53 protein-coding genes and 1 pseudogene (1 of these 54 only partly in view) are annotated in these 55,188 nt (G+C 68.0%); 27 read left to right on the top strand and 27 right to left on the bottom strand.

Annotated elements, in window-relative coordinates; all coding sequences use genetic code 11:
- From A9974_RS16255 to A9974_RS16235, 5 genes are all read left to right on the top strand, one after another.
- Positions 1-494, top strand: the 3' portion of a protein-coding gene (locus tag A9974_RS16255; RefSeq protein ID WP_255468185.1) for a hypothetical protein. Its footprint begins 256 nt before the window's first position; 494 of the gene's 750 nt are visible here — the last part of the coding sequence; its start codon lies beyond the left edge, outside the window; it ends in the stop codon at positions 492-494.
- A gap of 10 nt (positions 495-504) precedes the next feature.
- Complete coding sequence (locus tag A9974_RS16250) at positions 505-1,893, top strand: MATE family efflux transporter (protein WP_255468184.1); 1,389 nt, start codon at positions 505-507, stop codon at positions 1,891-1,893.
- Between the two features lie 145 nt (positions 1,894-2,038).
- Complete coding sequence (locus tag A9974_RS16245; protein WP_183005179.1) at positions 2,039-3,628, top strand: lytic murein transglycosylase; 1,590 nt, start codon at positions 2,039-2,041, stop codon at positions 3,626-3,628.
- A gap of 95 nt (positions 3,629-3,723) precedes the next feature.
- Positions 3,724-4,317, top strand: a complete 594-nt coding sequence (locus A9974_RS16240) for a GNAT family N-acetyltransferase (protein ID WP_183005178.1) — start codon at positions 3,724-3,726, stop codon at positions 4,315-4,317.
- Positions 4,314-4,526 carry an oxidoreductase-like domain-containing protein gene (locus A9974_RS16235; RefSeq protein ID WP_370539638.1) on the top strand — a complete coding sequence of 71 codons (213 nt, stop codon included), beginning with the start codon at positions 4,314-4,316 and terminating at the stop codon, positions 4,524-4,526. Before A9974_RS16240 ends, A9974_RS16235 begins: the two co-directional genes overlap by 4 nt.
- 172 nt (positions 4,527-4,698) lie before the next feature.
- On the opposite strand, the gene A9974_RS16230 is transcribed toward A9974_RS16235, so the two are convergent.
- The 8 genes from A9974_RS16230 to A9974_RS16195 form a co-directional block, all read right to left on the bottom strand.
- Positions 4,699-5,136 (bottom strand): acetyltransferase, encoded by a 438-nt coding sequence (locus A9974_RS16230; protein ID WP_183005177.1) that lies wholly within the window; start codon positions 5,134-5,136, stop codon positions 4,699-4,701.
- An 8-nt stretch (positions 5,137-5,144) separates the two neighbouring features.
- Positions 5,145-6,884: a peptidase M14 gene (locus tag A9974_RS16225; RefSeq protein WP_183005176.1), complete on the bottom strand. Its 1,740-nt coding sequence runs from the start codon at positions 6,882-6,884 to the stop codon at positions 5,145-5,147.
- A gap of 104 nt (positions 6,885-6,988) precedes the next feature.
- Positions 6,989-7,855, bottom strand: coding sequence for an ABC transporter permease (locus tag A9974_RS16220; protein ID WP_183005175.1), 867 nt, complete (start codon positions 7,853-7,855; stop codon positions 6,989-6,991).
- A 5-nt stretch (positions 7,856-7,860) separates the two neighbouring features.
- Positions 7,861-8,784 (bottom strand): ABC transporter permease, encoded by a 924-nt coding sequence (locus A9974_RS16215; protein WP_025135729.1) that lies wholly within the window; start codon positions 8,782-8,784, stop codon positions 7,861-7,863.
- 165 nt (positions 8,785-8,949) lie between these two features.
- The gene (locus A9974_RS16210) at positions 8,950-10,482 is read right to left on the bottom strand and encodes an ABC transporter substrate-binding protein (RefSeq protein WP_183005174.1); all 1,533 of its coding nucleotides are present in this window, start codon (positions 10,480-10,482) and stop codon (positions 8,950-8,952) included.
- A gap of 55 nt (positions 10,483-10,537) precedes the next feature.
- Positions 10,538-12,391, bottom strand: coding sequence for a dipeptide ABC transporter ATP-binding protein (locus A9974_RS16205; RefSeq protein WP_220805963.1), 1,854 nt, complete (start codon positions 12,389-12,391; stop codon positions 10,538-10,540).
- A 9-nt stretch (positions 12,392-12,400) separates the two neighbouring features.
- On the bottom strand, positions 12,401-12,913 hold the full coding sequence (locus tag A9974_RS16200) for a winged helix DNA-binding protein (RefSeq protein WP_183005173.1): 513 nt from the start codon (positions 12,911-12,913) through the stop codon (positions 12,401-12,403).
- Positions 12,914-13,081: 168 nt separating this feature from the next.
- Complete coding sequence (locus tag A9974_RS16195; RefSeq protein WP_220805962.1) at positions 13,082-13,579, bottom strand: Lrp/AsnC family transcriptional regulator; 498 nt, start codon at positions 13,577-13,579, stop codon at positions 13,082-13,084.
- Positions 13,580-13,696: 117 nt separating this feature from the next.
- Between A9974_RS16195 and A9974_RS16190 the strand changes: the two genes are divergently transcribed.
- Positions 13,697-15,178, top strand: a complete 1,482-nt coding sequence (locus A9974_RS16190) for an aminotransferase class V-fold PLP-dependent enzyme (protein ID WP_183005171.1) — start codon at positions 13,697-13,699, stop codon at positions 15,176-15,178.
- Positions 15,179-15,247: 69 nt separating this feature from the next.
- Here A9974_RS16190 and A9974_RS16185 read toward each other — a convergent pair whose 3' ends face one another.
- Positions 15,248-15,631 carry a hypothetical protein gene (locus A9974_RS16185; protein WP_183005170.1) on the bottom strand — a complete coding sequence of 128 codons (384 nt, stop codon included), beginning with the start codon at positions 15,629-15,631 and terminating at the stop codon, positions 15,248-15,250.
- A 252-nt stretch (positions 15,632-15,883) separates the two neighbouring features.
- Here A9974_RS16185 and A9974_RS16180 point away from each other — a divergent pair, with 252 nt between their 5' ends.
- From A9974_RS16180 to A9974_RS16165, 4 genes are all read left to right on the top strand, one after another.
- Positions 15,884-16,834 carry a nitrilase-related carbon-nitrogen hydrolase gene (locus A9974_RS16180; protein WP_183005169.1) on the top strand — a complete coding sequence of 317 codons (951 nt, stop codon included), beginning with the start codon at positions 15,884-15,886 and terminating at the stop codon, positions 16,832-16,834.
- Positions 16,827-18,152 carry an MFS transporter gene (locus tag A9974_RS16175; RefSeq protein ID WP_255468183.1) on the top strand — a complete coding sequence of 442 codons (1,326 nt, stop codon included), beginning with the start codon at positions 16,827-16,829 and terminating at the stop codon, positions 18,150-18,152. The genes A9974_RS16180 and A9974_RS16175 overlap by 8 nt, the downstream gene beginning before the upstream one ends.
- 227 nt (positions 18,153-18,379) lie before the next feature.
- On the top strand, positions 18,380-19,609 hold the full coding sequence (fmdA, locus tag A9974_RS16170) for a formamidase (protein WP_183005168.1): 1,230 nt from the start codon (positions 18,380-18,382) through the stop codon (positions 19,607-19,609).
- A 25-nt stretch (positions 19,610-19,634) separates the two neighbouring features.
- The gene (locus A9974_RS16165; RefSeq protein ID WP_183005167.1) at positions 19,635-19,967 is read left to right on the top strand and encodes a zinc ribbon domain-containing protein; all 333 of its coding nucleotides are present in this window, start codon (positions 19,635-19,637) and stop codon (positions 19,965-19,967) included.
- A 135-nt stretch (positions 19,968-20,102) separates the two neighbouring features.
- Here A9974_RS16165 and A9974_RS16160 read toward each other — a convergent pair whose 3' ends face one another.
- Together A9974_RS16160 and A9974_RS16155 are read right to left on the bottom strand one after the other, a co-directional pair.
- Positions 20,103-20,846: an ABC transporter substrate-binding protein gene (locus A9974_RS16160; RefSeq protein WP_183005166.1), complete on the bottom strand. Its 744-nt coding sequence runs from the start codon at positions 20,844-20,846 to the stop codon at positions 20,103-20,105.
- Positions 20,847-20,962: 116 nt separating this feature from the next.
- Positions 20,963-21,388 carry a copper resistance protein NlpE gene (locus tag A9974_RS16155; RefSeq protein ID WP_183005165.1) on the bottom strand — a complete coding sequence of 142 codons (426 nt, stop codon included), beginning with the start codon at positions 21,386-21,388 and terminating at the stop codon, positions 20,963-20,965.
- 261 nt (positions 21,389-21,649) lie between these two features.
- Between A9974_RS16155 and A9974_RS16150 the strand changes: the two genes are divergently transcribed.
- The 7 genes and pseudogenes from A9974_RS16150 to A9974_RS16120 all read left to right on the top strand — a co-directional run bounded on the left by A9974_RS16150 (position 21,650) and on the right by A9974_RS16120 (position 25,482).
- Positions 21,650-22,045, top strand: a complete 396-nt coding sequence (locus tag A9974_RS16150; protein ID WP_183005164.1) for a GFA family protein — start codon at positions 21,650-21,652, stop codon at positions 22,043-22,045.
- Positions 22,046-22,209: 164 nt separating this feature from the next.
- Entirely contained in the window at positions 22,210-22,683 is a 474-nt protein-coding gene (locus tag A9974_RS16145) for an OsmC family protein (protein ID WP_183005163.1), read from the top strand.
- A gap of 26 nt (positions 22,684-22,709) precedes the next feature.
- Positions 22,710-23,357, top strand: coding sequence for a glutathione S-transferase family protein (locus A9974_RS16140; RefSeq protein ID WP_183005162.1), 648 nt, complete (start codon positions 22,710-22,712; stop codon positions 23,355-23,357).
- 100 nt (positions 23,358-23,457) lie between these two features.
- On the top strand, positions 23,458-24,033 hold the full coding sequence (locus tag A9974_RS16135; RefSeq protein WP_183005161.1) for a GNAT family N-acetyltransferase: 576 nt from the start codon (positions 23,458-23,460) through the stop codon (positions 24,031-24,033).
- 44 nt (positions 24,034-24,077) lie between these two features.
- A complete protein-coding gene (locus A9974_RS16130; protein ID WP_183005217.1) occupies positions 24,078-24,629 on the top strand; it encodes a cysteine hydrolase family protein in 552 nt (183 codons plus the stop codon).
- 6 nt (positions 24,630-24,635) lie between these two features.
- Positions 24,636-24,851: pseudogene (locus A9974_RS16125) on the top strand (DUF3820 family protein); the annotation flags it as partial.
- Between the two features lie 298 nt (positions 24,852-25,149).
- On the top strand, positions 25,150-25,482 hold the full coding sequence (locus tag A9974_RS16120; RefSeq protein WP_183005160.1) for a hypothetical protein: 333 nt from the start codon (positions 25,150-25,152) through the stop codon (positions 25,480-25,482).
- A 63-nt stretch (positions 25,483-25,545) separates the two neighbouring features.
- On the opposite strand, the gene A9974_RS16115 is transcribed toward A9974_RS16120, so the two are convergent.
- On the bottom strand, positions 25,546-26,772 hold the full coding sequence (locus tag A9974_RS16115; RefSeq protein WP_183005159.1) for an MFS transporter: 1,227 nt from the start codon (positions 26,770-26,772) through the stop codon (positions 25,546-25,548).
- A gap of 153 nt (positions 26,773-26,925) precedes the next feature.
- Here A9974_RS16115 and A9974_RS16110 point away from each other — a divergent pair, with 153 nt between their 5' ends.
- Both A9974_RS16110 and A9974_RS16105 read left to right on the top strand, forming a co-directional pair.
- Positions 26,926-27,894: a GlxA family transcriptional regulator gene (locus tag A9974_RS16110; RefSeq protein WP_183005158.1), complete on the top strand. Its 969-nt coding sequence runs from the start codon at positions 26,926-26,928 to the stop codon at positions 27,892-27,894.
- 183 nt (positions 27,895-28,077) lie between these two features.
- A complete protein-coding gene (locus tag A9974_RS16105; RefSeq protein ID WP_183005157.1) occupies positions 28,078-29,331 on the top strand; it encodes an Hsp70 family protein in 1,254 nt (417 codons plus the stop codon).
- A 67-nt stretch (positions 29,332-29,398) separates the two neighbouring features.
- Here the strand turns inward: A9974_RS16105 and A9974_RS16100 are convergent, their stop codons facing one another.
- Positions 29,399-30,319 carry a LysR substrate-binding domain-containing protein gene (locus tag A9974_RS16100; protein WP_183005156.1) on the bottom strand — a complete coding sequence of 307 codons (921 nt, stop codon included), beginning with the start codon at positions 30,317-30,319 and terminating at the stop codon, positions 29,399-29,401.
- A gap of 139 nt (positions 30,320-30,458) precedes the next feature.
- Between A9974_RS16100 and A9974_RS16095 the strand changes: the two genes are divergently transcribed.
- The 3 genes from A9974_RS16095 (at position 30,459) to A9974_RS16085 (ending at position 32,626) form a co-directional block, all read left to right on the top strand.
- A complete protein-coding gene (locus A9974_RS16095; RefSeq protein ID WP_183005155.1) occupies positions 30,459-31,478 on the top strand; it encodes an NAD(P)-dependent alcohol dehydrogenase in 1,020 nt (339 codons plus the stop codon).
- 147 nt (positions 31,479-31,625) lie between these two features.
- Positions 31,626-32,213, top strand: a complete 588-nt coding sequence (locus A9974_RS16090) for an NUDIX domain-containing protein (RefSeq protein WP_183005154.1) — start codon at positions 31,626-31,628, stop codon at positions 32,211-32,213.
- A 77-nt stretch (positions 32,214-32,290) separates the two neighbouring features.
- Complete coding sequence (locus A9974_RS16085; RefSeq protein WP_183005153.1) at positions 32,291-32,626, top strand: 2Fe-2S iron-sulfur cluster-binding protein; 336 nt, start codon at positions 32,291-32,293, stop codon at positions 32,624-32,626.
- A gap of 108 nt (positions 32,627-32,734) precedes the next feature.
- Here A9974_RS16085 and A9974_RS16080 read toward each other — a convergent pair whose 3' ends face one another.
- From A9974_RS16080 to A9974_RS16065, 4 genes are all read right to left on the bottom strand, one after another.
- Complete coding sequence (locus A9974_RS16080) at positions 32,735-34,036, bottom strand: MFS transporter (protein ID WP_183005152.1); 1,302 nt, start codon at positions 34,034-34,036, stop codon at positions 32,735-32,737.
- A gap of 161 nt (positions 34,037-34,197) precedes the next feature.
- Positions 34,198-35,388, bottom strand: a complete 1,191-nt coding sequence (locus A9974_RS16075; RefSeq protein WP_255468182.1) for a hypothetical protein — start codon at positions 35,386-35,388, stop codon at positions 34,198-34,200.
- 17 nt (positions 35,389-35,405) lie between these two features.
- Positions 35,406-36,134, bottom strand: a complete 729-nt coding sequence (locus tag A9974_RS16070) for a helix-turn-helix domain-containing protein (RefSeq protein ID WP_183005151.1) — start codon at positions 36,132-36,134, stop codon at positions 35,406-35,408.
- 166 nt (positions 36,135-36,300) lie between these two features.
- Complete coding sequence (locus tag A9974_RS16065; protein ID WP_183005150.1) at positions 36,301-36,735, bottom strand: gamma-glutamylcyclotransferase; 435 nt, start codon at positions 36,733-36,735, stop codon at positions 36,301-36,303.
- A gap of 140 nt (positions 36,736-36,875) precedes the next feature.
- On the opposite strand from A9974_RS16065, the gene clpB reads away from it, so the two are divergent.
- Entirely contained in the window at positions 36,876-39,482 is a 2,607-nt protein-coding gene (clpB, locus tag A9974_RS16060; RefSeq protein ID WP_183005149.1) for an ATP-dependent chaperone ClpB, read from the top strand.
- A gap of 124 nt (positions 39,483-39,606) precedes the next feature.
- Here clpB and A9974_RS16055 read toward each other — a convergent pair whose 3' ends face one another.
- From A9974_RS16055 to A9974_RS16020, 8 genes are all read right to left on the bottom strand, one after another.
- Positions 39,607-40,047, bottom strand: a complete 441-nt coding sequence (locus tag A9974_RS16055) for a DUF1641 domain-containing protein (RefSeq protein WP_183005148.1) — start codon at positions 40,045-40,047, stop codon at positions 39,607-39,609.
- On the bottom strand, positions 40,044-41,234 hold the full coding sequence (locus A9974_RS16050; protein ID WP_183005147.1) for an NAD(P)/FAD-dependent oxidoreductase: 1,191 nt from the start codon (positions 41,232-41,234) through the stop codon (positions 40,044-40,046). Before A9974_RS16050 ends, A9974_RS16055 begins: the two co-directional genes overlap by 4 nt.
- A gap of 136 nt (positions 41,235-41,370) precedes the next feature.
- Entirely contained in the window at positions 41,371-42,351 is a 981-nt protein-coding gene (locus A9974_RS16045; RefSeq protein ID WP_183005146.1) for a glyoxylate/hydroxypyruvate reductase A, read from the bottom strand.
- The gene (locus A9974_RS16040) at positions 42,348-44,048 is read right to left on the bottom strand and encodes an ABC transporter ATP-binding protein (protein WP_183005145.1); all 1,701 of its coding nucleotides are present in this window, start codon (positions 44,046-44,048) and stop codon (positions 42,348-42,350) included. The genes A9974_RS16045 and A9974_RS16040 overlap by 4 nt, the downstream gene beginning before the upstream one ends.
- Positions 44,045-44,890, bottom strand: a complete 846-nt coding sequence (locus tag A9974_RS16035) for an ABC transporter permease (RefSeq protein WP_183005144.1) — start codon at positions 44,888-44,890, stop codon at positions 44,045-44,047. Before A9974_RS16035 ends, A9974_RS16040 begins: the two co-directional genes overlap by 4 nt.
- Entirely contained in the window at positions 44,887-45,861 is a 975-nt protein-coding gene (locus A9974_RS16030; RefSeq protein ID WP_183005143.1) for an ABC transporter permease, read from the bottom strand. Before A9974_RS16030 ends, A9974_RS16035 begins: the two co-directional genes overlap by 4 nt.
- Before the next feature lie 31 nt (positions 45,862-45,892).
- Complete coding sequence (locus A9974_RS16025) at positions 45,893-47,458, bottom strand: ABC transporter substrate-binding protein (protein WP_183005142.1); 1,566 nt, start codon at positions 47,456-47,458, stop codon at positions 45,893-45,895.
- Between the two features lie 52 nt (positions 47,459-47,510).
- Positions 47,511-48,278: a class II aldolase/adducin family protein gene (locus tag A9974_RS16020; protein ID WP_183005141.1), complete on the bottom strand. Its 768-nt coding sequence runs from the start codon at positions 48,276-48,278 to the stop codon at positions 47,511-47,513.
- A 162-nt stretch (positions 48,279-48,440) separates the two neighbouring features.
- Here A9974_RS16020 and A9974_RS16015 point away from each other — a divergent pair, with 162 nt between their 5' ends.
- Genes A9974_RS16015 through A9974_RS16000 form a run of 4 tightly spaced genes read left to right on the top strand, consistent with a single transcriptional unit; the run spans position 48,441 to position 52,614 of the window.
- A complete protein-coding gene (locus A9974_RS16015; protein WP_183005140.1) occupies positions 48,441-49,166 on the top strand; it encodes a GntR family transcriptional regulator in 726 nt (241 codons plus the stop codon).
- On the top strand, positions 49,163-50,191 hold the full coding sequence (locus A9974_RS16010; RefSeq protein WP_183005139.1) for a histone deacetylase family protein: 1,029 nt from the start codon (positions 49,163-49,165) through the stop codon (positions 50,189-50,191). Before A9974_RS16015 ends, A9974_RS16010 begins: the two co-directional genes overlap by 4 nt.
- 10 nt (positions 50,192-50,201) lie before the next feature.
- Positions 50,202-51,254, top strand: coding sequence for a phosphotransferase (locus A9974_RS16005; protein WP_183005138.1), 1,053 nt, complete (start codon positions 50,202-50,204; stop codon positions 51,252-51,254).
- Between the two features lie 13 nt (positions 51,255-51,267).
- The gene (locus tag A9974_RS16000; protein ID WP_183005137.1) at positions 51,268-52,614 is read left to right on the top strand and encodes an aspartate aminotransferase family protein; all 1,347 of its coding nucleotides are present in this window, start codon (positions 51,268-51,270) and stop codon (positions 52,612-52,614) included.
- Between the two features lie 91 nt (positions 52,615-52,705).
- Here the strand turns inward: A9974_RS16000 and A9974_RS15995 are convergent, their stop codons facing one another.
- A complete protein-coding gene (locus tag A9974_RS15995; protein WP_183005136.1) occupies positions 52,706-54,343 on the bottom strand; it encodes an S-layer protein in 1,638 nt (545 codons plus the stop codon).
- Positions 54,344-54,481: 138 nt separating this feature from the next.
- Entirely contained in the window at positions 54,482-55,165 is a 684-nt protein-coding gene (locus A9974_RS15990; protein ID WP_255468198.1) for a TetR/AcrR family transcriptional regulator, read from the bottom strand.
- Positions 55,166-55,188: the final 23 nt, after the last annotated feature.

Below are 55,188 nucleotides of genomic sequence, written 5' to 3'. Positions count from 1 at the left end.
GTGCCGGCGACGCCCCGGTGGACGGGTTGGACGATCTGCAACGCTTTCTGGCCAACACGCTGACGCTGCCCGGCCTGCGCGACACCGCCGAGCGTCAATGGCAGCCCACGGCCAACGCCACCGTGACATTCAACGCCGCGACGGGCGGCTGGCGCATCCAGGCCGACGACGGCAAGGGCGGCGGCAGCGCGGCGTGGCTGGGGCAGCGCGATGGCGCCGTGGACCCGGATCCGGTTGATCCCGCGCAACCGCCGTCTTTCGGCGTCGTCCGGTACACCGGATGCACCCAGGGCCGCTTCTGGGTGACGGCGCGCCGCGACTGGCACCAGTACGAATCCATGGGTGTGTACCGCTACGTGGCCGTGTTGCGCCCGCAAGCGGGCGGGCTGCTCGTCAGCGTGCAGCGCGAGTCGCACAGCATCGGTCTGCTGCCCTGGTATTCGTCAGACACCTCGCAGGCGCAATATTGGTTTGCGCCGGCGGCCGCGAAGTAGCGGGCGCGGCTTGAGCATCGCTGGCGCCCCGACCGCATCCCCGTCGACCGTTCTCGCCCGTTTCGTGTCCGGCCCGCTACGCGGCCACGTGCTCGAAATGGTGCTGACCGGTTGGACCAGCATGCTGGCTGTGTTCGGCGTGGAATTTCTGACCCTGCTTTACCTGGGCACCCTACGCGACGAAGCCGTGCTGGCAGCAGTGGGTTTCGGTTCCATGACCCTGTTCACCGTCATTTCCGTCGCCATGGGCGTCACGGTGGGCGGGGTGGCGCGGGTATCGCGTGCCTTGGGCGCTGGCGATGCGCGCGAGGCCCGTCGCATGGCGGCGGCGTCGTTGGTGCTCATGGCATTGGCGATGGCGGTCTCGGCTGCCCTGTACCTGGCGGCCATCGGCCCGTTCACCCAGGCGATAGGCCTGGCGCCGGACGTGCGGGCGTTGGTGTTGTCCTACGTCGCCATCACGGCGCCGTTCGCCACCGTCATGGGCCTGGGCATGATGCTGTCCAATCTGCTGCGCGCGGCCGGGCATGGCCGCCAATCCATGTGGGTGCTGCTGGCCGGCACCGCCACCGTGGCGGTGCTGGATCCGCTGGTGATCTTTGTGCTGGACGGCGGCATGGTCGGCGTAGCCTGGGCTGGGGGCATCGGGCGCGCGGCGACGCTGGCGCTGGGCGGCTGGCTGGTATTCGGCAAGCACCGCCTGGTGGCGAGGCCCGAGCGCGCGCGGCTGGGGGCCGAACTGGCCGCAGTGGGCCGCATCGCCTTGCCGGCCGGGCTGAGTGCGCTGGCCACGCCCGCCGCGGTCATCTTCACCGCTTCCACCTATGCAAGCTTCGGCCCCAGCGTCATGGCCGGCGCCACTGTGGTGGACCGGGTGCTGCAGCTGGCGTATTCGATGTTCTTCGTGCTGCCGGGCGCCATCGGCCCGATCCTGGGCCAGAACCTGGGCGCAGGGCACTGGGACCGGGTCCGCCGCACCGTGCGCCTGACGGCCGGGGGGGCCCTGGCGTATGGATTCGGCGCGGCGCTGCTGCTGGCGTTGCTGGGGCCCTGGATCGCTGACCTGTTCAAGGTGTCTGGAGAGGGCCGCGAACTAGTGCTGTTCTTCTGTCGCTATGGCAGCTTCGCCTGGGCGGTCAACAGCTTCTTTTTCGTGTCCATCGCGGTCTTCAACAACCTCGGCCACGCCACCTACGCGACCGCCATCGGCTGGCTGCGCGCCACAGTTGGCACGCTGCCCTTCGTGTGGCTGGGCGCGCGCTACGGCGGGCCGGAGGGTGTGCTGCTGGGGCAGACCCTGGGCTTTGGGCTGTTTTCCTTGCTGGCGATGACGCTTTGCCTGCACGTGCTGCGTCGCCCGCCTGCCGGCTTGGCGCGGCCGGCAGGTCAGACCGCGTAGCCGCTGCCCGCTGCCCACAATGGCGGCGTCTGGGGGGAACCGGTCAAGGCGGGCCGCTTGAAGTGGGATAAGTGGGTCCGCCCCGTTCGATTTCGGCGGCCGGTCGCGGTACGATCCGGGCTGACTTCGAATTTTCAGGATTGCCATGCGACAGCGTCTTCTTCGCGCCCGAATCGATCCCTTTGCCCGCGCCGTAGTGGCCGCCGCGCTGAGCGTGGCCACCGTGGGCATTGCCCAGGCCGAAGGGCCGTCTTCCGCCACCGGTTCGCGCAGTCCCGCGGCACAGCCGGCGCCCGCGCCGGTACTGACGCCCAAGCGCAGCTTCGACGATCCCTCGACGCCGGCTGCGACCGCCGCTCCCGCGGCGCCTGCCCCCGCAGTCGAGCCCGATCCGTCGCTGGCCGCGCCACCGACCAACGTCCATGCGCCTGCGCCCGCTGCTGCACCTTCGCCAGCCCCTGCCGCCGCACCTGCGCCAGCGCCCGCCGCCGCCCCGGCGCCGGCCGCCTCGGCCACCTCGCCCAAGGTCATCATCCCGACCGAACTGGACACCAAGGCCTGCATCGCCAAGCTGCGCAAGGGCGCCACGGCCAACGGCCTGACGGTGGCCGACTGGGACAAGTACACGGCCAACGCCAAGCTGCTGCCCACCACCGTCGCGTCTGCCCAGGGCCAGCCCGAAGGCCGCGAAAGCTGGTGGGACTACATCGCCAAGACGGTCGATGACGAACGCGTCAACGACGGCCGCGCCGTGCTGGCCAAGTATGGCAAGCAGCTGGGCGCCATCAGCCAGCAATACCAGGTGGACCCGGCCACGCTGGTCGCCATCTTCGGCATCGAAACCAACTACGGCCGCCAGATCGGCAAGACCGACGTGCTCAACGCCTGGTTGACCCGCGCCTGCACCGAGAACAAGCCGCTGTGGGAAAAGAACGCCTACGCCTCGGTGCGCCTGCTGCGCGACGGCATCGTGTCGGCCGACAATTTCGTCGGTTCCTGGAGCGGCGCCTTCGGCATGACGCAGTTCATCCCCACCTCGTTCTACGAGCTGGCCGCGGATGGCGACGGCGACGGCAAGATCGACCTGTACAACTCGCTGCCGGACGCCTTGGCGTCTACCGCCAACCACCTGCGCAAGCGCCGCGCCAAATGGACTCACGGCCTGCCCGCCGTGGTCGAAGTGCGGGTGCCGGCCGACGTGGCCGCGGCCATTCCGCCCGCGCCGGATGCAGAATATGTCGGTTCGCAAGACCGCCGCAGCATCGCCCAGTGGGCCCAGGCAGGCCTCAAGCAGGGCAACGGCGCGGCGCTCAAGCTGGCCTCGGGCAACGAGGAGCAGGCCTATCTGTTCGCGCCCACCGGCGCCACGGGCCCGATCTTCCTGGCCACCGTCAATTTCGACGCGATCCTGCACTACAACCAGTCGCGCCGCTACGGCTTGGCAGTGTCGCTGCTGCTGAACCGCCTGCAAGGCGGCCCGGCGCTGGCGACCGCCTGGCCCACCGACGACCCGGGCCTGTCGCGCGCCCAGATCAAGCAGGTGCAGGAAATGCTCTCGGGCCTGGGCTACGACATCGGCATCGCCGACGGCATCCCCGGCGCCAAGACCCGCGACGCGGTCCGCGCCGAACAAGAAAAGCGCAACCTGCCGCAGGACGGCCGCGTTGGCAAGCGCATCTACGACGCGCTCAGCGCCAAGCCGGCCGGCAACGTCAAGGCCAGGCCGGGGTCGTAAGCGGGCTGCGGATTCGCCGTTTCGGCGGATGGCCGCAAGGGGGGCGGGGCCGGTATGATGAAGGCATTGTCTGTCTTCGTCTGCCGCCCGCTTCCATGCCGTCCGCCTTGCTGCCTGAATCCTTCGTCACCACGCGCCTGCGCGCCGAGCGCATGTCGCAGACCCACCTGCCTTTCATCACCGCCATGCACGCCGATGCCGCCCTGATGGCCACTATGGGCGGCACGCGCGATGCCGCGTCCAGCCGGCGCTACGTGCAGCACAACCTGCTGCACTGGGCCGAGCAGGGCTACGGCATGTATGTGCTGACCGAACGCGACAGCGGCGCCCTAGCGGGCCGCGCCGGGCTCAAGCTGGCGGTGTCGGGCAAGGTGGAACGGGTCGAGATCGCCTACGCCTTCCAGGCCGCCTGTTGGGGCCGGGGCTACGCCTCGGAGATCACGCGGGTATTGCTGGCGCTGGGCTTCGAGCGCCTGCCAGTGCAGGCCTTGAGCGCGGTGGCCGTGCAGGCCAACGCCGCGTCGTTGCGGGTCATGCAGAAGTGCGGCCTGCGCTGGATCGAAACCACGGGCGAAGGCGAGGCCTGCAAGCTGCGCTACGAAATCCGGCGCGAGCAATGGCTGGCGCTGGCCTCGGCCGCCGGCCAAGTCCCCGGGCAGATCCGCGGCGGCGCTAACATGGCGGTATGAATGCCGTGTTCAATGTTGCCATGACGACCCGCGATACCCCGCCCGCCGCCGCCGACGATCCGCCGCCCGTTCCACCCGAGGCGCCCGCGCCCGAGGAATGCTGCAATAGTGGCTGCATCCCGTGCGTTTACGACACCTATAACGAAGCGATGGACGAATACCGCGACGCGCTCAAGGCGTGGCGCGCGCGGCACGGCGAAACGAAGTAGGCAAGGGCATCGGCAAGCTGCCCCCCCTGCGAGGGTGGAAGATTGGGCGGCCGGCGATCCGGCGGCCGGCGATCCGGCGGCCGGCGCTCCGGCGCTCCGGCGCTCCGGCGCTCCGGCGGCTGGCAGCCTGGCCGTCCGGCGCCCGGGCACGTTGGCGCGGCCGCCAGGCGGGTCAGCCCGCCAGTTTCATGTGGATGATCGGCCGCGGCTGGCCGGCCGCGTCGGTTTCCGACCGTCCCACGTCCTGGAAGCCGTAGTGCTTGTAGAAGCCGTGGGCTTGCGGGTTCTGCTCGTTCACGTCGACCTGCAGGCTGCCGTGCAGGGACAGCGCGAAATTCAGCAGACGGCGCCCGGCGCCCTTGCCGCGCTTGTTGGCGTCGACGAACAGCATTTCGACCTTGTTGCCGTTCAGGCCCATGAAGCCGGCGACCTCGCCGGCGTCGTCCTCACAGACCCAGACGCGTACCGACGGCAGGTAGGTGTTGAGCACCTGCGGGTACATGGCCTGGATTTCCTTTTCGCTCAGGAACGTGTGGGTGGCGCGCACCGAACGGAGCCAGATATCCACCAGGGCGAGGTCGTCGCCGTGGTTGCGTTCTCGGATGTTCATGACAAGCGCTACAAGCCCGATCGGTAAATGTCAGTGGCCGCCAAGACGGTTTCCATTTGCACAGTATGCGCGAAAACGAAGCGGTCCCCGTAGACGGTTTCATCCGGAAACTCGGAAATCAACGCCATCGGCAGTTCTTCCCGGTCGGTCTCCGTGACCTGCACGGGGATGCCGTTCAGCACATCGAATCCGGTTTCGAGCGCATGGGCGTGGAATAGTTCAAGTTGGCGGGCGTTGAATTCCACCAGGCCGGGCACCTTGCGGGCCAGCCGCGCCGTCACGCCTTCGATCAGGCGGCGGGCGCGTTCGCTCCAGCCAGGGTGGTGGCGCAGCACCAGGAAGAAGCCCTTGGGAATCGTCCACAACTCGAAATGACGCGGCAGGTAGCCCGACAGGGGACGGGTCCATTCGTGCGCCGGGTAGCCATGCAGGTTGATGTGCAATTGCGCGCCGCTGATGGCATGGGCCTGGTGGCGGCCGTCGCGCTCGAAGAACGGCGCGTGTTCGCGGTAGGCGATATCGTCGCCCAGCGCGCTGTAGCGCGAGGCGTGCAGCATGTGGCGCGGGTGCTGTTCGCGCAGGCGGTTGAATAGCGCATAGCCGTCGGGGTTTTCCGAGGCGATCAGCGCGAAGTGCGCGTCGCCGCGGGCCTTGAGCGCCTGCGCGGCGCGCAGGGCGCCCACGACGCCAGAGGTTTCGTTGGCGTGCTGCGCGCCCGAAATGAATACCGCGGGGCCGGGGCCGCGCAGGTACGTGCCCAGCACCGGACGGCCCTGGCGCGACACGGCCTGGAAGGCGTCGCCGCCTAGCGCGGCGACACAGCCGGCGATCTGCGGGGCGGGCAGCGGCTCGCGCAGCTCGGCCAGCGGGCCGGCCAGCGGCGCGGGCGCGACCACCGCCGGCGCGACGAAGGGCTCCAGCGTGACCGAGACGCGCGCCGCGCCGTCGTGGCGGCGGATGTCGGGAATGATCTGGCCGGGCTGCAGGCCGCGGTCGCCGGACGGGCGGCCCGAGTGCTGCTGGAAGTGTTCAAGCAGCGAGAAATACAGGTCTTCGTGCAGCGCTTCGAAGGTGCTGACGATCTCTTCGTCCACCGGCAGGGCGAAGTCCATGCCCGGCAGGTCGACACGGATTTCCAGGCGGTCGAAGTAGGGTTCGTGTGCACCCCAGGCGTGGTTGCGCACCGCGTCCACGATGCCGCGGAAGGCCAGCTGGTACTCGGTGGCATGCGCCGCATCGGTCTGGATCGCGCCGTCGGCGTCGCGCACGCGCAGCCAGCCGGTGGGCGACAATTCGGGCGTGCCGTCCTGCGCCTGGCCGAGCTGGTTGGGGGCGTACACGCGGTCTTCGCGGCGGCTGCCGTCGGCGTAGGTCAGCACCACGTCGTAGTGCAGGTCCGCTCCGCCGGCGTGCATCGCGACGCGCACGCCGGGCAGCAGCGCGGTCAGCGGATAGGCTTCCAGCGTGAAACGCTTGGCCTGGGCGTGTTCATGTAGCGGATAGCGCAGGTCGACCGACACCAGGCCGTCACGTTGCACGTCTTCCAGGAAGTAGTGCACCAGCGGCTTGTAGGCGCTGCGAAAGCGCGCGGTGACGCCGGCTTGCGCCAGCCGCGCCTCGGCCTCGCGGCGCGCATCCACGCCCTCGAACAGCCAGCCCTCGACCGTGGCGCCGCGCCAGGCCGGCGCCTTGTAGGCATGTACCCACACGTCCAGCGTGCGGTCGAATGTTTTTTCCAGCAAAACCATCGTCATCAATCCTCAAATGTGCTTAGCCCCGCCGCAGGGCCGCCCCCTTGGGGGGCAGCAAGCCCGCGCAGCGGGTGCGGCGTGGGGGCCTACACCGTAGGGGCCTACACTTTTCCGGTGGGGTCGAGACGGTCGCGCAGCCAGTCGCCCAACAGATTCAAGCCCAGCACCGTCAACATGATCGCCAGCCCCGGAAACACGCTGACCCACCACGCCGTCTGCATGTAGGTGCGGCCATCGGCCAGCATACCGCCCCAGCTCGGAATCATGGGGTCCACGCCCAGGCCCAGGAAGGTCAGGCTGCTTTCCAGCAGGATATTGTTGGCCACGTTCAGCGTCATCAGGATAACCAGCGGACCCAGCAGGTTGGGCACGATGTGGTGGCGGATCATGGCCAGATCGCGCACCCCGAAGGCACGCGCGGCCAGCACGAATTCGCGTTCACGCAGCGCCAGCACCTGCGCCCGCACCAGGCGCGCATACTGCACCCACTGCGAAATGATCATGAAGAAAATGACGTTGAACAGTCCGCCGCCCAGGATGGCGATGAAGGTGATCGCCACCAGGATGAACGGCAGCGCCAGCTGCACGTCGGCAAAGCGCATCACGATCATGTCCCAGAAGCCGCGGTAGTAGCCGGCGATCAGGCCCATGACGATGCCCAGCAGGGCGCCGCCCAGCACCGAGATGAAGCCCACCATCAGCGAGATCTTGCCGCCCACGATTACGCGGGCCAGCACGTCCCGGCCCAGCGGGTCGGTGCCGAAGGGGTGGGCGGCCGTGGTGAACGGGGCGGTCAGGCGGGCGGCCAGATCCATGGCTTCGCCGCCATCGGGAAACAGCCAGCCCGAGGTCAGCACCAGCAGAATCATGATGCCGGTGAGCGCGGCGCCCAGCACGAATTCCAGCGAACGGTAGCGGCTGCGCGGCTTGGGCGCGGCGGGGGCGGCGGTGGGAGTGGTGGTCTGCATAGGGCTTACCGCGTGCGGATACGGGGGTCGACGATGCCGTAGGCGATATCGACGATCAGGTTGACCAGGACAATGACGGCGGCCAGCACGGTGACTGTGCCTTGCAGCACCGGGTAGTCGCGGCCGGAAATGGCGTCGAACGCCAGCGTGCCCAGCCCGGGCCAGTTGAACACCATCTCGATGACGACGATGCCGCCGATCAGGCCGCCGAACTGCAGGCCCAGGTAGGTGATGAGCGGAATGGCGCAGTTGCGCAGCGCGTGCTTGTACAGCACCACGCGTTCCTTCAGGCCCTTGCTGCGCGCCACCATGATGTACTGCGCGGACAGCGTTTCCAGCATGGTGGTGCGCACCAGCCGGATATTGGTGGCCGACAGGATGATGGCCATCGTCAGCGACGGCAGCACCAGGCTGGCCGGACCGCTCCAGCCCGATGGCGGCAGCAGCGGGAAGGTGATCGACAGCAGCAGCACCAGCATCAGCGCTAGCCAGAAGTTCGGAAACGACAAGCCCACCAGCGACAGGATGCGGATGGTCTGGTCGGTGGCCTTGCCGCGCTTGATGGCGGCCTGGATGCCCAGCGGCAGCGAAATCAGGATCGACGCGATCAACGACGTGAAGGCCAGCATCAGCGTGGCGGGCAGGGCGTCGCCGATCAGCTTGGCGACCGGCGTGCCGCCCATGAAGCTGCGGCCAAAATCGCCATGCAGCAGGCCCTGCATGTAGCTCAGGTATTGCACGTGGAACGGGCGGTTCAGGCCCAGCGCCTGGCGGATATTGGCCAGGTCCTGCTCGGTGACGCTGCCCGAACCCTGGCTGAGCATCAGCGCGGGGTCGCCGGTCAGGCGCACGGCATAGGAAACAAGCAGCGTCACGGCCACGATCACGAAGACCGCCTGCAACACGCGTTTAATCAGAAATCCGGTCATGAGGCGCCACCCCGGTTTTCACCGGGGTGGGTCAGTAGGGTTAATGCTTCAACAGATATCGTTACTGCTTTATTGCGCACGGCTCTAGCAGGATGCCGCGGATCCGGGCTCCGCCGGTCCGCTGGCATGCCCCTGGGGGAAAGCGCGTAGCGCTTCGGGGGGGCCTTACTCTACCGTGGTGTCGACAAAGCGGAAGCGGATGTCGCCCGGGACTTCCAGGTGCTTCACGCGCTTGTTCACGCCCACGATCGTGTTCAGGCTGTACAGCGGCAGTTCCAGTGCCTGGTCGGCCACGTAGCCGGCGATTTCCTGCAGCATGGCTTCGCGCTTTTTCACGTCGTAGACGGTGCGCTGGGCTTCCAGCATGGCGTTCAGCTTGGGATCGTTGTCGTACGGGTTCCACTTCTGGCCCGAGTGATACATCAGGTAGGCCGTGTTGTCGTAGTCGTACGTCCAGCCGCCCCACTGGTTCTGCCACATCTCGCCGGTCTTGCCGCCGGGGATGATGTCGTTGAGCAGCACGCCGGTTTCATACGGTTTGATCGTGGCGCGCACGCCCACCGCCTGCAGGTAACCCGACACCGCCTGGGCCACTTCGCGGAAGTTCGAGTCGCTGCCGCGCACGTCGATCTGCACGGTGGCGCCGGCCTTGATGCCCGCGCCCGCCAGCAGCTTCTTGGCCTCGGCGGGGTTGAACGGCAGAGGCTTTTGCTCGGGGTTGTAGCCGAACGATTGCGGGCCCTGGAAGCTGGCGATGGTCTTGGCCTGGCCCAGCAGCAGCTGCTTGACGATGGCGTCGCGGTCCACGGCCATGATCAGCGCGCGGCGCACGTCGCGGTTCTGGGTGATGCCGGTCTTGGTGTTGTAGCGCAGCGCGAAGGCCACGGGGCCGCCGGTCGAGATGACGTCGGCGTTGCCCGACTTCTTCACGGTCTCGATCAGGCCCAGCGGGATCAGCGTGGCGACGTCGATGCGGCCGGCCTGCAGCTCGGCCACCTGGGTGCCGGGCTCGCCGATGAAGCGGTAGACCACCTTGTCCAGCTTGGGCTTGCCACCCCAGTAGTCGTCATTGCGCGCCAGGGTCACGTTGACCTTGGGCTGGTAGCTTTCGAACTTGAACGGGCCGGTGCCGACCGGATGGGTGTTGAAGTTGTCTTCACCCTTTTCCTGGATGTACTTGGGCGGCACGATCATGGCGCCGTAGCCGGCCAGCTTGGTCAGCAGCACCGGGTCCGGCTGCTTCAGGATGAAGTCGACGGTGTACTCGTCCACCACCTTGACCTCGCCGATCGAGTCGTAGTTGGACTTCTGCGGGCCCTTGGCGCCTTCGGCGCCCAGCAGGCGTTCAAAGGTGAACTTCACGGCCTCGGCGTTGAAGGGCTCGCCGTTGTGGAACTTCACGCCCTGGCGCAGGGTAAAGCGCAGGCGCTTGTTGTCGTCCAGGTATTCCCAGCGGGTGGCCAGGCCCGGTTGCAGCTTCAGGTCGGCGCCGCGCATGGTCAGGCCGTCGTACAGGTTGCTGCCGACCGACCCCCAGAAGGTCACGAAAGTGTCGATCGGGTCCCAGCTGCCCGGGTCCTGGTTGATGGCGACGTTGAGCGTGCCGGCGGCTTGCGCGGTCGACAGGACCGCGGGCAGCGCGCCGCCCAGCGCCAGGGCCAGGGCGGTGGCGGTGAAGGTTTTGCGTAGGGAGAGCATGTTCAACTCCAGGGACGGGATATCGGGCAGGCCGACGTAAAAAGAGGGTGGGGGCTCAAGCCGCGCGGGCCACGCGGTGGCCGGGCGCGAATTCAACCAGGGGAATGATCGCGGGCTCGTCACCCACGCGCCGCACGGGGCTGGGGATCTCGCCTTCGATCAGCGACGTATCGATGTGGCGGCCCGGCTCGGCCACCGGCACGGCGGCCAGCAGCTTGCGAGTGTAGGCGTGCTGCGGCGATTCGAAAATCTGGCGGCGCGTGCCCAGCTCGACGATCTGGCCCAGGTACAGCACGGCCACGCGGTGGCTGACCTTTTCCACCACCGCCATGTCGTGGGTGATGAACAGGTACGACAGGCCGCGGTCTTTCTGCAGGTCCATCAGCAGGTTCAGGATCTGCGCCTGGATCGACACGTCCAGCGCCGACACCGATTCGTCGGCGATGATCAGCTTGGGGTTGCTGGCCAGGGCGCGCGCGATGCAGACGCGCTGGCGCTGGCCGCCCGAGAATTCATGCGGATAGCGGCGGGCGTGTTCGGGCTTCAGGCCCACTTGCTCGAGCAGCTCGCCCACGCGCCGCGCGATGGCGTCCTCGCCCGACAGCAGACCGTGGGTGCGGATCGGTTCGGCAATGCTGAACGCCACCGTCTTGCGCGGGTCCAGCGACGCGTACGGGTCCTGGAAGATGTATTGGATTTCCTGGCGCAGGCGCTGGCGGCCGGCGGCGTCCATCGAAAAGATGTCCTGGCCGTTGTAGCGCACCGCGCCCGAGGTTGGTGCCACCAGCTGCTGCAGCGTCTTGCCGATGGTGGACTTGCCGCTGCCCGATTCACCCACCAGCGCCAGCGTTTCGCCGGGGTAGACGTCAAAGCTCACTTCTTCCACCGCATGCACGCGATGCGTGACGCGGCCGAACAGGTTGTGGCCGACGTCAAAGCGGGTGGTCAGTTTTTCCACGCGCAGCACGGGTTCGTCGTAGCGGGCGGTGTCCTGCTCGCGGGTCTCGCCCACTTCGCGCAGGGTATCGCCTTCCAGCACGGTCTGCGGCGTGCGCAGCGGCAGGTCGCGGCCGGTCAGGCTGCCCAGGCGCGGCACGGCGGCCAGCAGGGCGCGGGTATAGGGATGCTTGGGGGCGCGGAAGATGTCTTCCACGGTGCCTTGCTCGACCTTCTTGCCGCGCAGCATGACCACGACGTCGTCGGCCATCTCGGCCACCACGCCCATGTCGTGCGTGATGAAAATGACGGCGGTGCCCAGGTCGCGCTGTAATTCGCGGATGGTGTTCAGGATCTGCGCCTGGATGGTGACGTCCAGCGCGGTGGTGGGCTCGTCGGCGATCAGCAGGCGCGGCTGGCACGACAGCGCCATGGCGATCATCACGCGCTGGCGCATGCCGCCCGATAGCTGGTGCGGGTAGCGGTCCAGCAACTGCTCGGCGTCGGGCAGGCGCACCTTTTCCAGCAAGGCGCACGCCGATTTGCGCGCGGCCGAACGCGACAGCTGCTGGTGCAGCATGATCGCCTCGATGATCTGGTCGCCGATCGTGAACACCGGGTTCAGCGAGGTCATCGGTTCCTGGAAGATCATCGCGATGTCGTTGCCGCGGATCGCGCGCATCTTCTCGTCGGACGCGGCGGTCAGGTCGATCTCCTGTCCGGCGCTGTCCTGGAACACGATCTTGCCGGTGGCGATGCGGCCGTTGTTGTAGTCCGTCAGCCGCATGATGGCCATGGACGTCACGGATTTGCCCGACCCGGACTCGCCGACGATGGCCAGCGTCTTGCCCGGCCGCACGTCGAAGTCCAGGTCCTCGACGGCGCGGAACACGCCGTTCGCGGTATTGAAATCGACCGAGACGCCGCGCACGGACAGGAGCGGCTGACTTGAAGAGGCAAGAGTGCTAGACAACGTGAATTCTCACAGCGAGGTGGCGGCGCGGGCAGCCTGGTCGTACAGGCCCGACAGGGCGCGCAGGGTATTGGCCAGTTGGCGGCTGGCGTCGTCCGCGGCGGGGGAATCGATGAACGGCTTGACCAGGCACTGCTCGCGGACTTCGGCGTAGCGCTGGATCGCGGCCGCGCCAGCGTCCGTGGCGGTGTAGACCACTTCCTTGCCGGTCTTGGCGCTTTGCACCACGCCCAGACGCTCCAGCTTCTTGAGCGAATAGTTCACCAGGTGGGTGTCTTCGACGTTGAGCGTGAAGCAGATGTCGGCCAGCTTCTTGCCGCGGCCGCGGTGGAACACGTGGTTCAGCACCAGGATGTCCAGCGAGGTCAGCTCGGGCAGGCCGGCACAGGCCATGCAGCGGACCATCCAGCGGTTGAAGGCGTGCGACGCGATGATCAGGCCGAACTCCACCTCGGACAGCTCGGGGGCCGATGAGGCGAGATGGGAAGACGAAACGATGGCGTCCCGGACGGAAACTGACATAAGCGGCTGGTTGGGGACGGATCGACAACAAAACGTTGGCGAATTATTGACGATTTGTTGATATGCGGGCATCGGGGATAACCCGTGGATATATGTCCGCGGGGGCTTCATGACCCGTGGTTATCGTCGCTGTTTCGAGGGGGCGGCCCGCCGCGGGCCGCGATTCCGTCAGCCCGGCGTGCCGTCGTCGACCGAAGCCGCCAATTGCGTCAAGTCTGGCGGCCGGTTCTCGATAATGGCCTCCATGCTGAAGAACCCGGTCACCGTCGACAGCTCGAAATCGGTGATCAGCTTCTGGTAGAAGCGGTCGTAGCCCGCGATGCCGCGGCAGGTGACCTTGATCAGGTAGTCCCAGTCGCCGCCGATGCGGTAGAACTCGGTCACCTCGGGCAGGCGTTCGACGTGGCGCCGAAAGCCGTCGGCCCAGTCCTTGGCGTGATGGCTGGTGCGGATCATCACGAATACGGTCAGGTCCAGCCCCAGCGCGACCAGATTGACCTGGGCGCGGGTGCCGCGAATGATGCCGCTGGCATTTAGCCGCTGCAGCCGGCGCCAGCAGGCGTTCTGCGACAAACCGACCCGATCCGCCAGCTCGCGCTGCGACAGCGAACCCTCGCGTTGCAGGCAGGAGATAATACTTAGATCAAATTTGTCTATTTTTTCCATGATGTCGATCAAATGAACGAATATTGGTGATTTTCACCAAAATTTAGGTGAGGTTTCAAATTTATTTCCACCGTATGATATTCCGAGCTAAATCCCTGTCCTCGTCCCATCATCATCATGTCTACCCACGCGACCCCGGCCACCACAGGGCCGTTGCGCCAATTCCAAGCCTCCCTGCAATCCGCTGATATCGCTGCCGCGCTGGCCGATGGCCTGATCGGCAAGGACGCCGTCATCGACGGCCCCTACGGCGCCAAGCCCCTGGTCTATGCCGACTACGTCGCGTCGGGCCGGGCGCTGATGCAGGTCGAGCGCTTCGTGCTCGAGCATGTGCTGCCTTACTACGCCAACTCGCACACCGAGGCCTCGTATTGCGGCGGCTTCATCACGCGCCTGCGCCGCGAGGCCCGCGCCGTGGTCGCTCGTTGCTGTGGCGCCGGTGACGAACACGCCGTGATCTTTGCGGGCTCGGGCGCCACCATGGGCATCAACCGGCTGGTGCACCTGCTGGGCGTGTCCGGCGCCGTCGCGGCTGGCCGGAAAGTCCGCGTGGTCATCGGCCCCTACGAACACCACTCCAATATCCTGCCCTGGCGCGAATCCGGCGCCGAGCTGGTCCCGGTCGCCGAAAGCCCCCTGGGCGGCCCCGACCTGGCCGAGCTGGACGCCGCGCTGCAAGCTCCGGCCGGCACGCTGGTCGTCTGCGCGCTGTCAGCCGCCTCGAACGTGACCGGCATCGTCGCCGACGTCGCGGCGATCACCCGGCGGGTCAAGCAGACGGGCGCGAAAATGGTATGGGACTACGCCGGCGGCGCGCCCTACCTGGACATCCGCATGTCGCCCGCGGCCGATGCGCTGATCGACGCCATCGTGTTCTCGCCCCACAAATTCATCGGCGGCCCGGGCGCGTCCGGCATCCTGATCGTGCGCCGCGATGCGGTCGTCCCGGTTACGCCGACGTACCCCGGCGGCGGTACCGTCAAATTCGTCTCGCCCACTGGCCACGACTACAGCGGCAGCCTGGAAGCCCGCGAAGAAGCCGGCACGCCCAATGTGGTGGGCGACATCCGCGCCGCGCTGGTCCTGCTGGTCAAGGACGCCCTGTGCGCCGACTTCATGCAGCGGCGCAATGCCGAATTGGCGCAGCGCGCGTTCGCCCGGTGGCAGGGTGCGCCGCGGCTGGAACTGCTGGGTTCGCTCAGCGCCCAGCGCCTGCCCATCTTTTCGTTCCGGGTGCGCAACGGCCGCGGCGGCTTCGTGCACCAGCAATTGGTGACCCGCATGCTGAGCGACCGCTTCGGCATCCAGGCCCGCGGCGGCTGCGCCTGCGCCGGCCCCTATGTGCATCACCTGCTGGACATCGACGAGGCCGAATCGGCGCAGATGCGCCAGGCCATCCTGGACGGCCGCGAAATCGAAAAGCCGGGCTTCATCCGGCTGAACCTCAGTGTGCTGCTGGCCGACGCCAAGGTCGATTTCATCCTGGACTCGGTGCTGGCGCTGGCCGCCGACGCTACCGACTTCGAAGGCGACTACGACTTCGATCCCAGCCGCGCCATCTTCTTCCCGCGGCCCGCCCAGGCCGAGGCCGTGGCCTGAGCCCTGCGCAGGCGCGGTCATTGCCACAACGCCGGCCATCAGGCCGGCGTTGTGGCTTTCAGCGGCCGGTCATTGCTTCATGTAGGGCCCGCAGGTGTCGATCCAGGCGGTCTTCTTCGAGGCCAGGTTGTCGGGCAGCGTCGTCATCGTCTGCACGGTCTTGTCCGGAAACTTGCCGCCGTTGCGCGTGCATTGCTCGTAGTCGTCGACCAGCGCGAATTCCATGTCCAGCAAGTCCAGGCGGCCCTGGCACAGCAGAAAGTTCAACTGGTGCAGATTGGTCACCTCGCGCTTGGTCTGCACCGTGACCGCCTCGTTGTAGCGGGTGACGCTGGCATCGAATTGCGCCACGCAGTCCTCGTCCGCCTGCGCGGACAGGGGCAGCGTCACGGCGAGCAGCAGCGCGGCGTAGACAGGACGGGGCAGGGGGCAGAGCGCGCGGGGCAAGAACATGGACGTAGGTTTTCCGTTGCGGCGTAGCCGCGAAATGCGATGCCCGCATCATAACGTCCGGCTCGGATACGTCCGATAAGGCCGGTGTCCGCTCGCGCGTTTCTGCAACGCTTGAATGCAGAATCCCCAAACGCGTTTTGAAATCAATGCTTTGCGCACATTGCGTGTGTCAGTCTTAGCGTAGAACTACGTATTTCGGCCCGCGCCGTTCATGAACAGAATCAGCCAGATCGTTTCTTCGAGGCCTCTGCCATGAAATTCCGCGCTGCCATCGTCCAGGCCGGCTCCGTGCCGTTCGACACCCCCGCCACGCTCGCCAAGGTGACGAGCCTGACGCAAGAAGCCGCCGCTACCGGGGCCGAGCTGGTCGTCTTTCCCGAAGCGTTCGTCGGCGGCTATCCCAAAGGCGCTACCTTTGGCGCGTCCGTCGGCGGCCGCAGCGCCAAGGGCTACGAAGACTTCAAGCGCTACTTCAACGGCGCCATCCAGGTCCCCGGCGCCGAAACCGAGCAATTGGCCGCGCTGGCGGGGCAATGCAACGTGCACCTGGTCATCGGCGTCATCGAACGCGATGGCGGCACGCTGTACTGCACGGTCCTGTTCTTCTCGCCGCAGGGCGAATTCCTCGGCAAGCACCGCAAGGTCATGCCCACCTTCATGGAACGCCTGGTGTGGGGCTTTGGCGACGGCGCCACGCTGCCCGTCTTCGATACTCCCATGGGCAAGCTCGGCGCGGTGATCTGCTGGGAAAACTACATGCCCCTGATGCGCATGGCCATGTACGGCAAGGGCATCCAGATCTACTGCATGCCCACCGCCGACGACCGCGAATACTGGCTGGCCACTGCCCGCCATGTGGCGCTGGAAGGCCGCTGTTTCGTCCTGTCCGCGTGCCAGTACCTGACCCGCGACGCCTTCCCCAACGACTACGACCCGGTGCAGGGCAATGCGCCCGGCACGATCCTGATGCGAGGCGGCAGCGCCATCGTCAGCCCCACCGGCGAGGTCCTGGCCGGGCCGGTCTACGACCAGGAATGCATTCTTACCGCCTATCTCGACCTGGACGACATCGTGTGCGGCAAGTTCGTGTTCGACGTCGCCGGGCACTACAGCCGGCCTGACATCTTCCGGCTGGACGTGGACGAACGCGCCAAGCCGCCCGTCAAGGCCGAACGCGATCCCCTGCGAGAACAGCATGTCTGAACGCCTGCCGCAAGCGGCCGCATCGATCGATGCCGTACCCCACCCAGACCGTGCCGACCTGCGCCGCCGCGCCGTTGCCGTCGGCATCGGCAATTTCATGGAATGGTTCGACTTCGCCATCTATGGATATTTCGTCGTCCTGATCGGCCGCACCTTCTTCCCGTCGGCGGCGCCCGGCGTGTCGCTGCTGTCGTCGCTGGCCGTGTTCGCCGTGGGCTTTCTGTCGCGGCCCCTGGGTGCAATCGTGCTGGGGCCCCTGGGCGACCGGGTGGGCCGCCGCGCGGTGCTGATGATCACCGTGTTCGGCATGGGCGTGGCCACCACGCTGATCGGCCTGCTGCCCGGCTACGACACCCTGGGCATTGCCGCGCCGGTGCTGCTGATCCTGCTGCGTTTCGTACAGGGCATGATGGTGGGCGGCGAGTGGTCCGCCGCCTGCATCTACATCGTGGAAAGCGCCCCGCATGGCGGACGCGGCACGGCGGCCGCGCTGCTCACCAAAACGGCCGCGGCCGCGTTCCTGGGCGGCACCTTCGTGGCGGCGGTCATTTCATCGGTGCTGTCCGAGCACGACGCCGCCAGCTGGGGATGGCGCGTGCCGTTCGTGGCGTCCATCCTGATGACCATCGTGGCCCTCTACATCCGCCGCCGGCTGGGCGACACGCCTGTCTACGAGGCCGTGCAGAAGCGCCGTGAAAATAACCAGGTCCAGCCGGTTTCCGGGGCGGAAAAATGGCGCGCATTTACCGTCACGTTCGCCTATGCGGCGCTGTTCGGCGTGTCGCTGTACTACTTCATCACCTACGCCAATACCCATCTTACGCAAACCGTCGGCCTGCCCAAATCGACCTCGCTGTGGTTATGCAGCGCGGCGCTGGTGTTCTATACGATGCTGCACACGGCGGTGGGCCGCCTCAGCGACCGCATCGGCCGGCGTCCGCTGGTGCTGGGCGCGGCCTGGGGCCTGACCCTGCTGGGCTACCCCATCTTCCTGCTCATGAACACCGGGCACCCCGTGGCCATCCTGGCGGCGCTGTGCGTGCTGGCCGTGCTGGTCGCCATCGCCGGGGTGATGGACGTGGTGCTGCTGGTCGAGATGTTCCCCGCTTCCATCCGGTCCACGGGCGCCGCGATCGGCCAGAACGTGGCCGTGGCAGTGCTGGCCGGGCCCGCGCCGTTCATCGCCGCGGCGCTGATTCAAGGCACGGGCAACGCGAACCTGCCGGCCGCCTACCTGTGCGGCGTATCGGCGCTGTGCGGCATCGTGCTGTGGCGGATGCTGCCCGAAACGCGCGACCGGGATATCGCGCAGGGATAGAGGCATCGCAGGCGGCCGGCACTGCGCCAGCCGCCTCGGCCCTACTGCGTATAAACCCAGTTTACGGCCGCGCGAAACTGGCCTACCGTGCAAGACAAATCGCGGGTTTGCGACGACAGGCCGGCCAGGCCGCCGGTTCAGGCGGCGGATGCATCCGGGCCGCGATTGAAGTTCTGTTTTATCAACACTTTTGTTTTGCCAAAACACTACGTTGGAGATGAAAGAGAATGACCGATACGCTCATCCGGGTCGACCTGGCCCAATCCCCCTACGAAAACAAGCAGATCCACAACCGCTGGCATCCGGATATTCCGATGGCCGTCTGGGTCAAGCCTGGCGACGACTTCGTCCTGGAAACCTACGACTGGACCGGCGGCGCGATCAAGAACGACGACAGCGCCGACGACGTGCGCGACGTGGACCTGTCCACGGTGCACTTCCTGTCCGGCCCGGTGGGCGTGGAGGGCGCCGAACCCGGCGACCTGCTGGTAGTGGACCTGCTGGACATCGGCGCCAAGCCCGACAGCCTGTGGGGTTTCAACGGCTTTTTCAGCCGCAACAACGGCGGCGGCTTCCTGACCGACCATTTTCCCCATGCGCAGAAATCCATCTGGGATTTTCACGGCATGTTCACGTCGTCGCGGCACATCCCGGGGGTGAATTTCGCCGGGCTGATCCACCCTGGCCTGATCGGCTGCCTGCCCGACAAGAAGCTGCTGGATACCTGGAACCAGCGCGAACAAGCCCTGATCGACACCAACCCCGGCCGCGTGCCGCCGCTGGCCAATCCGCCGGCGCCCAAGACGGCCCACATGGGCGCGCTGCAGGGCGCGGACCGCGACCGCGCGGCGGGCGAGGGCGCGCGCACCGTGCCGCCGCGCGAACATGGCGGCAACTGCGACATCAAGGATCTGTCGCGCGGCGCCCGGGTGTTCTTTCCGGTGTACGTCAAGGGCGGCGGCCTGTCGGTGGGTGATCTGCATTTCTCGCAGGGCGACGGCGAAATCACCTTCTGCGGCGCCATCGAGATGGCCGGTTGGGTGCACATGCGCGTGACGCTCATCAAGGGCGGCATGGAGAAGTACGCGATCAAGAATCCCATCTTCAAGCCCAGCCCGATCACGCCGGCCTACAAGGACTACCTGATCTTCGAAGGCATCTCGGTGGACGAAGGCGGCAAGCAGCATTACCTGGACGTCAATGTCGCCTACCGGCAGGCCTGCCTGAATGCCATCGAATACCTGAAGAAGTTCGGCTATTCGGGGGCGCAGGCCTATTCGCTGCTGGGCTGCGCGCCGGTGCAGGGGCATATCAGCGGGGTGGTGGACATTCCCAACTCCTGCGCCACGCTGTGGCTGCCAACCGAGATCTTCGACTTTGACATCCAGCCGTCGGCGTCCGGGCCGGTCAAGCACATCAAGGGCGGCATCGACATGCCCTTGTCGCGCGATCGTTGACGGATGCACCGACAAGGAGCCTGACATGCCCATGTATGACTATGCCTGCGCGGACTGCGGCGCGTTCGCGGTGTTGCGGCCGTTGGCGCAATGGCGCGATCCCGCCGCATGCCCGGATTGCGGCGCGCTGTCCGGCCGCATCGTGGGCGGCGCGCCGGCGATCTCGGCGCTCTCGTCCGCCGTCAACCGCGCCCATGCCGCCAACGAGCGCAGCGCCCACGAGCCGCGCAGCACGCGCTCGGGGCACGGCTTGAACTGCGGTTGCTGCTCGGGCGGGCGCGGTAGCGGCAAGACGCGCACCACGGCCGATGGGGCGAAGTCCTTTGCCGGTTCGCGGCCCTGGATGATCAGCCACTGAAGGCAGGCGCGCGGCGGGTGCCGCGCGCCTTTTCACCTGGATTTGATACCTCTCGGCGACAGGCCGTGCAACGCTGCGCGGCCACGCCGTGTGGCTTGCCGCAGCGAACCTGGGCCGGCCGTGCCTGCCGGGTCGCTACGCCTGGTTTTCCAGCGGCGCCACCGCCGCGCCCTGGATGTTGTGGCGCGCCAGCGCTTCGGCGACGAAGCCGGTTTTCTTCATGGCTTCGATAAACGCCGCCAGGTAGGCGGCGGCCTTGGCGCCGCGGCTTTTGGGCACGCCCATGGCCTGGCGGATCAGCATGAAATGGCCATCCAGCAGGCGCAGGCCGCCCAGGCGCTGCGCGTCGGCCTCCAGTTGCTGCTTCACGCCGGCGGCCACTTCCAGGTTTTCCTGGATGAAGGTGTCGACCACGGCGGGCGAGGTCGGCGCGCGGAAGATCTCGGCGTGCTTGAGTTCGCGGGTCAGGTACAGGTCGTAGGCGCTGCCTTTGCCAACGACCACGCGCTGGCCCGTGCAATCCACTTCTTCCTGGCGGGTAATGGACGAGTCCTGGCGCACCAGGTAGGCGCCTTCGATGACCACGTAGGGGGCGGTGAAGGCGATCTGTTCGCCACGCAGCGGATCGATCGCGAAAAAGCCCACGTCGGCCTGTTCGGTGGCGACGGCATTGACGGACTCGCCGGCGGACTTGAACACCACCAGCTCCAGTTTCACGTCGAGCCGGCGCGCCAGTTCGGTGGCCAGGTCCACCGATACGCCGCCGGGCGCGCCGGTGGCGGGGTGGGTGTTGGCCAGGATGGGATTGCCCAGGTTGATGGAGGCGCGCAGCGTGCCCGTCGGGGCGAAGGCGTCGAGCAATTCGTGATCGGTTTTCATGGCTTCCTTCCGTGGGGCCGCGCCGCCGGGCAGGGGGCCGGGCGGCGCGGCGTGTTCAGCCTGGAAGAATAGCCGGAAGCCGGCGGCTTGCGCGATGCCGCCGGCAGGGCGTTGCGCTACTGCGCGCGCCGCAGCACATAGTGCGGCGCAAGCGGGCCGGTGGGGCGCGTGCCGTCGCGGTACAGCAGGGTGACCTGGTTTTCGGCGATGAAGTAGCGCTGGCTGTCGCCCGAGGCGTCCAGCCGGATGGTGCTGCCGTCGGACTCCCAACTGAAGCCGCCGGCCACGGTCTCGGGCTGTTCCTGGCGATCCAGGTATTGGGTGGTGCGCTCGTAGCGGCCGTCCTTCATCAAGGTCAGGCGGATGCGGATGCCCGGGCAATCGGCGCAGGGCAGGGTGCCGTCGTAGCTGCCGGGCCAATCGAGCGCGTTGCGCGCCGTGTGGTTGTCCACCGGCACGGACCGGGCGGTGATGGGTTTGGACGGGGCGCAGCCAGCAAGCAGGGCGACTGTCAGGGTGCAGGTCAGGGTGGTTTTCATCATGGCGAGCTCCTGGGTAGCAGAGCGTCCACGATACGGACGCATGCCTGTCCTTGCTGAAACGGGATGTAAAGGCAATGCGGAGGCGCCCCGCCTTACGGCCCTCCGCCGGCTGCCCTGAGCGCGTGGGTGACGGGATAGCGCCGCCTTGTCCGCGTATGCCCCGCATCCGGGCCGTATCGGCGTCTCGCGCTTCGCCCGCTTGCGCTACGCTTTTCGTTGCGAGCCGGCCGCCTGTCGCGGCGGGCGCGAAGGAGAACCGCCATGAAGGGAAGCTGTCTGTGCGGCGCGGTGGCCTACGAGGCCGAGCGCCTGTCGGGGCCGATTTTTCACTGCCATTGTGTCACCTGCCGCAAGGCGCACGGCGCGGCTTTTGCATCGACCGCGCGCGTGGCGCGCGAGGACTTCCGCTGGACCCGGGGCGAGGCGGCACTGGGCTCGTACGAGTCGTCGCCGGGCAAGATCCGCCATTTCTGCACGGCCTGCGGCGCCCATCTGATGGCGCATTGGGTGGCACAGCCGCAGGTCATCCTGCGCGTGGCGACGCTGGACGACGATCCGGCAGCGCAGCCGTCGGCGCATATCCATACCTCGCACGATGTGCCGTGGCTGGTGGATGGGCCGCAGGTCGCCACCTATCCGGATGCGCCGCCGGCCTGACGCGCTCGCATCCGGCGCGGCTCGGCCTGCCTGGCGCAAGCGCGTCCGGCACGCGCCTGTGCTCGATGTGTCAGTTTTGTCCCGTGGCCTGCGCCACTTGAACCGCGCGCTTGCGCTACGCTATCCATCTTTGCGCCAGGGCGGCGCAACCGGGGATTTCCGCAATGAAAGGCGAACACCACTACGACGTCAACGTGACCTGGACCGGCAACACCGGCAAGGGCACCGCCAGCTACACGGCTTATTCCCGCGACCACCTGATCCAGGCGCCGGGCAAGGCCGACATCGCCGGGTCGGCCGATCCGGCCTTTCGCGGCGATGCCGCGCGCTGGAACCCGGAAGACCTGCTGGTGGCGTCGCTGTCGGCCTGCCACAAGCTCTGGTATCTGCACCTGTGCGCAGTCGAGGGCATCACGGTCACGGCCTATCGCGATGACGCGCACGGCGTGATGCGCGAAGAGCCCGAGCGGGGTGGCGCGTTTGCGTCGGTGACGCTGCGCCCCGAAGTCACCATCCAGGTGGGCGGCGACGCCGGGCTGGCCGAAGCCCTGCACGCCCGCGCGCATCACTTCTGCTACATCGCCAATTCCGTGAATTTCCCGGTGCACTGCGAGCCGCGCGTGGTCGTGGCCAGCTGACACGGGCAGCGTCCAAGGATGGCGATATGTTGACGATCTGGGGCCGGCGCAGCTCATTCAATGTGCAAAAGGTCTTGTGGCTGGCGGGCGAATTGGGCCTGTCGTACGAACACGTGCCGGCGGGGGGGCAGTTCGGCGTACTGGACACGCCGCAGTTCCTCAGCCTGAATCCGCACGGCAAGGTGCCGCTGCTGCGTGACGGCGATACCGTGGTGTGGGAATCCCATGCCATCCTGCGCTATCTGGCGGCGCGCTACGGCGCCGGCGCGCTCTGGCCCGCCGACCCGGCGCGGCGGGCGCGCGCCGACGGCTGGATGGATTGGGCGCAGACGGCCTTGCAGCCCGCCTTTTTGGTGGGCGTGTTCTGGGGCTATTACCGCACGCCCGAGGCGCAGCGCGACGTACCGGCCATTGCGCGCAGCCTGGCGGCCACCCACGCGTGCTTGCGGCAGCTGGACGCGGTGCTGGCCGCGCAGCCCTACCTCGACGGGCAGGCGTTGTCGCTCGCGGACATTCCCGCGGCCACGGCCTTGTACCGCTATTACGAACTGGACATCGCGCATGCGCCGCTGCCCAACGTGCGTGCCTGGTACGAGCGCCTGCAGGCGCGCCCGGCCTACCGCGAACACGTTATGGTGCCGTTTGGCGAATTGAAGGGGCGGCTGGATTTCTGACCTGGCAAGCCTGTTAATCTCGTGGCTGACCTTGTCGACGCGCAGGCTTGCGCGCCTGGCTGGCCGAAGCCCAGACGCAGTGTTTTAACGATCTCGACGCATGTCCATCCCCCTTACCGACTGGCCGCGCCATGCTCCTGACCTGGGCATCGCCGGTTTGCGCCTGCGTCCGCTGCATGAAGCGGATGCGGTTGACTGGCACGCCTATCTGCGTGACGAGGCCGTCACCCGTCACACCAGCTGGCAGCTGGACGGCCCGGACTCGCTGGTCCGGCTGATCCATGGCTACGCCGACCCCGCCGCCACGCACAGTGTGCGTCTGGCGATCGCGGGCGCCGACGATCGCCTGATCGGCACCATCGGCCTGAACGAGATCTCGCTGCCGGCCCGCCGCGCCGAAATCGCCTACGACATCGCGCCGCCATACTGGCGGCAGGGCATTGCCACGCAAGCGTGCGAGGTCTTGACCACCTGGGCGCTGCAAACGCTGGGCCTGGCCCGGGTGCAGGCCACGGTGCTGGACACCAACACCACCTCGGCGGGCGTGCTGGAACGTTGCCGCTTCCACCGTGAAGGCTTGCTGCACCACTACCGGGTGGTGCGCGGCGAACCTCGCCATTTCTGGATCTACGCGCGCATCTGGCCGCCGCCCATCGTCGGCGCGGAATGCGGCTGATGGATTCAAACCACCCCATGCAACGGACCCCCCACGAGGAAATGATGACGTCCGCTTTGATCGTGATCGATGTGCAACGCGCGCTGTTCGAGACCTCGCCGCCCCCCGCCGATGCCGACGCCGTGCTGGCGCGCATCAACGCTTTGACCGAACGCGCCCGCGCCGCCCAGGTGCCGGTGATCTACGTGCAGCATGAAGCGCCCGGTAGCCAGATGGACTACGGCCTGCCCGCCTGGCAACTGGACGTGCGGCTGCAACCGGCCGACGGTGACATCCGGGTGCGCAAGACCACGCCCGATTCTTTCCTGCGCACCGATCTGGCGGACGTGCTGGCGCGAGCCGGCGCCAGGCAACTGGTGGTGTGCGGCTATGCCAGCGAGTTCTGCGTCGACACCACCGTGCGCCGCGCGGCGGCGCTGGGCTTTCCGGTCACGCTGGCGGCGGATGCCCATACCACCCAGGACAAGCCGCACGCCCCCGGCGCGCAGATCCGCGCGCACCACAATGCCACGCTGTCGTCCATCGCCAGCTTTGGCGTCAAGATCGCGGCCATTCCCGCCGCCGACATCACCTTCGGCGGCACGGCCGCGCCCTGAACCGCCATGGATCCTGAACTGCTGTCGTTGCTGGTGACGCGTACCATGCCCTTTGGCAAGTACCAGGGCCATTTGATCGCCGACCTGCCCGGGCCCTACCTGGCGTGGTTCGCGCGCAAGGGCTTTCCGAAAGGCGAGCTCGGCCGTTTGCTGGCGCTGATGCTTGAACTGGACCATAACGGCCTGTCCGGCTTGCTGGATCCTTTGCGGACGGCGCCTCGTGCCTGGCCGGGCCAGCCGCCGGGGGACTCACCCGCCAAGCCAGCCGTCGTCAAAGCGTCTGGCGCCGGCGCATCATCGGCCGGCCCGTCCGGCGCGGCGACGTCCCCCAATCGGCCCGCCAAGCCCTGATCCGGGTGATGGAGCCGGTCGCGGGAAACCGCAAGAAACAACTCCGGCGGCGCGCGTAGCGTTTTGGCATGCCCGCCAGCCGCGCGCGGGGCTACCATAGACCGGCGCGCCGCAGGGCGGGGCAGTTGGCCCGGGTTTGCCGGGCGCGCACCAACGAAGAGAGGTCGCCATGAAAAAACTCCCGCTGTCCGCCGCCTTGCTGGCCCTGGCCTGCGCTGCCGGCGTGGCCCACGCGCAAAGCGCGGCGCCGGTCACCCAGGAATTCCAATATCCCAGCCAGCGCTCCAAGGACGGCAGCCTGTCGCCGCCCTCGACGCTGCGCATGACCGTCACGCCCGATCCGAATTCGGCGCCCGCCGCGATCCGCGATACCCCCGAAAGCCAGGCGCAGTATGTGCGTTGCCGCGAGGTCTCCGACCGCGCCGCAGTGTCCAACGCCCAGATGCAGGCAGGCGTGGCGCAATGCCTGCGGGAACTGGAGCAGCGGCGTCAGCAGCAGTAGGGGCCAAGGCGCCGCGTCCCGCGCCTAGGGCCTGTGCAAGGCGCCTGATAGGGTGAACTGGCCCTAGGCCTGACCGGCAACCACGGCGCTGCGGGCCGCGCCGCGGGCCCAGTACCAGGTCATCAGGCCGGCGGCCAGCACCACCGGCAGCATGGCCGCATTCAAGGCCTCCCATCCAAACCGGTCCAGCGCTGGCCCGGCGGCCAGTGTCGCCAGCGCCGTCGCGGCATAGCGCAGCATTTCGGCCGCGCCCTGGGCGCGGGCGCGTTCGGCCGGCCGGTACGACTGCGCCAGCAGCGTGGTGCCGCCGACGAACATGAAATTCCAGCCCACGCCCAGGCAGAACAGCGCCGCATAGAACGCGGGCAGCGACGGCGATCCCATGGCGATCAGTGCGCTGGCGATATTGAGCAGCATGCCGGCCCACAGCACGCGGGCCAGGCCGAAGCGCTGGATCAGCGCGCCGGCGAAGAAGGCCGGCGCATACATGCCGACCAGGTGCCATTGCATGATGCTGGCGCCGTCGCCGATGCTGTGGCTGCATGCCACGGCGGCCAGCGGAGCGGCGGTCATGATGAACATCATCGACACCGAGCCCACCACGTTGTTGGCCAGCGCCGCTACGAATATCGGCTGGCGCGCGACTTCGCGCAGCGGCCTGGCCGGCAGGCCCGCCTGCGCATCGCCGGCCTGGGCCGGCGCCTCCGTGTCGCGATAGAACCCCCACAACAGGACGGCGGACAGCAATGCCAAAAGCGCCACCATCAGGTACGCGCCAGCGAAGGTGACGGGGGCGAACAGGTCGCGGCTCCAGTTGGCCAGCGCGGGGCCGGCGATGGCGGCGATGACGCCTCCCGTCATCACCACCGAGATCGCGCGGGTCTTGGCCGCGGGTTCGACCGCGTCCGCCGCCGCCAGCCGGTAGTACTGGGCGAACGCCTGGAACACGCCGACCAGTGCGGTGCCGGCGCAGAAGGCCCAGAAGTCCGCGTGGAACACCGCCCACACCGAGAGGCCACCGCCCGCCGCCCCGGCCAGGGCGCCCAGCGCGAAGCCGTTGCGGCGGCCGATGCGCTGCATCAGCAGCGAGGCGAACCAGGTGACCAGCGCGCCGGCCACGGTGATCAGCGCGAAGGGCAGGGTGGACAGCGCCTTGTTGGGCGCCAGCATGTGGCCGGTCAGGGCCGTCAGGGTCAGGTCGATGGAGATGGCGGCGATGAACAGGCCCTGGCAGACGGCCAGCAGCCGGGCGTTGCGGTGGCCGGGGGCGGTACGGGATGACGGGCGCATAGGGGCGGCGAAGGAGAGAAGAACGGAGCCGGCCAGTCCGCGTCCCGTCTGCTGAACAGGCAGGGCGGCCATGACAAGCGCAGGGTTTGACAGCGCCTACTATAGCGGCGCACACTTTGGCGTAAATGACATAATTCCCTTAAAAAACGCCACATGCCTCACACCGTCGCCTTTCTGCTCGTGCCCAATTTCCAGCTGCTGGACATGTCCGGTCCGGCCGCCGTGTTCCAGATCGCTGGCGCCGAGGCGCCCACGGCCACGGGGCCGGCCTACACGGTACAAGTGGTGTCCGAGCACGGCGGCTTGGTGCGCAGCACCAGCGGCATCGAAATCCAGACCCGGCCATGGCGGGGGTTACGGGCCGACACGCTGATCGTGGCCGGCGGCGAAGGCGCGCGCGAGACCGCCGTGACGCCAGGCATGCGCCGCTATCTGCACGCGCAGCGGCAAGCGGGCAAGCGCCTGGCCAGCGTCTGCACCGGCGCGTTCGTGCTGGCGGGGGCGGGGCTGCTTGATGGTTTGCGCGCCACCACGCACTGGCGTCGCGCCGCGATGCTGGCGCGCAATCATCCGGGCGTGCGGGTCGATGCCGACAAGATCCATGTGCGCGACGGCGGCCTCTGGACGTCGGCGGGCATCACCGCCGGCATCGACCTGGCGTTGGCCATGGTCGAGGCCGACCTGGGCGCCGATGTCGCCGCCGCCACCGCCCGCGAGATGGTGGTGTATCACCGCCGCTCGGGCGGCCAGTCGCAGTTCTCGGCCTTGCAGGACCTGGCGCCCGACAGCGAGCGCATGCGCGCGGTGCTGGAGCACATCCGCGCCAACCTGGGCGCGGCCCTGACGGTGGAGCAACTGGCGGAAGTGGCTTGCGTCAGCCCGCGTCAGTTCCTGCGCAGCTTCAAGGCCGAAACCGGCGAAACGCCAGCCAAGGCGGTGGAGCGCATCCGCGCCGAGGCCGCGCGCGGCCAGATCGCGGCCGGTGGCAGCAGTATCGAGAGCATCGCGCGGCGCGTGGGCTTCACGGACAGCGAACGGATGCGGCGGGCGTTTTTGCGGGTCTACGGCCAGCCACCCCAGGCGTTGCGCCGCGCCGCCCGCAGCCAGGCGTCCACCGGCTGAATCGCGCGGTGGGCGTGAGGGGGGCAATAGTATTCATTGTTAGTCAACCCCGCGCCTGTTTCCGGAGCCGTCGCCGTGGCGCTTTTTCATGGCGGCGGCGCTGCGCCGCAGGGGGGGACATGGCGTTTCGGGCGGTTGCGGCTACACTTGTGCGCCGTTTTGCTTATTAGCCCCCGAATTCCCATGATTTCCACCGCATGCGGCGTCGACTTCGGCACGTCGAACTCCACCGTCGGCTGGAGCCGCCCCGACCAGCGCGCGCTTCTCGCCCTTGAAGACGGCAAGACCACCTTGCCCTCGGCCATTTTCTTCCACGACGAAGATGCCGAGGTCAGCTACGGCCGCGCAGCCATCTCCGACTACCTGGCCGGCTACGACGGGCGCTTGATGCGCTCGATGAAAAGCCTGCTGGGCAGTTCGCTGATCGATGGCTCGACCGAAGTGCAGGGCCGCTCGATTCCGTTCCGCGTGCTGCTGACGCGCTTTATCGCCGAACTCAAGCGCCGCGCCGAAACCGCCGCCGGCCGCGAATTCACGCGCGCGGTGCTGGGCCGGCCGGTGTTCTTCGTGGACGACAACACGGCCGCTGACCAAACCGCCCAGGACACGCTGGGCGAAATCGCGCGCAGCGTGGGTTTTACCGACATCGAATTCCAGTTCGAGCCGCTGGCCGCGGCATTCGACTACGAATCGCAGATCGACCGCGAAGAGCTGGTGCTGGTCATCGACATCGGCGGCGGTACCTCCGACTTTTCGCTGATCCGCCTGGGGCCGGGCCGCGCCGGCAAGCCCGATCGCCGCGAAGACATCCTGGCCTACGGCGGCGTGCACATCGGCGGGGTGGACTTCGACAAGCAGTTGAGCCTGGCGCACGTCATGCCGCTGCTGGGCCTGGGCAGCCAGTTGCGCAGCGGCAAGGACGTGCCGTCCACGCAGTACGGTAACCTGGCCTGCTGGCACACCATCAACCAGGCCTATACCCGCAAGTCCGCCGAACACTTCGCCTACATCCGCGCGGAAGCCGGCGACCGCGAAAAGATCGACCTGCTGCTCAATCTGATCAAGCAGCGCGCCGGCCACTGGGTCGCGGTACAGGTCGAAGAAGCCAAGATCGCCTTGTCCGAAGCGCCGTCCGCGCGCATCGACCTGTCGCGCATCGCGCCGGACCTGGGCGTGGATGTGACCCGTCCGTCGTTCGACGTCAGCGTGGCGCGCCTGATCGAAAAGGTCGAGCAGACCGTTGGCGTGCTGCTGCGCGACGCGGGGGTGTCCACGTCGGAGGTGGACACGGTGTTCTTCACCGGCGGCTCCAGCCGCGTACCGCGGCTGCGCGAAAGCGTTTCGGCCCTGGTGCCGGGCGCGCGTAGCGTTGAAGGCGACCTGTTCGGTAGCATCGGCGCCGGCCTGGCGCTGGACGCCCGCCGCAAGTTCGGCTGATTCAACCGCCAACCGGCTGGTCCTGACCGGCCGGGTGGCGCGCGCGCCGGCCTCGTTCCCCAGAGGTTTACCTGGCCAGCATCGCCGGCACGCGCTCGGCCAGCGCGTCGATCGCCACGCGGGTCTTGGACGGCAGGTAGCGCGCCTGCGGCCACACGGCATGTACTTCGTGCGCGGCCATCTTGTCGCCGTGCATCAGCACCTCCAGTTCGCCGGCGGCGACGTAACGCGTCAGCATCCAGCACGGCAGCCACGCCAGCCCCGCTCCCGCAATGGCGGCGTCGGCGATGGCCTGCAGGTCGTCCAGCCGCAGCCGCGGCGGCACAAACAGCTGGATCACCTGGCCGTCCGGCCCCATCACCGACCAGCCTTTTTCCACGCCGCCGTGGGCGTACACCACGCCCGCGTGCTGGCGCATTTCGTCCAGCGTGGCGGGGCGTCCGTGCGCGGCTATATAAGCCGGCGATGCGCCGATGCCCATGGTCTGCAGGCCCAGGCGGCGCGCCGCCAGGCTAGCGCTGTCGGGCAGGGGGCCGATGCGAATGCCCAGGTCGTAGCCTTCCTCGATCAGGTCCACCACGCGGTCGTTGAACGAGATGTCGATCTGCAATTGCGGATATTGCGCGGCCAGCTCGCGCAGCACGGGCGCCACGCAATGGCGGCCGAACACCAGCGGCGCGCTGACCCGCAGCCGTCCCTGCGGCGAACGGCGGCCGCTGTCCAGCTCGGCCTCGGCGTCATGCAGCTCGGCCAGCGCGCGCACGCAGCGGTCGTAGTAGGCCTGGCCGGCGTCGGTCAGGTTTTGCTGGCGGGTGGTGCGGTGGAACAGCCGCGTGCCCAGCCGGGCTTCGAGCCGGGCGATGGACTTACCCACCGCCGAGCGGGTCAGATTCAGGCGGTCGGCCGCCAGCGCGAAGCTGCCGGCCTCGGCCGCCTGCACGAAGACTTCGATGCCGCCCAGCCGGTCATGGGTCAGGGGAGTGGCCATGATTGATTGGTTCCTTTTGGGAATCATTCAGTGGAATAAATGCCGCCACTGGATCGTTTGGTTCCCGGATATCGTACCCTTACCGCGCCGCAACATCATGGGCGCCATCCAGAATCCCCCAATTCGAAGGAACATCGTCATGCAGGCATACCAGGTTATCGGCGGACAAGGCATCGGTTCGCTCAAGCGCGTGGCGCTGACCCCACGCGACCCCGGCCCCTATGAAGTGCGGGTGCGCATCAACGCCGTGTCGCTGAACTTCCGCGACCTGATGGTCGCCCGCGGCGACTACCTGAAGACCTCGGGCGGTCCGGTCGTGCCGGCGTCCGATGCAGCCGGCGTGGTGGTGGCTGTCGGCGCCGGTGTCACACGCTACAAGGCCGGCGACCGGGTCATGGGCGCGTTCATGCCCGACTGGATCGACGGCGAGCCAACACCCGCCAATACGGCCCTGGCCCCCGGCGCCGCGACCGACGGCGTGCTGGCCAGCGAGGTGATCTTCGCCGAGCACGGCCTGGTGGCCATCCCGGACTCGCTGTCCGACGAACAGGCCGCCACCTTGCCCTGCGCCGCCGTCACCGCCTGGAACGCGCTGTTCGTCGCCGGCCGCGCCCGCGCCGGCCAGACCGCGCTGCTGCTGGGCACCGGTGGGGTCTCGATCTGGGGCCTGCAACTGGCCAAGGCCGCGGGCCTGCGCGCCATCATCACCTCATCCAGCGCCGACAAGCTGGCGCGCGCCCGCGAACTGGGCGCCGACGGCCTGGTCAACTACCGCGAAACGCCCGAATGGCAGGACGAGGTGTTGCGCCTGACGGGCGGCGAAGGCGCGCACGTGGTGCTGGAAGTGGGCGGCGAGGGCACGTTGACGCGCTCGGTAGCGGCCGCCAGGATGGGCGGCAGCATCGGCATCATCGGCGGGGTCAGCGGTTTTGCCGCCACGCCCGTCTCGCCGCTGGCGCTGATCGCCGGCAACAAGCGGCTGGAAGGCATTTTCGTGGGCAGCCGCAAGATGCTGGAAGACGTGGCGCGCGTCGTCGACACTTCGCGCATCGCGCCGGTGATCGACCGGGTCTATGGCTTTGACGAGGTGCCCGCCGCGTTCGAGCACCTGGCCTCGGGCCGCCACTTCGGCAAGATCGTGATCCGCGTCAACGGCTGATTCCTTGGTGCGGCGCATGGGCGGCGCGCTGGGGCTTGCGGCGCGCCGCCAGTCTGTCAGGAACCCGTCGCGTGCGCGGTGGTAAGCTGCAATCCCGAGGCGGGTGCGCCCGCCGCGCCCGCCGCCTGAACGCTTCCACGCCGCGCCATGATCCACAAGCCCGATTCGCACCTGTTCGAAGAACTTGTCTCCACCGAGGCGCCCTACGAGGGCCGCTTTCTCAAGATCCGCAACGACACCGTCCGTCTGCCCAACGGCCACACGTCCACTCGCGAATATGTGGTGCATCCCGGCGCGGTGGTGGTGATCCCGCTGCTGGACGACGGCCGCGTGCTGCTCGAACGCCAGTACCGCTACCCGATCGGCCGCGTCATGACGGAATTCCCCGCCGGCAAGCTGGACCCGGGCGAAGACCCGCTGGCTTGCGGCAAGCGCGAGCTGCTCGAGGAAACCGGCTACACCGCCACGCAATGGGCCCGCGCCGGCGCCCTGCACCTGGCCATCGCCTATTCCACCGAGATCATCCACATCTACTTTGCCCGCGGCCTGCGCGCCGGCCCGCAGCAACTGGACCCGGACGAATTCCTGGATGTCTTCAGCGCCCAGCCGGCCGACCTGTTCGCCGCCTGCGCCAAGGGCGAGGTCACCGACGCCAAGACCCTGACCTGCGTGCTGTGGCTGCAGAACGCGCTGTCCGGCGCCTGGCAGCTGGACTGGCAAGACCACCCGGCCTGATTGGCCGAGCCAGCCCCCTGGATATGGCCTGCCAGTGCGAGGCTCCTTTCTAGTGTCAACAGGCCCTAGGTTCCGCCATGCCCACCTATCCCGTGCTGCTGCAGCCGTCCGGCCTGCGTTTCGAGGCCGACGCCGACACGCCCGTGCTGCTTGCCGCGCAGGCGGCGGGCATCAAGTTGCCTAGCTCGTGCCGCAACGGTACCTGCCGCGCCTGCATGAGCCTGCTGCTGGACGGCGAGATTGCCTACCGCATTGAATGGCCGGGCTTGTCGCGCGACGAAAAGGAAGAGGGCTGGATCCTGCCCTGCGTGGCCCATGCCTGTACGCCGCTGGAAATCCAGTCGTTGCAGGCCGAACGCATTGAAGCGGCGCCGCCGGCGTCGCCACGGCCCCTGACCGGGGCGCGGCGTTAGGCGGCATGGGGCCGGGCGCCGATGCGTCGGGCGCCGCCGCGTCGGGCGCCGCGGCACTTGGCACCCCGGCGTCCCGGGCCGGCCGTGGCAGCGGCCCGCCGGCCCCCGTCATTCATGCTTGTGCATGGCCGACTGATGCTTGGTGTCGCGCATGGTCGCGTACACCAGCAGCGAAATGAAGATCACGCCCGCCAGGTAGTAGTAGAACCATTGCTCGTGGCCCTGCTGCTTGAACCACAGGGCAATGGCGGGCGCGGTGCCGCCGAAGATCGAGACCGTGATGGCATACGGCACCGCCACGCCGGTCGCGCGGATGTTGGTGGGAAACAGCTCGGCCTTCACCACCGCGTTGATCGAGGTGTAGCCGGCCGTGAACACCCACGCCGCGCAGATCAGCAGGAAGGCCAGGTAGGGCGACTTGGTGTGCGACAGCGTCATCAGGATCGGCACCGTCAGCGCCGCGCCCGCCACGCCGAAGAACACCAGCAGCGGCTTGCGGCCAATCTTGTCCGACAGCGCGCCATACAGCGGCTGCAGGATCAGCGCGAAGATCAGCGATGCGGCGATGACGTAGGTGGTGACGATGTCCGAGAACCCCGAAGTCTGCCGCACGAACGTCTGCATGTAGGTGGTGAAGGTGTAGAACGCCGCCGTGCCGCCGGCCGTCAGGCCCACCACGATGGCGACCTCGCGCGGATAGCGCAGCAGGCCGCGCAGCGAACTGGTCTGCGGCTTGCGTTTGCTGGCTTCCTTGTACGAATCCGTTTCCGGCATGTCGCGCCGCATCAGCGCGGTGATGACGGCCAGCATCGCGCCGATCACGAACGGAATGCGCCAGCCCCATTCCACCAGTTGCTCATGCGTCAGGAACACGTTCTGCAACAGCAGCAGCACCAGGATCGCGCACAGCTGGCCGCCGATCAGCGTGACGTACTGGAAGCTGGAATAGAAACCGCGGTGCTCCGGATCGGCGATCTCGGTCAGGTAGGTGGCGCTGGCGCCATACTCGCCGCCCAGGCTCAGGCCTTCGATCACGCGCGCCAGGGCCAGCAGCGCTGGCGCGGCCAGCCCGATGGACGCATAGGTGGGCGTGACCGCGATGATGAGCGAGCCCACGCACATCATGCCCACCGACACCATCAGCGACAGCCGCCGGCCGTGCCGATCGGCCAGGTGCCCGAACAGCCAGCCGCCCAGCGGCCGCACGATGAAGCCGGCCGCGAACAGCGTAGCGGCATTGAGCTGCTGGACGACGGGATCGTGAGAGGGGAAAAAGGCGGGGGCGAAGTACAGGGCGAAGGCGGTATAGGCGTAGAAGTCATACCATTCCACCAGGTTGCCCATGGAGCCGACGAAGATCGCCTTGATGCGGCGTTTGGCGTCGGGCATGTCCAGATACGATTGGGTCATCGCTGTCTTCCAGGGAAGTCCGTACCCCCTTATCTTGCGCCTGTGGATGCAAAAATGCACCCCCGTATCCCATTGAATTTGTTCAGTTTTTAGTCAGAATTGGTGGGCGGGCGGCAGGTCGCGCGCCACGCCGCGGGGCGGATTGCAAGCAGAGGGGGGCGTTACTTGCCTGGCGGCGCAATGACCGTGCAGGCGGCCGCGCCCGCGGGCGCGATGGCGTTTTCGCCCAGCAAGGCGCGCACACCGCAGACCGAGCTGAACATGCCCTTGTTCTCGTGTCCTACGCCGGTCACTTCGAAGCCGGCGCGGTGCAGCGTCACGGGCTTGGCGCCGCGGTTGGCCACGATGCGTTCGTATTGCAGATAGGCCGTGCCGCGCGCCAGGCGGGTCGCGCCCTGGGCTTCGGCGCCGCAGGTCTTGTCCAGCAGCCGGTGTTCGGGGTTGTTGTCGGCGCCGCCCAGCAGGTAGGTCACGTCGCGCGCCGCGTAGCGCACGAACAGCTTGGCGTCGTCGGCGTCGCGGGCGTAGGCGGGCAGCTTGTCGGTGCCGTACTTGTATTGGTTGTAGGTGGGGCAGATGCCGCGCTCGTAGGGCGCGTAGCCCTTGCCGTCGGGGCGCGGGCGCTCGTTGGTGAGGTACAGGTAGGACGAGGGGTTGGCCACCACGTAGCGCAGCGCCACGCCGTCGCGGCGCAGCGGGCCGTCGATCTGGTTCAGCACGGCGTAGCGCTGGATCAGCTGGCCGCCGCCGGAATGCCCGGCCAGCACGATGCCGGCCAGCGTGGGCAGGCGCTTGCGGTCGTCCAGGCTGCGCAGCAGGTCGTCGATCACCTGGAACGCACTGACCGGCGCCGGGCGGCCTGCCGCCTGTACGCTGTCTTCGCCGTCTTCCCAGCTGGATTTGCGCCAGGCCGCCATGCCGGCGAAGCCCGAATCGATCACGCCGACAAAGCGCGGCGCCAGGATCAAGGTGTCGTTGGCGCGGGCCGGGTTGGCGGCCAGCAGCGTGGCGGCGGTTTCGTAGTAGTTGTCGGCGTTGCGCCTGACGCCATGAAAAACGATGACGATCTGCTTGATATCGCGCAGGTCATCGCGCGCGAGGTTCCGGTTAGCATAAACCGGTATCTTGTAGCGGCGCCCCGGCTTGCCCAGTTCCAGCGTCTGCCAGCGTGGCACGGCCACGCGTTTGGGCGCGGGCACCGGCTCGTCGTAGTCGTAGGGGTCGGGCAGCGGGGTTTGCGCGCGCGCGCCCAGGGGCGAAAGCAGCGCCAGGGCAAGCGCCGCCCCTGCCCATGCCCGAGGGGCGCGCCAGCGGTGCGCAGTCGGCGTAGGGGCGGCGGGCGCGCGGCGCATGGCGCGGGCAGGCTGGGTCAGCAGCCTTCGTGACCCAGCAGTTGCTTGAGCGCGGGCTGGTCCAGGATGCGGACTTCGCGCTGGTTGATGCGGATCAGGCCATCGCGCGCAAAGCGCGAGAACAGCCGGCTGACCGTTTCCAGCGTCAGGCCCAGGAAGTTGCCGATTTCCTCGCGGCTCATGCGCAGCACGAACTCGGTGGACGAATAGCCCAGCGATGCGTAGCGTTGCGACAGGTTCAGCAGGAAGGCGGCCAGGCGTTGCTCCGAGCGCATCGATCCCAGCGAGGCCAGCATCTGGTGCGAACGGGTGATCTCGCGGCTCATGAGGCGGCGGAACTGCTGCTGCAGCGACGGCAGGTGCGTGGCGACGCGGTCGACTTCGGTCAGGCGGATCACGCAGACCTCGGAGTCTTCCAGCGCGACGGCGGCCGACACGTGCTTGCCGTCCAGCATGCCGTCCATGCCGACGATTTCGCCGGGCAGGTGAAAGCCGGTGATCTGGATCTGGCCGGTGGCGTCTTCGAGCTGCGTCTTCAGGCTACCGAAGCGCACGCCGTAGACGGCGTCCAGCGGGTGGTCCAGCGAATACAGCGTCTTGCCTTTTTCAAGGCGCACACGCTCTTTCACCAGTTCGTCGAGCTTTTCTACTTCGGCGGCGGCCATGCCGACCGGGACACACACGTGGCCCAGCATACACGTGGAACAGTGGGCGGCATCAGGGGCAACGGGAACCCGTTTTTGCATACGATGACCTCTATAGTGCCCGGGCCTGGCGGGTAGCCGGGGCGGGCGTAAAGCGTGAGACAGGTATCTATTGTAGTCCGTTGTTACTACGGGTGTCTTACGGAGCGGGTTATCGCAAGTCTTCGCGGCCGGCCTGCGGCTGTCGCGGCGGGCGCTGGGTTCGCGTCTATCTGGCGGCCTGCGGGCCGCGGGCCCGCCGGTAGGCGACCCAGTCGTCGTCCGCCACGTCCACCGCCGCGCCGCGGTGGGCGGGATCGATAGGGTAGTACTCGCAAGCCACGGGGGCGGCGTCCGGCGGCGCCAGGGGCTGGGCCAGCACGGGACGGCGCACGAAGCAGCAGGGCTGGCCGGGCGCGTATTCCTCGATCTCGTCCATCAGGGCGACCAGCGCCGGGGTGACCTCGTAGAGGTCGCCCCGCACCCGGCGTCCGTCCGCGACCGGGATCAGCCCGGGCCAGGCGCCGAAGTCCACCAGCACGCCCGGCACCGTGGCCGGGCCGACGTAGCGGGCGGGCGGCAGGCCGCGGCGGGCGGCGGCTTGCGCCAGATCATTGATTTCGCCCGCGCGTAGCGTGCCGTAGACAAAAACGTATATGCTCATAGTTCAGATTGTTGCTGTACGCGGATCCCGTCCACGAGGCCCGGCCAGGTGTTGAAATTCTCGCATCCGGCCGCATATTCAGGTCATCGAGCCCGCCGGCGTGTTTCGGTCAGGCTCCCCAACAAGCCACTACGACCATTATGCGATTCGACAAACTGACTACCAAGTTTCAGCAAGCCTTGGCCGACGCCCAGAGTCTGGCCGCCCGTAACGACCATCCCTATATCGAGCCCGTCCACGTGCTGTCGGCGCTCCTGTCCGACCCCGACAGCGGCGCGGGCAGCCTGCTGGCGCGCGCCGGTGTGGCCGTCAACCGGCTGCAGCCGGCCCTGGAAAGCGCCTTCAAGTCGCTGCCGCAGGTGCAGGGCGAAGACAACGTCCAGGTGGGCCGCGATCTGCAGTCCGTGCTGACCCGCACCGACAAGGAAGCCGCGCGCCGCGGCGATACCTATATCGCCAGCGAGCTGTTCCTGCTGGCGCTGGCCGACGACAAGGGCGAGGCCGGCCGTATCCTGCGTGAAGCGGGCCTGCAGAAAAAGGCCTTGGAAGCGGCCATCGATGCCGTGCGCGGCGGTGAAAACGTGTCCGGCGCCGAAGGCGAATCCAACCGCGAGGCCCTGTCCAAGTACACCATGGACCTGACCGAGCGCGCCCGCCAGGGCAAGCTCGACCCGGTGATCGGCCGCGACGACGAAATCCGCCGCACCATCCAGATCCTGCAGCGCCGCACCAAGAACAACCCGGTCCTGATCGGCGAACCCGGCGTGGGCAAGACCGCCATCGTCGAAGGCCTGGCGCAACGCATCGTCAACGACGAAGTGCCCGAAACCCTGCGCGGCAAGCGCGTGCTGTCGCTCGATCTGGCCGCGCTGCTGGCTGGCGCCAAGTTCCGCGGCGAATTCGAAGAGCGCCTGAAGGCCGTGCTGAAAGAACTGTCGCTGGACGACGGCAGCAACATCGTCTTCATCGACGAGCTGCACACCATGGTCGGCGCCGGTAAGGCCGAAGGCGCGATGGACGCGGGCAACATGCTCAAGCCGGCGCTGGCGCGCGGCGAGTTGCATTGCATCGGCGCCACCACGCTGGACGAATACCGCAAGTACATCGAGAAGGACGCCGCCCTGGAACGCCGCTTCCAGAAGGTGCTGGTCGACGAACCCGATGTCGAGTCCACCATCGCCATCCTGCGCGGCCTGCAAGAACGCTACGAAATCCATCACGGCGTCGAGATCACCGACCCGGCCATCGTGGCCGCGGCCGAGCTCTCGCACCGCTACATCACCGACCGTTTCCTGCCCGACAAGGCCATCGACCTGATCGACGAGGCCGGCGCGCGCATCCGCATGGAAATCGATTCCAAGCCGGAAGTGATGGACAAGCTCGACCGCCGCATCATCCAGCTCAAGATCGAGCGCGAGGCCGTCAAGAAGGAAACCGACGACGCCTCCAAGCGCCGCCTGGGTGTCATCGAGGAAGAACTGCAAAAGCTGCAACGCGAATACAACGACTTCGAGGAAATCTGGAAGGCCGAAAAGGCCGCCGTGCAAGGCACCCAGGCCATCAAGGAAGAAATCGACAGCGTGCGCGCCGAAATGGCTGAATTGCAGCGCAAGGGCCAGTTCGACAAATTGGCCGAGCTGCAATACGGCAAGCTGCCCGATCTGGAAGCGCGCCTGAAGGCCGCCGAAGTGGGCGCGGCCCAGGCCGCCGAAGAAGCCGAAGGCGGCGAAGGCCGGCCGCGGCTGTTGCGCACCCGTGTCGGCGCCGAGGAAATCGCCGAGGTCGTGTCGCGCGCCACCGGTATTCCGGTGTCCAAGATGATGCAGGGCGAACGCGAAAAGCTGCTGCACATGGAAGACTACCTGCACAAGCGCGTGGTGGGCCAGGACGAGGCCGTGCGCCTGGTGTCCGACGCCATCCGGCGTTCGCGCGCCGGTCTGGCGGACCCCGCGCGCCCCTACGGTTCGTTCCTGTTCCTGGGCCCCACCGGCGTGGGCAAGACCGAACTGACGCGCGCGCTGGCCGAGTTCCTGTTCGACTCCGAAGAGCACATGATCCGCATCGACATGAGCGAGTTCATGGAAAAGCACTCGGTGGCGCGGTTGATCGGCGCGCCGCCCGGATACGTGGGCTACGAAGAAGGCGGCTACCTGACCGAGGCCGTGCGCCGCAAGCCGTATAGCGTGGTGTTGCTGGACGAAGTCGAAAAGGCGCACCCGGACGTCTTCAACGTGCTGCTGCAAGTGCTGGACGATGGCCGCCTGACCGACGGCCAGGGCCGCACGGTGGACTTCCGTAATACGGTCATCGTGATGACGTCGAACCTGGGTTCGCACCATATCCAGAGCCTGGCCGGCAAGCCCTACGACGTGGTCAAGGAAGTGGTCTGGGACGAGCTCAAGCAGACGCTGCGGCCCGAGTTCCTGAACCGCATCGACGAAGTCGTGGTGTTCCATGGCCTGGAAGCGCAGCACATCGAGTCCATTGCGCGCATCCAGCTGCGCCGCCTGGCCGAGCGCCTGGAAAAGCAGGAGATGCGCCTGGAAGTGACCGAACCGGCGCTGGCGGAACTGGCCCGCGGCGGCTTCGATCCGGTGTTTGGCGCCCGCCCGCTCAAGCGCGCGATCCAGCAGCAGATCGAGAACCCGGTCGCGCGGTTGATCCTGGAAGGCCAGTTCGGCCCGCGCGACGTGGTGCCGGTGGACTGGCGCGACGGCAAGTTCGTCTTTACGCGCACGCTGCAGTAATCCGCGCCATCCGCTGCGCGGGTCTCATGGCCTCGCGCAGCAAAAAAAGGCCCCGCCCGGGAAACCGGGCGGGGCCTTTTTGCGGTCTGGCGCCGGCTTTGGGCAGCGCCGCCCGACCTGCGTCCTATGGGGCCGCGTAGTCCTCCTGCTGGTTGCGCAGCTGTCTGCCCAGGCCTTGCAGCGACCGCAGCGCCAGGGCCAGGCCGCGCCGGGTGTCCTCGTCCCTGAATAGCTGGAACAGGCCCGTCAGACCCGGCGGCTGCGCTTCCTTGAGTCCCTGGGCCTGCGCCGCGCGCCAGGCATTGGCCAGCGTCCAGGCGGCGCCCGACGCCTGCTCCGACAAGGCGCCCAGTTTTTCCACCATGGGCGCATCGAGCAGGTCCACCAGGTCGGAAGCCAGCGCCAGCAGGTCGACCACGTTGTCCAGCCGTCCGCTGTCGGCCAGGGGCCGCAGCTTGTCCGCCAGCAGCGTCAGGCTGTCGCCGCCATCGATCGCTTGCGGCGCGTCCAGGGCGCTGGCGCATCGGTCGGCCGCCGGCAGGGTGTTGTCGTGATGGGCGTTCATAGCATTCCCCTGGCGACGGACCAATACAGGCCCCGGTTGAAACCATGGCGCAGCAAGCCGCCCAGCTTGGTGGGCGGCGTGGGCCGTACATCGTGCGTGTAGTCGTACCAGAGCGGCATGCCGGCGTTCAGCCCCATCTGTGCGACGGCCTGTACACGGCCTTCATAGACACTGGTGGGGTGGCCCAGCCGGATTTCGCCGGCGATGTTGTTGGCGATGACCGGGGCCTGGTTGTGGCATGAGCCGCCGGCCTTGCTGACGGGCAGGTCCACGGTGTCGCCAATCACGTACACATTGCGCAGTCCGTAGACCTGCAGGGTCTCGTGATCGGTGGGCAGCCAGCCTTCGTTGTCAGGCGCCTGCGAGGCGCCTGACTCCAGCACCGCGTCCACCGCGCGGATGGGCGGGGTGGCCATCAGGATGTCGAACGGCTGCTCCGCGCCTTCCTCCGAATAGGCGATACGGCGTTCAGGGTCCACCTTGGCCAGCGTGAAGCCGCGCTGAAAACGGATGCCGCGCTGCTCGAAAATCGCGGGCAGGACTTCGCAGGTTGGTTGCTGCAGGAACAGGCAGTTGCGCAGCAACTGGGCGGTGGTGGGATAGGTGTAGACGATCTCGACACGGTCGCGAACGCCCCGGCGGCGCAGGTAGTCGTCCAGCATCAGCGTGGTTTCGATGGGGGCGATGCCGCACTGGTGCGGCACGTTGGGCGTCTTGGGGAACGTGACGCTGACGAATACGCGGCCCCGTTCGATCCTGGACAGCCGGTCAGCCAGTTGCCGGGCAGGCTCGTATTGGTAGAAATGGTCGCCCGCTTCCCGCAGGCCTTCGATGCGCTCGGGGGCCGGCACGCAGCCGGTGGCAATCACCAGGTAGTCGTAGCCGTAGCGCTTGCCGCTGCGCGTGGCCAATTCCTGCGTGTTGAAATCGAAGCGTGTGACCTTGTCCACGCGGAATTCGATTTCGGGGCGCAGCAGGGAACGTTCGGGGCGCTTGAGTTCTTCCTGGAAGAACAGGTTGAACGCCACATACATGAAGGCTGGCTTGTAGTAGTGATCCGGCGAATCGGACAGCAGCAGGATGCTGACCTCGCCCCGAGACACCTCGGCATACAGCTTATGAACCAGTTGGTTGGCCAGCATGGTGCCGCCGACCCCGCCACCTACGACAACAATTCGCTTGCTCATAAAAATCCTCCAGTGAGAATAATCAGGAACCAAGTGCAGTTGCCCGTTCATATGTAGCAAGAGCGGGGTGGCGGGTCAATCAAATAACTGTTTCTTATAAAAGAGAATCCTCACGGGTCGTGCGAAGGCACGCGGCTCAGTATCCCAGCGCGGGATCGGCGCAGGTGCCGGGCCGGCCGCCCGCCAGCACCGTGCGCAGGTTGTCCAGCGTTTGCCGGGCAATCGCCGCGGCCGGCGTACGGGTGGCGATGTGGGGGGTGACCAGCACATTCGGATGGCGCCACAGCGGATGGTCCGATGGCAGCGGCTCCTGCGGCGTGGCGTCCAGCGTGGCGTACGCCAACTGGCCGCTGTCCAGCGCCGCCAGCAGCGCGGCAGGGTCCAGGTGTTCGCCGCGGCCGGCATTGACCACGTGGGCGCCGCGGGGCAACTGCGCGAAGGTGGCGGCGCCGAGGAAGCCGCGGGTGTCGTCAGTCAGCGGCAATAGGCACACCAGCGTGTCGGCCTCCGCCAGCAGGGCCGGCAGGCCGTCCGGGCCGTGGTGGCCGGTGATGCCGGCCGGCAGGTCTGGCTTGGGCGTGCGGCTCCAGCCGGACACGCGGTAGCCCAGTGCGGCCAGCGCCTGCGCGGCAGCCAGGCCCAGCCGGCCCAGCCCGGCGATGGCGACACGGTGTTCGGACGGCGGCACGATGGGGCTTTCGCGCCAGAGGCCCTGGGCGCTGTTGCGCACATAGTCGCGGAAGTGGCGGTGGTGGTGGATCACCGCCCAGGTCACATAGGTGCTCATGCCGGCCGCCATGCCGGCTTCGGCCACGCGGCATACCGGCACGTGGCGCGGCAGGGCCGGGTCGGCGTAGAGGTGGTCCACGCCCGCGCCGATCGACTGGATCAGGCGCAGGTTGGGCAGCGCGGCCAGCAGGCCGGCGGGCGGCAGCCAACAGACCGCGGCGTCGATGTCGGCCGGGTTGCCCAGGTCGTCGGCGGTGCGCCAGGCGATGTCGGGCCGCAGGGCCTGGAAGGCGGGCACCAGGTAGCGCATGTCCAGCACGCGGCTGAGCAGGGCAACGCAGGGCGGCCGGTCCAGGGCCGGGGCAGCGGCGGCGAGGACGGCGCTCATGCGGCCACCGCCGCGCGCCGGGCGCGTCCAGAGACGATGCTGGCAAAGTCCGGCACCGCCTGTACCAGTTCGCGCGTGTAGGCCTGTTGCGGTTCGCGGATGACCTGGGCGGCCGGCCCGCATTCGATGATGCGGCCTTGCTGCATGACGGCGATGCGGTCGCACATCTGCGCGGCTACGCGCAGGTCGTGGGTGACGAACAGCATGCTCAGGTGGAAGCGTTCGCGCACGCTGGCGAACAGGTCCAGCACCTGCGCCTGTACCGAGACGTCCAGGGCCGACACGGGCTCGTCCGCCACGATCAGTTCGGGCTCGGATGCCAGTGCGCGGGCGATGCCGATGCGCTGGCGCTGGCCGCCGGAAAACTCGTGCGGGTAGCGGCTGGCGGCGTCCGGATTCAGGCCCACCAGTTGCAGCAGTTCGGCCGCGCGGGCGCGGGCTCGTTCGGGCGCCATGCCCTGCGCCAGCGGGCCGGCCATGATCGAACGGCCCACGGTGTGGCGCGGGTTGAGCGAAGCCTGCGGGTCCTGGAACACCATCTGCACCCGGCCCATGGCCGGGCGCGCGCCGCGGGGCTGGCCGTTGAAGAGGATCTGGCCATCGTCCTGCGGCAACAGGCCCGCGATGCAGCGGCCCAGCGTGGATTTGCCCGAGCCGGATTCGCCGACCAGGCCCAGCACCTCGCCGCGCCGCAGCGTGAAGCTGATGCCGCGCATGGCGGCGGTTTCGCGGCCGCGCCGGAACAGGCCGCCGCCGGACACGTAGGTTTTCTTCAGGTCACGCACGTCCAGCAGCACCGGCTGCGGGTCGGCGCTGCGGGCGCTTGCCGGCATGCCGTGCGGAATCGCGGCGATCAGCTTGCGGGTGTAGTCGTGGCGGGGCCGGCCCAGCACCTCGTCGGCCGTGCCGGCCTCGACGATCTCGCCCAGCTGCATGACGGCAACGCGGTCGGCGATCTGCGAGACCACGCCGAAATCGTGGGTGATGAACAGCACGGCGGTGCCGTGCCTGGTCTGCAGGTCGCGGATCAGGTCCAGGATCTGCGCCTGGGTGGTGACGTCCAGCGCCGTGGTCGGTTCGTCGGCGATCAGCAGCGCCGGCTCCAGCATCAGCGCGCAGGCGATCATGACGCGCTGGCGTTGCCCGCCCGACAGGCGGCCGGGGTAGCTGGCCGCGATGCCTTCTGGGTCCGGCAGGCGCACGTCGCGCAGCGCGCCGATGATGCGCGCCTGCTTGTCGGCGGCCGACAGCTTCACGTGCGCGTCCAGCGCTTCTTTGAGCTGGTCGCCGATGCGCATGACCGGATTCAGCGCCGACATCGGGTCCTGGAAGATCATGCCGATACGGTTGCCGCGCAGGGCGCGCCATTGCGGTTCGGCCAGCGTCAGCAGGTCATGGCCCTGGAACACGATGCCGCCGGCCACCGGGGCTACCATGGGCTGGGGCAACAGGCCCATGACGGCGTTGGCGATCATGGATTTGCCCGAGCCGCTTTCGCCCACGATGCACAGGGTTTCGCCTCGGCCGATGGACAGGCTGGCCTCTTTCACCGCCAAAGGACGGTCGGCGCCGGCGGGCAGGCGGATGGACAGGCCGCGGAGCTCGAGCAGGGCGTCGGCGGCGGCCGGGGCCAGCGGCTCGGCGGCCAGCACGCTGTCGGCCCGCTTGTCGAGGGCGAGGATATCGGCGGGGTTCATGCGCGGCTCCTCGGGTCCAGCCGGGTGTTCAGGCCGTCGCTCAGGCCTTCCCCGATCAGGTTCAGCGCCAGCACCGTCAGCAGGATGGCCACGCCGGGGAACAGGCTGATCCACCAGGCTTGGCGCAGCGCGGTGCGGGCCGCGCCGATCATGTAGCCCCAGCTCATCACGTTGGGGTCGCCCAGGCCCATGAAGCTCAGGCTCGATTCCAGCAGGATGGCGGTGGCCACCATCAGCGAGCCCATCACGACGATGGGGGCGGCGGCGTTGGGCAGGATCTGCGTGATGATGATGCGCAGGTTGGATTCGCCGGCCAGATGGGCGGCATGCACGAAATCGCGGTGGCGCAGCGTCAGGAACTCGCTGCGCACCAGCCGGGCGACGGGTGGCCACGACACCAGCGCGATGGCGGTCACGATGGACCCGACCGAGGGCTGGAATATCGCCACCAGCACAATGGCCAGTGCGAAGCTGGGAATGGCCTGGAACAGCTCGGTAAAGCGCATCAGGCCGGTATCGATCCAGCCGCCGTAGTAGCCGGCCAGCGCGCCGACCGACACGCCGATGAGCAAGCCCGCCAGCGTGGAGATCAGGCCGATCAGCAGCGAGATGCGCGCGCCGTAGGCCAGGCCCGAACCGATGTCGCGGCCCATGGTGTCGGTGCCGAACGGCAGGCCGCCCATGTCCAGCGGCGGCAGGAAGGGGCGCTGCACCATGGCCCAGGGATCGTGCGCGGCCACCAGCGGCGCGGCCAGCGCCAGCAGCAGCACCGCCGCCATCACGGCCAGGCCGGCCAACGCGCCTTTATTGCGGCGGAAACGCCGCCAGAATCCGTTGTTCATTGCAGTTCTATCCTCGGATCGGCCAGCGTGTAGAGCAGGTCGGTGATGATGTTGAAGGCCACGGCCAGTGCCGCGGTGACCAGGAACGTGCCCAGCAGCAGGTTGTAGTCGCGCTGCACCAGGGCATCGAACATCAGCCGGCCGATGCCGGGCCACGCGAACACGGTTTCGATCAGCACCGTGCCGCCCACCATCGAGCCGGCCTGGATGCCGGCCAGGGTGATGACCGGCAGCAGCGCGTTCCGGAGGATGTGGCGGCGCTGGATGCGGCGCGGCGACAGCCCCTTGGCGCGGGCGGTCTTGACGAAGTCCATCTGCGCCACCTCCAGCATGGCCGTGCGCGTCATGCGGGCATACACGGCCATGTAGAACAGCGCCAGCGTGGCGGCCGGCAGCACCAGGTGGCTGGCGATATCGGCCACGCGCGCCAGCCCCGCATGGCCCGCCCCCACCGTTTCAAAACCGAAGCCCGGCAGCCATTCCAGCTTTACCGAGAACAGCAGCACCCCCATCAGCGCCAGCCAGAACAGCGGCGTGGCGTAGAACAGCATCGAGAGTGTGCTGACCAGGCTGTCCAGCCAGGACCCCGCGCGGGCACTGGTCCAGGCGCCTAGCGCCACTCCCGCGGTCAATGACACGACGAAGGCGGTCAGCGTCAGGAGCAGCGTGGCCGGCAGGCGTTCGCCGATCAGGCTCATGACCGGACGTTGCTGCCGGTACGAATCCCCCAGGTCCAGCCGCGCGGCGTGGCTCAGATAGGTGGCCAGTTGCTGCGGCAGGGGCTTGTCCAGTCCGAAGCGTTCGCGTACCTGCGCCATGAAGACTTCGTCGGAAGCGCCGGCTTCCCCGGCCATGACGGTGGCCGGATCGCCGGGCGCGGCGCGGATCAGCAGGAAATTGATGACCGCGATCAGGGCCAGCACCAGCAGGCCCTGCACGATGCGGCGCATCAGGTAAGCGAGTTTCTTCATGCGGCATTCCCCCAGTCTGGATCGGCGCGGTTCAGGCCAGCGTGGCGCGCGCGAGGCTGTCGTTCAAGCCGATGCCTGAATTGATCAGGTTCTTGACGTTGTTGCGATACAGCGTGGGGAACTGCAATTCCAGCAGCCAGGCCACCGGCACGTCGTCGACCAGGACGCGCTGGACTTCTTCGTACAGCTTGCGGCGGGCCTCGGGGTCGGCTTCGCGCGCGCCGCGTTCGAACAGGTCGTCGACCTTGGGGTTGCTGTAGCCCTCGACGTTGTTCCAGGGCGAGCCTTTGGCGATCGTGGACGTGAGGTAGTTGCGGCTGACGCCCAGGGCCGCGTCGCCATACTGGTACAGGTAGCAGAAGGCGATGTCGTAGTCCCAGTTGGCGGTCTTTTCGCTCCAGCCGGCGACGTCGGTGGCCGTCATTTCCAACTTGATGCCGGCTTCGGCCAGGTTCTGCCGGACGATTTCGGCGAAGCGCTGCCAGGTCTCGCCATAGGGCAGCGGCAGCAGGCGCAGGGTCTGGCCCTTGTAGCCAGCTTCCTTGAGCAATTGCTTGGCGCGCGCCACGTCGCGCGGATAGCGCGTGACGTCGTCGGTGTGGTAGCGCACGCTGCTGTTGAACGGGCCGGTCGCCACTTTGCCAAAGCCGTACCAGGCCACGTTGCGCATGGCTTCGCGGTCCAGCGCATACATGATGGCGCGGCGCACGCGCACATCGCCCAGCAGCGGATGGCGGTTGTTCAGCCAAAGAAAGGAGTGCGGGCCGAAGAATTCCCAGCCCTTGGTGGTGATGTCCACATTGGGCAGGCTCTTCAAGCGGGCGATGTCGAAGTATTCGACGGTGCCGCCGGGCAGCACATCCAGCTTGCCGGATTCGAACGCGGCGGCGCGCGAGGCGGCGTCGGGAATGACGTGGAAGTACACCGTCTCCACGCTGGGCAGGCCGGGCTCATGGTATTGCTCGTTGCGCACCAGCTGTATGTAGGAGCCGCGGCGCCATTCCTTGAACTTGTAGGGGCCGGTGCCGATGGGCGTGTTATTGGCCGGGTTGTTCAGGTAGTCGGTGCCTTCGTAGATATGGCGCGGGACCATGGGCATGGTGCCGCTTTCGAACAGGCCCAGGAAAGGGCCGAACGGGCGCGGCAGGCGGAATTCGACGGTGTGGTCGTCCAGCGCCTTGATGCTGTCGACGAAGGCCAGGCCGGCGCGCAGCCGCGACTGGGTCTTGCGCAGGAACTGGTCGACGCTGAAGACCACGTCGTGCGCGGTGAAGGGCTTGCCGTCATGCCACAACACGCCCTGCTTGAGCGTGAAGGTGTAGACGGTGGCGGTGTCGTTGACCGTCCAGGACGCGGCCAGGCCCGGCATGGGCTCCAGCTTTTCGTCGTAGCGCAACAGGCTTTCGTAGATGTTGCCGCCGATCATCTGCGTCGGGCCGTTCTGCACGATGCCCAGCATCAGGCCGGGTGGCTCGGGTTGCACGGCGATGTTCAGCACGCCATTGCGCGCGGCCGCGGCCCAGGCGGGCAGGGCGGCGGCGCCGCTCCACCAGCCGGCCGCGGCAGCGCTTGAAATCAGAAAGTCGCGTCGGTTCATGAGGTTCTCCTGGTGACGGGGCCGGGGTGGCGGGAAGGGGAGCGCGGCGCGGTCAGGCGCCGGCGGGTTCGACGAGTTTCAACAGCGCGCGCCATTCGCGTTCGCTGGGGTCCGGGGCGCCGGGCAGGCGGTTGGTGTCGCCGCTGGCGTACTGGCGCGCGGTCTTTTCGCTGACCTGCGGGCTGACGGGGTAGGTCGCCTGGCCGGTGGACTGGATTGCCAGCTGCACGCGGCAGGCGCGGTCCAGGTTGAGCATCAGGATGAAGGCCTGGGCAACCGTGGCGCCCGTGGTGAGCAGGCCGTGGTTGCGCAGGATCATCGCGTTGTGCGGGCCCAGGTCGGCGACCAGGCGCTCGCGTTCGTCCAGATCCAGGGCGATGCCTTCGTAGTCGTGGTACGCCACGCGGTTGTAGAACTGCAGCGCCCATTGGTTCACCGGTTGCAGGCCGCAGGCCAGCGACGACACGGCTACGCCGGCCACGGTATGGGTGTGCAGCACGCAGCCCGCGTCGGGGCGGCCCATGTGCACGGCGCTATGGATGGTGAAGCCGGCCGGGTTGACGTCGTAGGGCGTGGGGGCCACCGGGCGGCCGTCGAAGCCGACCTTGACCAGCGATTCGGGCGTGATGTCGCGGAACAGGTGGCCGTACGGATTGATCAGGAAGGCGCCTTCCTCGCCCGGCACGCGCGCCGAGATATGCGTGTAGATGCTGTCGTCCATGCCGAAATGGGCAATGAGGCGATAGCACGCCGCCAGGTCGCGGCGAGTCTGTTGTTCCGCCGCGCTGATCGGCTGCGCGGATTCCTGGGAGTGGGCCATTGATGCGTCCTTGATGGGGGGCTGCGGCGGCGGGCCGGATGCTGGGCATTATGCGTCGATCGTCAACTGTCGACAGTTAGCAGTAACACTGATATGCTGCGAAAAAACGGGGTGCTATATAGCTGACGCGCCAAGCGCATTTACCCCAGACAGAGACTCGCCATGCCTGAAACCCCGGCCGCCCTTAACGCTTTTGAATCCGTCAATGTTCCCGACCTGGTCGGCGTGGTCGAAGACCGGCTCACCCAGGCCATCGTGCAGGGCCGGCTGCCACCGGGCAGCCGCGTGGTCGAAGCCGAGATCGCCCGCCAGATGGCGATCAGCCGGGCGCCGGTGCGCGAGGCTTCGCGCCGGCTGGAGCGCCAGGGCATTCTGGTGTCCAAGCCGCGGCGCGGCTTTTTCGTGCGCGAGATGTCGGTGCGCGAGATCGACGATCTGTTCCAGGTGCGCCTGAGCCTTGAGTTGACCGCCGTGGCCGCCGCCTGCGAGCACGCCGACGCCGCCGGCCTGGCGCGCCTGACCCAGTTGCTGCAGCGGATGATCGCCGAGGCGGCCGATGCGCCGCAGCATCGCCGCATCGAGCTGGACCTGAGTTTCCACACCCTGATCTGCGAGCTGTCGGGCAATGCGTATTTGCTGCGCCTGTTCTCCAGCACCCAGACCGAAATGCGCATGATCATTTCGCTGATCGACAACGTCTACCAAGATCCGGAGCTGGTCGCGTCCACGCACCAACCGATCCTGGACGCGTTGGCGCGGCGTGACGTGCAGGCTGCTCAGGCCTGCATGAAGGTTCATCTGGACGATGCCTGGGAGCACGTCCGCAACCTGTTCGTCTCGCAGCATGGCGCGGCGGGCGAAAAACCAAGGGGCAGCGTCAAGCCATGAAAGTCGTCTACAGCGATAAGCACCAGCTTCATGATCCGCAGTTTTTCATCGTGCGCGGCAAGGTCAAGCGCAGCAACGAACAGCCCGAGCGCGGTGCCCGCCTGCTGGCGGCGGTGGAGCGTGACGGCCACCGGATCATCACGCCGGACGACCACGGTGCGGCGCCGCGCGCGGCCGTGCATACGCCGCAGTACCTGCGCTTTCTGGAAACGGCTTATGCGCGCTGGCGCGAATTGCCCGACGCTTCGGAAGAAGTGGTGGCCAACGTCCATCCGTTTCCGGGCCAGCCCTGCACCTACCCCGAGCACATCGTCGGCCTGGCCGGCTACCACATGGGCGACACGGCCTGCCCCATTGGCGCGGGCACCTGGGAAGCGGCCGCCTGGTCGGCGCACTGCGCCACCCATGCCGCCCAGTTGGTGCTGGACGGTGAACGCAGCGCCTACGCGCTGTGCCGCCCGCCCGGCCACCATGCCTATGTGGATCGCGCCAACGGCTTCTGTTACCTGAACAACGCCGCCATCGCGGCCCAGCACCTGCGCACCGCGCACCGCCGGGTCGCCATCCTGGACCTGGACGTGCACCACGGCAACGGCACCCAAGGCATCTTCTATCGCCGCGCCGACGTGCTGACGGTGTCGATGCATGCCGACGCGCACAACACCACGCCGTTCTTCGTCGGCCACGCCCATGAAACCGGCGAAGGCGACGGCCTGGGCTACAACATCAACCGCCCGCTGCCGGTGGGCACGGGCGATGACGGCTACCTGGCCGCGCTGCGCCGCGTGTGCCTGGACATCCAGGCTTTCGCGCCGGGCGCGCTGGTGGTGGCGCTGGGGCTGGACGCCCACGAACGCGACCCCTACAAGGGGCTGGCGGTCACCACTGAGGGCTTCGGCCGCATCCTGGCCGAAGTGGCCAGGCTGGGCCTGCCCACCGTGCTGGTGCAGGAAGGCGGCTATCTGTCCGACGACCTCGGCCCCAATCTGGCCAGCGCGCTGCGCGGCTTCGATTCCGCCGCCTGAGGAACCCGCCATGATCGATCAGGACTGCGCCCAGGACGTGTTGGCCGCGGCCTCGCCGGATATCGGCGAGGCGCAGGCCGCGCAGCTGGCGCGGCGCCACTTCGGCATCGTTGCCGACGTGCGCCGGCTGGCCGGCGAGCGCGACCGCAATTTCCACCTGCGCGCCGGCGACGGCTGCGAATATGTGCTGAAGTTCTCGCACCCGGCCGAAGATGCGCGCGTGGCGGACTTCCAGGCGCGCGCGTTACGCCATATCGAGCAGGCCGATCCGGGCCTGCCGGTGCAGCGCGTGATGCTGGCCGCCAGCGGCGAGCCGTGCGTCTGGCTGGAAACGCCCGCTGCGCCGCCGCGCGTGCTGCGGCTGTTCACCTACCTGCCGGGGCTGCCGCTGCCGGACGCACCGCGCTCGGCGGCGCAGCGCGGCAACCTGGCGCGCACGCTGGCGCGGCTGGGGCTGGCCCTGCGCGGCTTCGAACATCCGGCCGGCGCGCTGGACCTGCCCTGGGACATCCAGCGCACGGACGAAGTGGCGCCCCTGCTCGCGCATGTGGCCGATCCCGCGCGGCGGGCGCTGGCCGAACGCGGCCTGGCGCGCTTTGTCGACCACGCCAAGCCGGCGCTGCCGGGGCTGCGCGCCCAGGCCATCCACAACGACCTGAACCTGTACAACGTGCTGGTCGATCCCGCCGACCCGGACCGCATCGCCGGCATCCTGGATTTCGGCGACATGGTGCGCGCGCCGCTGGTCAATGACGTGGCGGTGGCGGCGTCGTATCAGCTGGAGCCGGGCGACGACGCGCTGGCGCCCGCGGTGGCCTTCACCGCGGCGTATCACGCCGTCAGCCCGCTGACGCCGGCCGAACTGGACGTGCTGTTCGACCTGATGGTGGCGCGGTTGGTGATGGTGGTCGCCATCGGCGGCTGGCGCGCGGCGCGTTATCCCGAGAACAGCGGCTACATCCTGCGCAACAACGCCGTGTCCTGGGCCAGGCTGCAGGCCTGCGACGGCATCGACCGCGACGCGGCGCGCGCGCGCCTGCGCGCGGCATGTGACATTCAATAGGAGGGCGGTGACCATGTCTGTGACGCAACCCGGCGCGCCCGCTGCCGCCTTGTCTCAAAACGCCCCTTGCCGCGCCGCCGCCGACGGCGCCGCCCACACCGCGGCGCTGATCGCCCGCCGCCAGCAATTGCTGGGGCCGGCCTACCGCCTGTTCTACGATTCGCCCCTTCACCTCGTGCGTGGCGAGGGCGTGTGGCTGTACGACGCGCAGGGCAAGCCGTATCTGGACGCCTACAACAACGTGGTGCCGCTGGGTCATTGCCATCCAGCCGTGGTCCAGGCGATCACGCGGCAGGCCTCGGTGCTGAACACGCACACCCGCTATGTGCACGAAACGGTGCTGGACTACGCCGAGCAGTTGCTGGCGACGTTTCCGCCCGGCCTGGGGCAGGTGATGTTCACCTGCACCGGCAGCGAGGCCAACGATCTGGCGCTGCGCATCGCGCAGGCGCATACCGGCGGCACAGGCCTGATCGTGACGCGCTTTGCCTATCACGGCGTGACGCTGTCCATCGCGCAGGCGTCGCCCTCGCTGGGCCGCTATGTGACGTTGGGACAGACCGTGCGCACCGTGACCGCGCCGGACACCTATCGCCAGGGCGCCGACGCCGTGGGCCCGGCGCTGGCGCAAGCCGTGCGCGAGGCGGTCGCGGACCTGGCGGCGCAAGGCCTGCGTCCGGCCGCGCTGCTGGTCGACACCATATTCTCCAGCGATGGCGTGCAGGCCGCGCCGGCGGGTTTTCTGCGCGAGGCCGTCCAGGCCATCCACGATGCCGGGGGCCTGTTCATTGCCGACGAAGTGCAGGCCGGCATGGGCCGTACCGGCCAGGCGATGTGGGGCTTCATGCGCCACGGCGTCGAGCCGGACCTGGTCACCATGGGCAAGCCGCTGGGCAACGGTCATCCGGTGGCCGCAGTGGCCGCGCGGCCGCAAGTGCTGGAGGCGTTCGGCCGCAACGGGCGCTACTTCAACACCTTCGGTGGCAATCCCGTCTCGGCCGCAGCCGGGCTGGCCGTGTTGCGCACGGTGCAGGAAGAAGCGCTGATGCCGCACGCCGAACGGGTCGGCCACTATTTGCGCGAGCGGCTGCAAGGGCTGGCCAAGCGCCACGACCTGATCGGCGACGTGCGCGGCGCGGGGTTGTTCATCGGCGTCGAGCTGGTGCGCGACCGCCGCACGCGCGAGCCGGCCACGCAAGAGGCTGCGCGCGTGGTCAATGGCCTGCGCGACCGGCAGGTGCTGACCGGCAGCGCCGGCGAGCACGCCAACACGCTGAAGATCCGCCCGCCGCTGCCATTTTCCGCTGCCGACGCCGATGTGCTGGTCGCGGCGCTGGACGAGACGCTGGCCGCGCTGTAGCGCCGCTGCAATGAAAAATGGCCGCGGGCATCTGCATGCCCGCGGCCATTTCTTCATGGATGAAACGCGGGCCGTACCCCGCGAGACTGCCTTACTGCTTCACGGTCACGAATACCGGGTTCGAGTAGAACCACAGGTCGTTGTAGTTGCGGGCGTTGATGGCATTGAAGCGCGCGGCGTTGTCGGTCACGTCGACTTTCAGGTCGGGCTGCGGTTCGCCCGCGACGGTTTCGCCGGCCACGTCCGGCCCCAGGTTGGTGCCGCGCAGGCGCAGGTACTGGCTCTTGTCGGCGGTCAGCTTGACCTTGATGACGTTGTAGCCGTCCTTGTCCACGGTCCAGTCGGCGCGGGTGTAGCGCGCCAGCACGCGGGTGCTGGGGTTGGTGGCGTTGTCGTACGCCGGCGTGCCGGGCGCGGCGCGCGGGCCCACGTCGCCCACGATCAGGTCCACGTGGTGCACGGTGGGCTTGACGTAGGTGGGGTTGCCGCTTTCGATCGGGTACTCGTAGTGGTTGCTGTCCGGGCTGCGAAAGCGGATCGTCACTTCCACCTGTTCGCCCCTGGCCGCCACCAGTTCGCCGCCCATGTTGGCCGTGCCCGAGGCGCCCCGCGCCTGGAATTCCAGCGCGTCGATCAGGTCGCCGAACACGCCGAACATGCGGCCGCTCTTCAAGCCGGCCACCACGGCCGCCATGTCCTTGCCGTCCTTCCAGACGTAGGTCTTGGCGTACTCGCCGGGCGCGTAGCCGCTGCTGTACTGGCCCGAGGCGGTGCGGAAGTGGAAGTCCGAATCGGCCACGTTCCAGATGCGGCGGCCTTCGCCCAGCAGCGCGTCCCAGGTGCCGCCGACCTTGGCGACCAGGTAGTCCACGCCGCCATAGGTGCGGTTGGGCAGGTTGACGGGCGTGTAGGCCTCGGCGTAGCCGCCGCGGTCCGGTTCCATCTGGTTGCCGACCATGCCTTCGATGCCGAAGAAGATCGACGGCGCCAGGTCGTGCATTTCACGCAGCTGGCCGATGGTGTACTTGCCGGCGTAGCGCGACGGATGGTTCAGCAGCAGGTAGCTGTCCGGATGCTTGTCGCGCAGCCATTGCAGGGCCGTCAGCGAATCGGCGTGCGTGGTGAAGGCGCGCGGCTGGCCGGCCAGGTCGGCCACCAGTTGCGCGTCGAACAGGTTGGCCGCCTTGTTGGTGTACAGGTACTCGTACTCGGCCACCGCGCGCAGCGACTTGGCCGACATCGGATCGTTCACGCCGATGCCGATGTTGACGTGGTCGTGCGTGGGCATGTCCCACTCGAACGACGAGAAGATGATCTTGCCGGCGTAGCGGCCCGCGGCCTGCGCCTGCTTGATGAATGGCACTTCGTACTGCGCCATGCCCGTGGAGAAGGGGACGGAACCGCCGGGAATGGCCGCGCCGGTGTTGTCGCGGTCGGACATGCGCAGGTGGTTCGACAGCGCGGCCCAGTCCAGCTTGTAGCGGTCAAACGCCTGATCCAGCACGCTTTCCAGGGTCACCTGGGCGTCATTGGACTGGATCGTGTGCACGTGCAGGTCGCCGGTGCTCCAGGCGCCTGTCTGCACGGGCGGGGTTGGGCTGGTCACCACCGGCGGCGGGGGGCTCGCCTCATCATCGTCGTCGCTGCCGCCGCAGGCGCTCAGCAGGGTTACGCAGGCCAGCGACAAAGGCATGATGGCCCGCCGCAGGCGGGATACTTCGAACTGCATTCCAGACTCCAGGGTCACGGCGGCCCGCAACACGCGGCGCCGCAAAGGCCCGCACTATGCGGCCCGTGAGTGACGGGGGAATGACAGATCGGTGCGCCGGGGGACATGGCCGGCGTTCGCGCCGCCGGCCATGGCGCGCTAGCGCTTGCGCGGGGCGGCCGGCTTGCCCGGAGTGCCGTCCGCGGCCGCGCCGGCTTCGGCCAGCGCCTGCCGGATGATGGCATTGGCGGTCCAGCGCGCCACCTCGGTGACGGCGGGCAATGGCAGTCCCCAGATGTCTTTCAGCACCAGGAACACCTCGGTGCCGTAGACCAATGACAGCGCTTGCGCCACGCGGTCCTGTTGCGCCGGCGTCAGCACGTCGGCCAGCGGCGCGATGGCGCGCTTCAGGATGTCGACCCGGTGGCCGCGCACCAGCCGCGGCTCGTTGCCGGCGCGGCCCGCGCTGGCCTCGGCGTGCTGCTGCAGCGATACCTGGATGGCCGCGCGCAACGGCGCTTCGTGCGCTTCCAGCCGTGGATAGGCAAAGCGCAGCAGTTCATCGACGCGGGCGGCGGCGTCCGGCGCCTTGGAATCCCACGCCAGGATCGGGCCCAGGCTTTCGTCCACCACGGCGGCGATCAACGCGCTCTGGCTGGGAAAGTAGCGGTAGGCGGTGGCGCGCGATACCTGCGCGTGCTCGGCCAGCTCGGCGACCGATGGCGTGATGCCCTGGGCCATCAACCGCTGGGCGGTATCGAGCAGGGTCTTGCGCATGCGGGCGCGCGGCCCGTGGGGCGGCTCGCCGCTGGCGGCGGCCTGCCGGCTGGCGGGCGCGATCAGGCGCGCGACAGCCGCGGGAGGCG

The organism is Achromobacter sp. UMC71 (assembly GCF_014170305.1).
Classification (GTDB): Bacteria; Pseudomonadota; Gammaproteobacteria; order Burkholderiales; family Burkholderiaceae_B; genus Achromobacter.
This window is presented reverse-complemented; position numbering and strand designations above follow the sequence as displayed.

What these genes read in the sequence shown, in the direction of transcription:
- A9974_RS16210 (WP_183005174.1), bottom strand. Translation starts at nt 10,482, where the DNA reads ATGCTCTCCCTACGCAAAACCTTCACCGCCACCGCCCTGGCCCTGGCG.
- A9974_RS16140 (WP_183005162.1), top strand. Translation starts at nt 22,710, where the DNA reads ATGTTGACGATCTGGGGCCGGCGCAGCTCATTCAATGTGCAAAAGGTC.
- A9974_RS16240 (WP_183005178.1), top strand. Translation starts at nt 3,724, where the DNA reads ATGCCGTCCGCCTTGCTGCCTGAATCCTTCGTCACCACGCGCCTGCGC.
- A9974_RS16155 (WP_183005165.1), bottom strand. Translation starts at nt 21,388, where the DNA reads ATGATGAAAACCACCCTGACCTGCACCCTGACAGTCGCCCTGCTTGCT.
- A9974_RS16050 (WP_183005147.1), bottom strand. Translation starts at nt 41,234, where the DNA reads ATGAGCAAGCGAATTGTTGTCGTAGGTGGCGGGGTCGGCGGCACCATG.
- A9974_RS16165 (WP_183005167.1), top strand. Translation starts at nt 19,635, where the DNA reads ATGCCCATGTATGACTATGCCTGCGCGGACTGCGGCGCGTTCGCGGTG.
- A9974_RS16200 (WP_183005173.1), bottom strand. Translation starts at nt 12,913, where the DNA reads ATGTCAGTTTCCGTCCGGGACGCCATCGTTTCGTCTTCCCATCTCGCC.
- A9974_RS16025 (WP_183005142.1), bottom strand. Translation starts at nt 47,458, where the DNA reads ATGAACCGACGCGACTTTCTGATTTCAAGCGCTGCCGCGGCCGGCTGG.
- A9974_RS15995 (WP_183005136.1), bottom strand. Translation starts at nt 54,343, where the DNA reads ATGCAGTTCGAAGTATCCCGCCTGCGGCGGGCCATCATGCCTTTGTCG.
- A9974_RS16180 (WP_183005169.1), top strand. Translation starts at nt 15,884, where the DNA reads ATGAAATTCCGCGCTGCCATCGTCCAGGCCGGCTCCGTGCCGTTCGAC.
- A9974_RS16105 (WP_183005157.1), top strand. Translation starts at nt 28,078, where the DNA reads ATGATTTCCACCGCATGCGGCGTCGACTTCGGCACGTCGAACTCCACC.
- A9974_RS16230 (WP_183005177.1), bottom strand. Translation starts at nt 5,136, where the DNA reads ATGAACATCCGAGAACGCAACCACGGCGACGACCTCGCCCTGGTGGAT.
- A9974_RS16035 (WP_183005144.1), bottom strand. Translation starts at nt 44,890, where the DNA reads ATGAACAACGGATTCTGGCGGCGTTTCCGCCGCAATAAAGGCGCGTTG.
- A9974_RS16010 (WP_183005139.1), top strand. Translation starts at nt 49,163, where the DNA reads ATGAAAGTCGTCTACAGCGATAAGCACCAGCTTCATGATCCGCAGTTT.
- A9974_RS16195 (WP_220805962.1), bottom strand. Translation starts at nt 13,579, where the DNA reads ATGGAAAAAATAGACAAATTTGATCTAAGTATTATCTCCTGCCTGCAA.
- A9974_RS16160 (WP_183005166.1), bottom strand. Translation starts at nt 20,846, where the DNA reads ATGAAAACCGATCACGAATTGCTCGACGCCTTCGCCCCGACGGGCACG.
- clpB (WP_183005149.1), top strand. Translation starts at nt 36,876, where the DNA reads ATGCGATTCGACAAACTGACTACCAAGTTTCAGCAAGCCTTGGCCGAC.
- A9974_RS16100 (WP_183005156.1), bottom strand. Translation starts at nt 30,319, where the DNA reads ATGGCCACTCCCCTGACCCATGACCGGCTGGGCGGCATCGAAGTCTTC.
- A9974_RS16130 (WP_183005217.1), top strand. Translation starts at nt 24,078, where the DNA reads ATGACGTCCGCTTTGATCGTGATCGATGTGCAACGCGCGCTGTTCGAG.
- A9974_RS16150 (WP_183005164.1), top strand. Translation starts at nt 21,650, where the DNA reads ATGAAGGGAAGCTGTCTGTGCGGCGCGGTGGCCTACGAGGCCGAGCGC.
- A9974_RS16175 (WP_255468183.1), top strand. Translation starts at nt 16,827, where the DNA reads ATGTCTGAACGCCTGCCGCAAGCGGCCGCATCGATCGATGCCGTACCC.
- A9974_RS16070 (WP_183005151.1), bottom strand. Translation starts at nt 36,134, where the DNA reads ATGCAAAAACGGGTTCCCGTTGCCCCTGATGCCGCCCACTGTTCCACG.
- A9974_RS16215 (WP_025135729.1), bottom strand. Translation starts at nt 8,784, where the DNA reads ATGACCGGATTTCTGATTAAACGCGTGTTGCAGGCGGTCTTCGTGATC.
- A9974_RS16015 (WP_183005140.1), top strand. Translation starts at nt 48,441, where the DNA reads ATGCCTGAAACCCCGGCCGCCCTTAACGCTTTTGAATCCGTCAATGTT.
- fmdA (WP_183005168.1), top strand. Translation starts at nt 18,380, where the DNA reads ATGACCGATACGCTCATCCGGGTCGACCTGGCCCAATCCCCCTACGAA.
- A9974_RS16115 (WP_183005159.1), bottom strand. Translation starts at nt 26,772, where the DNA reads ATGCGCCCGTCATCCCGTACCGCCCCCGGCCACCGCAACGCCCGGCTG.
- A9974_RS16110 (WP_183005158.1), top strand. Translation starts at nt 26,926, where the DNA reads ATGCCTCACACCGTCGCCTTTCTGCTCGTGCCCAATTTCCAGCTGCTG.
- A9974_RS16000 (WP_183005137.1), top strand. Translation starts at nt 51,268, where the DNA reads ATGTCTGTGACGCAACCCGGCGCGCCCGCTGCCGCCTTGTCTCAAAAC.
- A9974_RS16040 (WP_183005145.1), bottom strand. Translation starts at nt 44,048, where the DNA reads ATGAACCCCGCCGATATCCTCGCCCTCGACAAGCGGGCCGACAGCGTG.
- A9974_RS16120 (WP_183005160.1), top strand. Translation starts at nt 25,150, where the DNA reads ATGAAAAAACTCCCGCTGTCCGCCGCCTTGCTGGCCCTGGCCTGCGCT.
- A9974_RS16135 (WP_183005161.1), top strand. Translation starts at nt 23,458, where the DNA reads ATGTCCATCCCCCTTACCGACTGGCCGCGCCATGCTCCTGACCTGGGC.
- A9974_RS16020 (WP_183005141.1), bottom strand. Translation starts at nt 48,278, where the DNA reads ATGGCCCACTCCCAGGAATCCGCGCAGCCGATCAGCGCGGCGGAACAA.
- A9974_RS16145 (WP_183005163.1), top strand. Translation starts at nt 22,210, where the DNA reads ATGAAAGGCGAACACCACTACGACGTCAACGTGACCTGGACCGGCAAC.
- A9974_RS16055 (WP_183005148.1), bottom strand. Translation starts at nt 40,047, where the DNA reads ATGAACGCCCATCACGACAACACCCTGCCGGCGGCCGACCGATGCGCC.
- A9974_RS16030 (WP_183005143.1), bottom strand. Translation starts at nt 45,861, where the DNA reads ATGAAGAAACTCGCTTACCTGATGCGCCGCATCGTGCAGGGCCTGCTG.
- A9974_RS16225 (WP_183005176.1), bottom strand. Translation starts at nt 6,884, where the DNA reads ATGGTTTTGCTGGAAAAAACATTCGACCGCACGCTGGACGTGTGGGTA.
- A9974_RS16065 (WP_183005150.1), bottom strand. Translation starts at nt 36,735, where the DNA reads ATGAGCATATACGTTTTTGTCTACGGCACGCTACGCGCGGGCGAAATC.
- A9974_RS16085 (WP_183005153.1), top strand. Translation starts at nt 32,291, where the DNA reads ATGCCCACCTATCCCGTGCTGCTGCAGCCGTCCGGCCTGCGTTTCGAG.
- A9974_RS16005 (WP_183005138.1), top strand. Translation starts at nt 50,202, where the DNA reads ATGATCGATCAGGACTGCGCCCAGGACGTGTTGGCCGCGGCCTCGCCG.
- A9974_RS16185 (WP_183005170.1), bottom strand. Translation starts at nt 15,631, where the DNA reads ATGTTCTTGCCCCGCGCGCTCTGCCCCCTGCCCCGTCCTGTCTACGCC.
- A9974_RS16235 (WP_370539638.1), top strand. Translation starts at nt 4,314, where the DNA reads ATGAATGCCGTGTTCAATGTTGCCATGACGACCCGCGATACCCCGCCC.
- A9974_RS16090 (WP_183005154.1), top strand. Translation starts at nt 31,626, where the DNA reads ATGATCCACAAGCCCGATTCGCACCTGTTCGAAGAACTTGTCTCCACC.
- A9974_RS16080 (WP_183005152.1), bottom strand. Translation starts at nt 34,036, where the DNA reads ATGACCCAATCGTATCTGGACATGCCCGACGCCAAACGCCGCATCAAG.
- A9974_RS16220 (WP_183005175.1), bottom strand. Translation starts at nt 7,855, where the DNA reads ATGCAGACCACCACTCCCACCGCCGCCCCCGCCGCGCCCAAGCCGCGC.
- A9974_RS16095 (WP_183005155.1), top strand. Translation starts at nt 30,459, where the DNA reads ATGCAGGCATACCAGGTTATCGGCGGACAAGGCATCGGTTCGCTCAAG.
- A9974_RS16045 (WP_183005146.1), bottom strand. Translation starts at nt 42,351, where the DNA reads ATGAGCGCCGTCCTCGCCGCCGCTGCCCCGGCCCTGGACCGGCCGCCC.
- A9974_RS16245 (WP_183005179.1), top strand. Translation starts at nt 2,039, where the DNA reads ATGCGACAGCGTCTTCTTCGCGCCCGAATCGATCCCTTTGCCCGCGCC.
- A9974_RS16075 (WP_255468182.1), bottom strand. Translation starts at nt 35,388, where the DNA reads ATGCGCCGCGCGCCCGCCGCCCCTACGCCGACTGCGCACCGCTGGCGC.
- A9974_RS16190 (WP_183005171.1), top strand. Translation starts at nt 13,697, where the DNA reads ATGTCTACCCACGCGACCCCGGCCACCACAGGGCCGTTGCGCCAATTC.